Consider the following 55,861-nt stretch of genomic DNA (forward strand, 5'->3'; position numbering starts at 1 on the left):
TCACCTCGTCACACGTAGCCGGTCGAGCCGTCGGACCGGATCGGCAGCACGCGCTCCCAATGCACGTAGTCGTCGCCGCCCAGCGCCGACTCGTCGATCTCGACGCCCCAGCCGGGCCGCTCGGGCCGCAGCTCCAGGTGCCCGTCCACCGGCAGGTACTGGTCGGGGCACCAGGTGGTCTCCGACGGCTTGTACTCCAGCAGCTTGAGCCCGTGGTGGGCGGCGGCGAAGTGCACGTTCACCGCCGTCGCCAGCGGCCCCATCGGGTTGTGCGGGGCCACGCTCACGTAGTGCGTCTCCGCGATCGCGGCGATCCTGCGCATCTGCGCCAGCCCGCCGACCACGCACACGTCCGGCTGCACGATGTCCGCCCCGCCCGCCGTCAGCAGCGCCAGGTACTCCTGCGGCATGAACAACGACTCGCCGGTGGCCAGCGGCACGTTGAGCTGGGAGCGCAGATGCCCCCAGGCCGGGATGTACTCGGGCCTGATCGGCTCCTCGAACCAGAGCGGATCGTACGGGGCCAGCGCGTTCCCGAGCTGGATGGCCTGGCGCGGCTCGAAGATGCGGGCGTGGGCCTCGAAGGCGAACTGCCACTCGGGCGGGCTGATCGAGCGGATCTCGGCGAAGTAGTCGGCCGCCTCCTTGCACACGTTGCCCCAGCGGCCGGCGTACAGGTCGCGGCGGTAGGGGCTGAGCTTGAAGGCGGTGAAGCCGTAGCGCTCGTTCATCTCCTGGGTGAGGTCGAGGCAGGCGGGCGGGTCGGGCGCGGTGTAGACGCCGCAGTAGACGGGCACGCGGTCGCGTACGTTGCCGCCGAGCAACATGTAGACCGGCAACCCCGCGGCCTTGCCCGAGATGTCCCACAACGCCTGGTCAATGGCCGAGATGGCGGCCATCCCGATCGCGCCGGGAGGAAAGCGCGCCTCCTGCAGCAGCCGCCGCACCACATACTCCACCCGCCGCGGATCCACGCCCTCGATCTGCCGGAACATGTATTCCAGCACCGGGATCAGCGCGTGGTCGGGCCCGTGGTTGTACGCCTCGCCCCAGCCGGAGATCCCCTCGTCGGTCTCCACCTTCACCAACAGCCGCGGACGCACGTCCACCCGCTGCATGTACGTCTTCAAAGCTATGATCTTCATACCGTTCCTCCCTGCCAGGCGGCCAGGATCGAGGCCACCTCCTCGCGTATCGGGTCCGGCAGCGCCCGGCTGGGCGGGCGCACCTCGCGGCGGCACAATCCGAGCTGGGCGAGGGCCTCCTTGACCACCGCCACGTTGTCGGCCGAGGCGTCCGCGCCGCGCAACTCCTCGAACCGCCTGATCAGCTCCCATACCTCCATGGCGCCGGCGTAGTCGCCGGCCCGCAGCGCGTCGCGCATCCGCAACGTCAGCTCGGGCGCCGCGGTGACCAGGCCGGAGGTGAAGCCCCGGGCGCCGACCGCCCAGTACGCCGGCGTGTACGGCTCAGCCAGCCCGCACAACCACGCGAACCGGTCGAGCCCGGCGTCCCTGGCCACGGAGGCGAACCGCACCGGGTCGGGCACGGCGTACTTGATGCCGATGACGTTCTGGCACGCCACGCCCAGCCGCGCGATCTGCTCCCCGGTGACCCGGGGGTTGCGGACGTACAGGACGACGCCCACGTCCGGGACGGCCTCGGCGATCTGCCGGTGGTAGTCCACCCAGCCCTCGGCCGCCACGTACGGGTGCACGGGCTGGTGCACCATCACCATGCGCACGCCCTGGTCGCGGGCCTGCCGGGCGGACTCGGCCGCGGAGAACGCGTCGAGCCCCACCCCGGCCAGCACGGCCGCGTCGTCACCCACGGTGGCGACGGTCGACTCCAGCACCAGGCGCCGCTCGCCGGGGGTCAGGGCGTAGAACTCGCCGGTGTTGCCGTTCGGCGTGATCACCTTGACGCCCGCGTCGACGAGCCGGCGCACCAGCTTGGCGTTGACGTCGAGGTCGACGGCGCCGCCCGCGTCGAAGGGCGTCACGGTGACGGCCGCGACGTCTTTCAGCGTTTCGGTCAGGTCGCGCATCGATCAACCTCTGCTCTCTGCGGGGACGGTCTCGTTCAGCGGCCGGATCCGCACCACGAACCCGTAGATCAGCGTGCCCAGGATGGCCATCACCCCGGCGAACAACATCGGGCCGGTGTAGGAGTTGCCGCTCAGCGTCAGGAAGAAGCCGATGAGGATCGGGCTGATGATGCTGCCGATCTGCGAGCCGAAGTTCTGGAAGCCCGCGACCGAGCCCACCACGGACGGGGTCGGGGCGACCTCGGCGGGCAGGCTGAGGATGGCGGCGCCGGCGAAGGAGTGGGCGCAGTTGCTGACCGACAGCAGCACCATGACGGCCACGTTGCCCGGCACGAACGTGGTCAGCGCGATCGTGGAGGCCAGCAGCATGCCGGTGATGATGGGGATCTTGCGGGCCCGGGAGATGGGGACGCCGCGGCGTACCAGCCAGTCGGAGTAGGCGCCGCCGGCGATCGTGGCGAACACCCCGAGCAGCGACGGGATGGCGCCGAACACGCCCAGCTCCAGGATCGTGAAGCCGCGGTCCTCCACCAGATAGCTCGGGTACCAGGTCAGGAAGAAGGCCCCGGTCGCCGAGCGGCAGATGTAGCCGAACACCAGTCCCCACACCGTGGGGTAGCGCAGCAGTTGCCGCCAGCGCATCGGCGGCCCGGTCTCGGCCTCGGGCACGGCCGCGTCGCCGCCCTCGATGTAGTCGAGCTCGGCCTGGGAGATGCGGGGATGCTCGCGCGGGGAGCGGTAGATCATCAGCCAGCCGACCACCCAGGCCAGGCCGACCACGCCGATCACGACGAACGCCGCGCGCCAGCCGAAGCCGGCGATCAGCGCGGTGACGATTGGCACGGACACGGCCACGCCGATCTGCTGGCCGGTGTCGAACAGGCTGGAGGCCAGCGCGCGTTCCCTGCGCGGGAACCAGGCGGCGACCACCTTGATGTTGGCCGGCTGCACGGGCGCCTCGCCCATGCCCAGGCCGAGCCGGGCGATCATCAGCGTGCCGACGCCGTGGGTCAGGGCCGTGGCCGCGGTCCAGAGCGACCACCACACGACGGCGATCGGGTAGATGACGCGCGGGCCGAACTTGTCGAGCAGCCACCCGGAGGGGAGCTGGAAGATGGCGTAGGTCCAGAAGAAGCTGCTGAGCAGGATCCCCTTCATGGTCTGGTCGAAGCCCAGCTCGTCCTGCATGTACGTGCTGGCGACGCTGAGGCTGGACCGGTCGAGGTAGGCGATGGCCAGGCCGAGGCCCGACAACGAGATGATCGTCCACCGGAGTCGGGACCGTGCGCGTCGCGCTGGCGCGGGCACGGCCGGGGCGGGGGTTGCGGAGTTAGACTGCATTCGAGCTCCAGGCTGCAGGTAAGAGCAATCGGAGCCGTCTCGACGGTGTGGTCCGTGGCCGCGGGCCACACCGGACGGCTCCTTCGGGGGGCGGGGTCTCCCTTCGGTGACGTCCCTAAAGTCCTAATTCACGCGACTGTAACCGAAATAGCGGTCATATACGAGATGCTATGTACGATATCTTTCATCCATGAGTGAGGTCATTGCGTCCCCGATCTTCGCCGGGCAGCCCAGGTCACTGTCGTCGCGGGGCACGATGGTCCTGGAGGCGATCAAGCACGCGATCCTGACCGGCACGCTCCAGCCGGGGCAGCAACTCGTCGAGACCGAGCTGGCCCAGCAGCTCGGCGTGTCGAAGACGCCCGTACGCGAGGCGCTCAAGACCTTGGCGGGCGCCGGGCTGGTGACGATGAGCGAGTACAAGGGCGCCACCGTGCGCACGGTCGACAACGCCCTGATGGAGTGGGTCTACGACCTGCGCCTGTTGCTCGAACCTGAGGCCGTCTCCCGCACGGTCGAGCGCGGGGCCGACCTGACCCCGGCCGCCGAGGCGCTGGGCCGCGCCGACACCGCCGCCGACCGGGCCGACCGCAGCCTGGCCAACCGCGACTTCCACCGCGCCCTCTACGCCGGGTGCGGCAACCCCCTGCTCGTCAGCAGCCTCGACTCACTGCGCGACCAGACCGCGCTCATCTCCGCCGCCGCCTGGGAACGCGTGCCCACCTGGGAGCGGGAGGCCGACGAGCACCGCGACATCCTCAAGGCCGCCCAGTCCGGCTCCGCCGCCGAGGCCGCGGGGCGGCTGCGCGAGCACGTGTGCCGCTTCGTCGAGCGCGTCAGGGAGAGCGGCGGGCTCTAGCGACGGCGGCGTGGATCGGCTCCGTCCCTGAGCGGCTCAGGTGTCGACGGGCAGGCGCCGCGCCGCCACCCCGGCCCAGCCGAGCCCGAGCGCGGTGATCATCAGGACGCCCGCCGCCCCCATCCCGGCCGCCACCAGACCGGCCGCGCCGGGCAGCAGGAGCTGGCCGGTGCGGTTGCCGACCAGGCGCAGCGACATCGCACGCCCGCGCAGCCCCGGTGGCGTCGACTCGGCCAGCCACGACATGGTCATCGGCTGCCCCACCCCGAGCCCGAACCCGAGCACGACCAGCACAACGGCCAGCAGCCACAGCGGCATCGGCAGGGGAGTGACGAGCATGGCCGCCGCCGCCGCGACCGTGCTGGTGACCAGCAGCCTGCGCCGCCCGACCGCCAGGGACAGGCGGCCGAGGAAGAACCGCGAGCCCATGGAGGCCAGGCCGCGGACGGTCAGCAGCAGGCCGACCACGCCCGCGGTGAGCCCGTGCTCGGTGCCCAGGGCGGGCAGGTAGACGAGCGTGATGTCCACCGCGGACAGCACCACGCAGCTCGTGATCAGGGCGTGCGCGAGTCCGGGCCGGCGCAGCAGCGACCGCAGGCCGGCGGCCTGGTCCCGGTCCTTCGCCTCCGGGCGCGGGCTGCGGCCCAGCACCGCCGACAGCACGACGAGCAGCACGGCCACGGCGCAGGACCACAGGAAGATGCCGTCGGTGTCGGGGATCGACTGCTCGCCGCCGAACACGGAGATCAGCAACGGTCCCGCCGCCTGACCCAGGGAGCCGGCGAAGGTGTAGCGGCCGAACGCGGTGTCGTGGCCGCCGCGCCGGGTGGTGTTGGCCACCAGCGCCTGCTGGGCGATCACACAGCCGAGGTGGCCGGTGCCGAGCAGGATCCCGGCCGCGACCAGCCCGGGAAGGGTGTGCCCGAGCGTCAGGAAGGCGACGCCGGCCGCGGTGAGCGTGAGTGACCCGGCCACGGCCATGCGCCGCTCGCCGTACCGGTCGGCGGCGTGCCCCGCGGGCAGGGCCAGTAACAGCGGGGCGATCGCGAAGCTGGCGCCCAGCACGCCCAGCCACGCCGCCGGCACGTCCAGCTCGATCGCCCGGTACGACATCGTCGGCCGCAACACGAACGTCAGCACCTGCGTGGCCGTCGAATGCGCCAGCAGCACGGCCATCGCGTGCCGCCGGTGCCATGGCTCAGACATCGACGCCGCCTGGAGAACTGCCCGCTGTTATGTCCATCTTTGTCCCGTCTAGCCCGATGTGGCGGTTACAACGTACATGGGGCGGATGACCATGCTCAGCGGCGGCACCCCCGTGCTGACCGGCTTTCATCACCGTGCAATCGGGCTGAAAGTCGGGAGAAAGCAGCCGGAATAGGTTGACTCACTGCCCGATCGAGTCGACCTCAAGGAGCCGACGTAACCAGCACGACTGTGTGGCGTGAGCTGCGTATGACCTCCACGCCTCAGCTGTCCATCGCGATCTCCCCGCACCTCACGGCCCTGGCCCTGATCACCGACGCCCTCGCGGGCCGCCGCCGCGGCCTGCCGGACCTCTGGCGCGAAGCCCTCAGGTCCCGCGTCGGCCGGCTGGGACACCAGGCGGTACGCCCCCTCGCCGCTCCCGGCTACTCCGTGGTCCCCGACTGCGTCGTCCCGCACAGCCCGGCCGGCGGCGAGGTCTCCGTACAGGCCCAGATCGACGCTCTGCGCGAACTCCCGCCCGACCGCCTGCTCACCGACCTGGAGCAGGCGTTCGGCCCAGGACCGTTGCCCGCCCACTGGCGCCCCGCCGCCGAACGCCCCGCGAACTGGCTGCACGGCTACGCCGGCGCGGTCGGCGAGATCTGGAACACCGCCGAACCCCTGTGGAAGAACGCCCGCCCCCTGCTGGACAAGGAGATCAGGCGCGTCGGCGTGGCCAGCGTCCGCGGCGGCCCCGAACTGCTGCTCGGCGCGCTCAACCACCGCATCGTGTACGGGGAGCGCCGCCTGCTCATCGCCGGGGCCCAGGCCGGTGTGCACGACCTGGGCGACCGGAAGATCGTCCTGGTGCCGATGCTCGCGGGCAAGGACGCGGTCATCCTCAGCCTGGACCACGAGGAGGCCGTCTGGATCGCGTACCCGGTGCCAGGGGCGGGGACGCTGTGGCGCCGGCCGTCCGCCCCGGCGCGCGACGAGCTGTCGGCGCTGATGGGCCCGGTACGCGCCGACCTGCTCTGCGCGATCGGCCGGCCCATGACCATGAGCATGCTGGCGGCCGACATGAAGATCGCGCCCAGCAGCATCACCTACCACTGCGACCGGCTGCGGGCCGCGCACCTCATCACCAGGGAGCGCCGCGGCCGTGAGGTCTGGGTGGGCCGGACCCACCGCGCGGACGAACTGCTGGAGATGTACCGGCGCTGAGAGACGCCGAAGGGCGCGCCGGTCGGATCGGCGCGCCCTCCAGGATGTTCACGCCGGTCGGATCGGCGCGCCCTCCGTGATGCTCAGTTCCCCGGGCCGAACTGGTAGAGCAGGGGGCCGTCGAGCTTCCAGCCCGGCTCGTTCGCCAGGATCTTCTCCGAGTGCGACTCGATCGCCAGGCGCCACTTGTTGTTGTTCGACAGGCGGAACACCTTCACCTCGCCGCCCGCGCGCGCCGAACCGGGCGCGTAGCCCAGGATGCCGTCATAACGGAACCCGCCCGAGGTCACCAGGCGTTCCCGCTCCGCCGCGGAGGCGGTGACGATGTAGGAGGCACTCTTCTCCCACCGCAGCCGGTAGAGCGGTTTGCCGCCGGCGAACGGGGTGCGCGAGACGTAGTACAGCGGCGTCTGGGTCGTCGACCAGCCGTGCTTCGTGATCGCGGTCTGCTTCTCCGACTCGCTGGCGGTGTAGAAGAACCCGCCGTCCTTCGTCACCAGCTCATAGACCTTCACCGGCTGTGCGGCGACGCTGGTGGCCGACCTCTCAGCGCTGGCGGAGGCCGACGTGGCGGCGACGCCGAAGGACAGCGTGGCACCCAGCGCCACCGCCAGCCCGAGACCGACGGGGCGTGTCATGCGGCCGAAAGACAAGGCCATTTCTCGATTCCCTCCGATGAACTGTTCGAGACGTCGGCCAAGCTAACAGCGCATGATCAGCCCCCGGGCTCACTTCGAGTAACGTGAAACCTTCTAGAACGTCACCAGCGGCTCCCCGATGAAGTCGGCGATGAAGTTGACGAAGAAGAAGCCGAAGAACAGGAAGTTGAGCACGAGGATCACGTAGTGCCAGGGGCGCGGCCGGGCCGGGCGCGGGAGCTTGCTATTCAGGTACATCAGCATGAACGGGTAGATCAGCGCACCCAGGTTCGACATGTTGGCCGACCACTCCACCAGGCCGACCGGCACCGACTGGAAGATGATGATCGAGATGATGACCAGCAGCAGGAGCATGAACGGGTAGTAGAAGCGCCGCGGGTCTCCCTCGATTAGCCGGCGCAGGCGCGGGCTGGTGGCGTTGGCCGCGTCCGTCGTCACCCGTACCATCGCCTCGAAGATGCCGAGCTGCGTCGAGAACAGGATCAGCACCCCCAGCACCAGCGCGATGTAGAAGACGACCCTGCCGTACTCGTCGCCCAGCGCGGCGGCCACGAACGTCGGCACGTTCGCCCGCGTGGGCTTCTCGCCCGACATCGTGACCGCCTGGGCCATGAGGATCGTCGGCAGCAACATGCCGAGGATCGCGCCGACGAAGAAGATGCCCCACATGTCCACCATGAGCAGCCGATACCAGCGCCGCCACAACCCCCGGTTGAGCTCGTCATCGGGGAACGTGACCCCGCTGGCCATGATCGAGGTCCGCTCGCCACGCAGGCCGGAGATGTAGCCGACCCGGTGACCCATGCCGTAGCCCTTGTCGCGGTAGTGGCCCATGACGTACCAGTTGAGCCCCGAGGCCAGCGCCGTGAACCCGGCCAGCGCGCCGAGCTGCGTGGCGGTGATCCCGGCCGGCGGTGCGGCAGGGGTGACGAAGCCGCGGATGCCCTCCCACCACTGGCTGAACGGCACCACGAGCAGGTCCACGGCCAGCAGGGCGAGCAGGATGACGCTGACCATCACCCAGTTGGCCAGCTCCAGGGCGCGGCTGATGCGGCGGGCCGAGGCGGTGATGACGAACACCAGCACCAGCAGGCCGATGGCCCACCAGCGCGGCTCCGCGGCGTCGGCCGCCGGGGGCACGCCGTGGACCAGCGCGTAGACGCCCTGCCCCGCCGAGGCGGCCCAGCCGCCCGCGATGAACGCGAAGATCACGATCACGACTGACAGAGGCACCCACAGCGCCCAGCCCGGTGGCACCCGCCCCCACCCGACCACCGGCGCCTCGCCGGTCGCGATGACGTACCGGGAGCATTCGACGTTGTAGAACGTCTGCAGCACCGCCGACACCACGATCACCCAGCCGACGCCGACGAATCCGTACTGCCCCACGTTCAGGGGGCCCAGCAGCCATTCGCCGCTGCCGATCGAGATGCCCAGCGCGATGAGGCTCGGGCCGACGGCGAATTTGAACAGTTCCTTGGGGCCGATCTTGGAGACCTTGAAGACCTCCTCCGGTGTGGGCAGGTCGGCGACTTCTAGATCCGGGCGGCTGACTCCGAGTGGGTGCGTCATGTCACTGCCTCCTGCCGCCCAGGGTGATCCAGAAGGGCGGTGGCTACAAGACCCAATTGCCGCGCGCGCGATCGGCACCGCTCCGGGTATGCCTATCCTGCGGTTGTCATCTCGCTGAGGGGGCTGGGCGGTTGAGCCGATGCGCGCGGATCGCCGCGGTGGCCGGGCTCGCCGCGCTCGTGCCCCTGCCCGTTCTCGCCTGCGCCCCTGCACCCGCCCCTGCGCCCGCCCCGACGCCCGCTCCGACGCCCGTCGCGCGGCCACCCGCGCCGCTCCCCGCCGTCCCGGCCCGCTGCCCTCAGCCCGCCTCCTCATCCTTCGGCCTCGGGGTCGAGGCCGCCGCGCGGTTCTGGCGGGTGGTCTCGCTCGACCAGGGGTACGGGGCGCTGGACGCCCTCGCGGTGAGCGGCGACGGGGCGGTGTGGGCGACCCACTCCACGCAGCGCCGGACCGGCACCACGGTGGAGACCCGGTTCGACGGGCTGCGGCGGTGGGCGGGCGGGCGATGGGAGCCGTTCGCGGTGCCGGGCCTGACGGTTACGGCGCTGGGGGCGGTTTCGGGGGAGCGGGCATGGGTGTTCGGGGCGGCGGGCGGGGCGCCGGGCTTCGTCGGCACGTACGGGGACGGCACGGTCACCACACAATGGCTCTCGCCCGGCACGGGGACGCCGCCCGGCACGGGGACAGCGCCCGGTACGGGGACGTCCGTAGGGCTGGCGGGGACGGCGGCGCGTGGTCCTTGGGCCGTCTCCGGGGCGGAGGCGTGGCGGTGGGAGGAGGCCGGGTGGCGGGCGTACCGGCTGCCGGTCAAAGCGGGCGCCGTCGGAGGTGAGGGGGCGAACGTGTGGACGGTCGGCGGCGCCCACTCCGCGCAAGGCCCGGCCGCCCGGTGGAACGGCTCGGCCTGGCAAGCGGTCGGCGTACCCGAGCTGGGCTTCCCGCGTGGCGCGACCTCTCCGCGCGCCCACCTCGACGACGTGGCCGTACTCGGACCCCGAGACGTGTGGGCGGTCGGCGGGGTGTCGTGGCTGGTGCCGGACGAGTACGACGCGCAGGGAGAGCCCCTGGAACGCCTGCGACCGGTGGCACTGCACTGGGACGGCGGCACGTGGACGTGCGCCTGGGGGCCGGTCGGGAGCACGTTCACGCAGGCTGAGCCCGACGGCGGGGGCGGCCTGTGGGTGCTCGACTCGACCGGTACCCGCCTGCTGCACCACTCGGCCGGCCGCTGGACCTCCACCGAGATCCCCGGCACCGTCGCAGCCCTGTCCCACCGCCCCGGCACACGTGAGGTCTACGCGGCCGGCTCGACCCCGCACGGGGAAGACCTCACCAGGGCCACCCTCTGGAGGACCGGCTGACCCCGCAGCCAGCGTGCTGATCATGTGAGTGGCATGACCCGTGAGACCGGCTCTCACGATGCGACCTGTGGCATGACCGGGTCAGGCGTACGGGAGGTCGGCCTTACGGTGCGTCTTGTGGCATGACCGGGTCAGGCGTACGGGAGACCGCCCGTACGGTGCGCCCTGCGACATGACCGGGTCAGGCGTACTGGAGGTCGGCCCTGACGATGCGCCCGCCCCCGACCGTGAAGTCGTAATGCGCGCGCCACCCGTCAGACCCGGCCGGAGCCCAGTGGACCAGCAGCTTCTGCCCGTCCGCCCGATCCTCGGCGATCGAGACGACCCGCAACGTCCCACCGATCACCTCGTCGCCCGCCCACTCCCGGATGGCATCGTGCCCACGGATGCTCCGGCTGACGTCGATGATCTCCGCGTCCGGGGCGAAGGCTGAGACGAGGGCGTCGAGATCACGCGCATTCACGGCATCCACATAGGCCCGCGCCTCTCCGCCCACACCCTCGCCCGCCCCACTGCCCGTCCCGGAGGGCACGGAGGTGGTGGTCTCCGAGGGTGCAGGGGTGGTCTTCGAGGGCGCGGAGGCGGCCGTGGCCGAGTACGCCGGTACGGAAGTGGGCGTGGCCGAGTACGCCGGTACGGAAGTGGCGGTGGCCGAGTATGCCGGTACGGAGGTGGCTGAGGGCATCGGTGAGGGCGGCGGCTTGGCGGCAGGTGTGGTGCCACACGCGGCCACCGTCAGGACCGGGACGGCCACGACCAGAATCACCCACCTCACGGACAAGGCGGAGAAGAGGCGGCCGGCGCTCCGGGAGGACTGCGCGTTCATGACGACGATCATGCGACCCCGCCGCCGCACGGGTCCAAGATCTGTCGCCATAACCGACGGCTATGCGGCCCATCGATCCCATCTCCCCCCAGGTGCCGACATTCCCGCGATGAGACCCGACACGGCACGTGAGGTGACGAGATGTTCAGGCGTGGCGTTACGCGACCTTCCGGGACTGACTACGTACAGTGAGGAAGCGTTGTCACAAGGTGACTACTAGGGGAGATCATGAAAGGTAAGCTCATAGCGGCAAGTGGCGCATTCGCCACGGCCGTCGCGCTCGTCGCGCTGGCCACACCGGCCAGCGCGAACCCGGTCCGCTGCGGCCTGAGTGTGGCCGACATCACGCATTCGCTGCGCATCGACGCCTGGGGCGTGTACGCCGGCCACCGCAACGCCAACGCCTGCGACGGCCGTCAGGAAACCGGCCACGACGCCAACAACGACAGCTGGAACCGTGACAACGGCAGCTGGGACAACAGCGACCACAAGGACCGCAGCAGCTGGAACGGCGGCAACAGCGGCTGGGACAACAAGGACCAGGAGCACGGGGACCACGGCAGCTGGAACGGCGACAACGGCGCCTGGGGCAACGAGGACCACAGGGACCACGGAGACCACGGGGACCACGGCACCTGGAACAACGAGGACGGCTGGAACAACAGCGGCTGGGGCCACAGGGACCACGCGGACCACAGTGACCACTCGGACCACAGGGACCACGGCACCTGGAACGGCGACAGCGACTGGAACAACGGCAACTGGAACAACGGCAACTGGGACCGCAACTCCGACTGGGGCACCCGGGGCTGGGGCGACCAGGGCTATGGCACTCGCGACGCCTGGAGCCCGCGCGGCTGGAACAGCTACGGCTATGGCTGGCCCGGCACCTGGCTCGACCGGTTCTAGATTGCACCTAGGACCCTAATCGGCCGGCTCTGGAAGTCAGTCCGGTACGGTCCCGGGGACACCGTCACGGTGACCCGGGACCCCCGTCAACCACCCCGCCCCTTCCCGCTCCCCGCCCCGCTCCCCGCCCGTCCCCCCGCTGCGCTGCGCCTGCCCCGCCCCGCCGCGCCCGCTTCGGTTCGCCTCGCCCGCCGCTTTGCCCCGGCTGACCTGCTTCGCCGCTTCGCAGCGCTGTGCCGTGCCGCCGCTTCGCCGGTGCGCTTCGCTTCGTCTCGCCCCGGCCGACCCATCGCGGCGCTTCGCAGGGCCGCTTCCCGCGCTGCTTCGCTTCGTCTCGCCCGCCGCTTCGTCTCGGCTGACCTGCTTCGCCGCTTCGCCGGTGCGCTTCGCTTCGTCTTGCCCTGGCCGATCGCCCCGGCCGAGCCGTCACGGTGCTTCGCAGTGCCGTGCCGCCCTGGCCGCTCCGCTGCGCCGCTTCCTCTCGCCCTGGCTGCTTCGCCCTGGCCGCTTCGCCGCATTGCCGGTGACGAAGCGCTTGGCCACCTCGAGGACAGCCGGTCACCTATTGCACACATGACCATCAATACGGGTGGCGATCATCCAGCCCGGTTGCCCGGGCGCGTCAGAACCGGCATGTTGAACCCACGCTCGGCCAGCACTGCGGTGCCGAAGAATGACGTCCTCAGTGCTGCCGTCGAACCAGACGCTCACCGCCGACCACCGCGCCGCCCGGGCGGCCCCGGGCGTCGCCAGGATGTTCGGGGAACGCGGGGGTCAGCCCAAGGGAACGGTCACCGGTCGACGATCTCGTTCTTGCCGATGACCACGACCCCGCCCCGGGTCAGCGCGAACCGGGTGCGATCGTATTCGAGGTCGAAGCCGATCCGGGCGCCGTCGGGGATCACCACGTTCTTGTCGATGATCGCCTTGCGCACGATCGCCCCCCGCCCGATCTTGACGTTCTCCATCAGCACCGAGTCCTCCACCAGCGAGTGCGAGTGGAGCACGACCTTGGGCGACAGGATCGACCGGCACGCCGTGCCGCCGGAGACGATCACGCCGGGGGAGACGAGCGAGTCGATGGCCCGGCCCACCCGGTCGCCGTCGTTGTGCACGAACTTGGCCGGAGGCAGCGGGTCGTGCCCGGTGAAGATCGGCCACTTGTCGTTGTACAGGTTGAACACCGGATGCGCCGAGATGAGGTCCATGTGGGCGTCGTAGTACGCGTCCAGCGTCCCCACGTCGCGCCAGTAACCCCGGTCGCGCTCGCTGGAGCCGGGCACGATGTTGTTGGCGAAGTCGTAGACGTCGGCGCCGCCCGACTTGACCAGCATCGGGATGATGTTGCCGCCCAGGTCGTGCTTGCTGGTCGGGTCGAGCGCGTCCTCCCGCAGTGCGTCGATCATCGCCTGCGTCTTGAACACGTAGTTGCCCATCGAGGCGTACACCTCGTCGGGGGAGTCGGCCAGCCCCACCGCGTCCTTCGGCTTCTCCCTGAACGCCACGATCCGGCGCCCCTCGGGATCGGTCTCGATCACGCCGAACTGGTCGGCCAGCGACAGCGGCTGCCTGATCGCCGCGACCGTCACGTCGGCGCCGGAGTCTTCGTGCTGCTCGACCATCTGCCGCGGATCCATCCGGTAGATGTGGTCGGCCCCGAACACGATCACGTGCTCGGGCATCTCGTCGTAGATCAGGTTCAGGTTCTGGAAGAGAGCGTCGGCGGAGCCGGAGAACCAGCGCGGCCCGAGCCGCTGCTGCGCGGGCACGGGGGTGACGTAGTTGCCCAGCATCGCCGACAGCCGCCAGGTCCGCGAGACGTGCCTGTCGAGGCTGTGGTTCTTGTACTGCGTCAGTACGACGATCTTCAGGAATCCGCCGTTCGCGAGATTGGACAGCACGAAATCGACGAGCCGATACATCCCCCCGAACGGCACCGCCGGTTTCGCCCGATCCGCCGTGAGCGGCATGAGCCTCTTGCCCTCTCCACCTGCCAGCACAACCGCAAGCACCCTCCGGGACCTCATGTCCAGGACGCTACCCTCAAATGGCCGATCTATCGACGAAACCTCGCACGGTGAGCTTCCTTCGTGTCCTGATTTGGCGGTCAATGTACGAAGTGGAGTTGCCGAGCTTGGGCTTGTCGATGTGTTCCCCTTGCCCACGGCCCCCTTAAGGTCTTCTCATGCGCGTTGATCTGCTCAGCCGGGAATACCCGCCCGAGGTGTACGGCGGGGCCGGGGTGCACATGGAATACCTGGCCAGGGAGCTGCGGAAGCTGGCCGACGTACACGTGCGCTGTTTCGGAGCCGATCGCGTCGAGCCCGGGGTCTCGGCCTACCGGGTGCCGGGCGGGCTGGAGAGCGCCAACGCCGCCCTCCAGGTGCTCGGCGTGGACCTGGAGATGGCCGCCGCCTGCGAGGGCGCCGACGTCGTCCACTCCCACACCTGGTACGCCAACTTCGCCGGGCATGTCGCGAAACTGCTGCACGGCGTACCTCATGTGATCACCACACACAGCCTGGAGCCGCTGCGGCCGTGGAAGGCCGAGCAGCTCGGCGGCGGCTACACGATCTCGTCGTGGGCCGAGCGCACCGCTCTGGCCGCCGCCGACGCGGTGATCGCGGTGTCGGAGGGCATGCGGCGCGACGTCCTGGCGGCCTATCCGGAAATCCCCCCGGCCAGGGTGAGCGTGATCCACAACGGCATCGACACGACGCAGTACGCCCCCGACGCGGGAACCGAGGTCCTGGAGAAGCATGGGGTGGACCCGAGCAGGCCCTACGTCGTCTTCGTCGGCCGCATCACCCGCCAGAAGGGCCTGGTCCACCTCCTGCACGCGGCCCGCGCCTTCGACCCGGGAGCGCAACTCGTGCTCTGCGCCGGCGCGCCCGACACCCCGGAGATCGCGGCCGAGGTGACGGAGCTGGTGCGCGGCCTCGACCGCGACGGCGTGTTCTGGATCCAGGAGATGCTCCCGAAGCCCGAGGTGATCCAGCTCCTGACGCACGCCTCGGTGTTCGTCTGCCCGTCGGTCTACGAGCCGATGGGCATCGTGAACCTGGAGGCGATGGCCTGCGAGACGGCCGTGGTGGCGACGGCGACCGGCGGCATCCCGGAGGTGGTGGCCGACGGGGAGACGGGCCTGCTGGTGCCGATCTCCCAGGGCGCCGACGGCACGCCGCACGATCCCGAGCGCTTCGCCGCCGACCTGGCCGAGCGGGTCAACGCCCTGCTCGGTGATCCCGCCAGGGCGCGGGCGATGGGGGAGGCGGGCCGGGCCCGCGCCATCGGCCACTTCTCGTGGGAGCGCATCGCCCAGCGGACCCTGGAGCTGTACGCGAGCCTGCGGGCCTGACCTCAAAGCGCCCGTAGAAAGGCTCGGAGGAAGGCCCGTAGGAAGGCCGAAGCAAGGAAGGCCAAAGCAAGGAAGGCCCTGCCGGGGCAGGGCCTTCGGTCAGCGGACGCGTTCGAGCACGACCACCGGGATGTCCCGGTCGGTATTCTTCTGGTAGTCGTCGTACTGAGGCCAGGTCGCGGTCATGACCCGCCACATCTCGGGCTTCTCCCCAGGCTCGGCCGTACGCGCGCGGGCCTTGAACCTCTCGCCCTTCACCTGCACCTCCGCATCGGGGCTGGCCTGCAGGTTCTTGTACCACTGCGGGTGTTCGGGATCCCCGCCCTTGGACGCCACGACCAGGTAGTCGTCGCCGAACTTCTGGTAGATGAGAGGCGTCGTGTAGGGCTTGCCCGACTTGCGACCCTTGGTGGTCAGGAGCAGGACGATGGTGTTGTTCCAGTCGTGACCCTCAGCGCCGTCGGTCTCCTGATAGCGCCGGACATGTTCCTTGCCATAGAGCATGATCTTCCATCTACCCAGAGGCGGCGTGACCGCACCGTTACTCGACGAGGTCTGTACGAGAAGTTAACGTGGTGGCTATGTAAGCGCTTACACCCGGCTCGGTAAGAAAGCGCTTACACGAAGGGAATGTTCCTCATGGACGTGACCATCTACGAAGTCGCCAAGCGGGCGGGCGTGTCGATCGCGACCGTGTCCAGGACCCTGCGCGGCACCGGCCCGGTGGCCGCCAGGACGCGCGAGAAGGTCCTCAAGGCGGTGAAGGAGCTCGACTTCACGCCCAGCCGCCTGGGCGTCAGCCTCGCCGAGGGCCGCCACGCCGCCAACGGCGTCGTCTTCCCCGACCTCGCGGGCCCGTACTACACCGAGGTCCTGCTCGGCTACGAGGAGGTCGCCTCCGAGCTGGGCCGCTCGGTGGTCATCCTGTCCACGAAGGGCCGCTCGAAGGTCGGCGACCTGGTCAAGGACCTGGCCGGACGGGTGGACGGCATGTTGATCTTCGGCCACGCCGTGCCCGAGCCGCTGGTCGCCGAGCTGGTACGGCTGGGCGTGCGGCTGGTGCTCATCTCGCGCGACCCGCTGCCCGGCGCCGACACGCTGCGCAGCGAGAACACCGACTCGGCGCGGGCCCTGGCAGCCCACCTGACCGGGCACGGCTACGACCGCTTCGCCTTCCTCGGCGCGCCGCTGACCAGCAGGGACGACGTGGACGAACGCTGGCAGGGGGTCCGCGCGGTCCTCGGCGGCGCGATCGAGGCCGTGGACACCGGCCACTACACCGTGGAGTGCGGCTTCGAGGCCGCCAGGAAGCTGCTCAAGGGCAGGGGCAGGCCGCGGGCCCTCGTCTGCTCCGACGACGAGGTGGCGCTGGGGGCGTTGCTCGCCGCCGAGGAGCTGGGCCTGGACGTGCCCGGCGACGTGGCCGTGACCGGCTGGGACGACATCATGGCCGCCCGGCACGCACGACCGGCGCTGACCACCGTACGGCAGCCGATGCGCAGGCTCGGGGCCCGCGCCGCCCGCGCGCTCGACGAACTGATCACCGGGGCCCGCGACACCCCGAGCCACCTCATCCTGACCACCGAGCTGGTCATCCGCTCCAGTTGTGGTCACCACCCCCAGGAGGTACGCACGTGAACACCATCACCCGGTGCGCCGCGGGCGCGCTGGCACTCGCGACTCTGGCGGCCGGCTGCGGCCGCGGCGGGGAGCGGGCGCCCGAGCAGGCGCAGGACGTCACGACCGGCACGGCCACGGGGGAGGTCACGGTCTGGGCGATGGGCGAGGAGGGCAAGGCGCTCGGCACGTTCGTCAAGGACTTCGAGAGCGCCCACCCCGGCGTCAAGGTCGACGTGACGGCCATCGGCTGGGACGTGGCCCACGACAAGATCACCGCGGCCATCGCGGGCGGCGCCACCCCCGACGTGAGCATGATCGGCTCCACCTGGTCGGGGGAGCTGGCCAAGACCGGCGCGCTGGAGCCGACACCCGGCAACCTGGTGGACAAGGCGGCCTTCTTCCCCGGCGCCTGGCAGACGGTGGACGTGGGCGGCACCGCGTACGGCGTCCCCTGGTACGTCGAGACCCGCGTCCTGTACTACCGCACCGACCAGGCCAGGAAGGCCGGCGTGCGGCCGCCGGCGACGTGGGATGAGTTCACCACGTTCGTCGAGGCGCTCAAGGAGAAGGGCGGCGCCGCCCGCGGCTTCAACCAGAGCTACACCCTCGGAGCGTCCTGGCAGGAGGTGCTGCCGCTGATCTGGCAGGCCGGCGGCGAGATCACCAAGGACGGCAAGTACACCTTCGACACCCCCGAGGCGGTGACGGCGCTCAAGCAGTACGACGCCCTGTTCGACAGGAAGCTGGCCCCCACCGACACCCCCGCGAACGCCTTCCCGCAGACGTTCATCAAGGGCGAGGTCGGCGGCTTCTTCTCGGGCCCGTGGATGATCGGGGTGCTGAACAACGACGGCGGCCCGGAGTTCGCGGGCAAGTTCGACGTCGCCCCCTACCCCAAGGGCCCGGTCTCGGCCACGAGCTTCGTCGGCGGGGCGGACATGGCGGTGTTCAAGAAGGCGAAGAACCGCGACGCGGCGTGGACGTTCATCAAGTGGCTGAGCGAGCCGAAGGTGCAGGCCAAGTGGTACACGACGGTCAAGGCGCTGCCCGCCGTGCAGTCCGCGTGGCGCGAGCCCGAGCTGAGCGCGGACAAGCAGCTCGCGGTCTTCGGCGAGCAACTCAAGGACGCCAAGACGCCGCCGCCGTTCCCCACCTGGGAGCAGGTGGCCAGGGTCCTGGAGGCCGAGCTGGAGAAGCTGGCCCGCGGCCGGTCCACGCCCGAGCAGACGGCCAAGGCGATCCAGTCGCAGGCCGCCACGATCGGCACCGGCCTGTAACGCCATGGCGGTCCTCACGCGGCAGGCGCCGCCCGCCCCGGCGCCGGTGAAGATCAGGGGCGCGTTACGCCGCTCGGGTGTCGGCTGGTTCTTCATCGCGCCGTTCGTGGTGTTGTTCGCGGTGTTCTACCTGGGCCCGCTGCTGGTCGGCATCGGGATGAGCTTCACCGACATGCGCAGCACCGACGTGACCGACCCGCTCGCCGTGAACGTGGTCGGGGTGGAGAACTACCTGCGGCTGATGAACGACGGCGCCATGCGCAGGGCGGCGCTCAACACTGTCGTGTTCGTGCTCACCGCGCTGCCCCTGACCATCGGTCTCGGGCTGGCCGCCGCCGTGCTGCTGAACTCGGGGATCGCCCGCCTGCCCGCCGCGTTCTTCCGGCTCGGCTACTACCTGCCCAACGTCACCAGCATCATCGGCGTCGCCGTGGCCTGGAAGTTCCTGCTGGAACCCGAGGCCGGCCTGGTCAACCGGTTGCTGGAGCTGGTCGGCGTCGACGGCCCCAACTGGTTGCAGAGCGAGGCCACCGCGCTGCCCTCGATCATCGTGATGACGGCCTGGCGCAGCTTCGGCTTCGACATGGTGGTGCTGCTGGCCGCGCTGCAGAGCATCCCCAGACAGTTGTACGAGGCCGCGGAGGTGGACGGCGCGGGCCGCTGGGCCGCGTTCCACTCGATCACCCTGCCCTCGCTCCGCCCCGTGCTGCTGTTCTGCACCGTCTACAGCTCGGTCGGCTTCATGCAGTTCCTGGAGGAGCCGCTGGTCATGACCAAGGGCGGGCCGCTCGACTCCACGTTGTCGGCCTCGCTGGCCATCTTCGGCCAGTTCGGGGTCGGCAACTACGGCTACGCCGGGGCGGCCTCGACCCTGCTGTTCACGGTGATCGTGGCGCTGGCCGTCCTGCAACTCAGGCTGGGGAGGAACAGGTGAAGCGGACCCGCCGCCAGCGCGCGGTGACCTACCTCGGGCTCGGCGCGGGCCTGGCGCTGGTCGCCGGGCCGTTCCTGTGGACGGCGCTCAGCTCGGTCAAGCCGGAGCGGGAGATCAGGCGCGACCCTCCGACGTTCTGGCCGGAGACGTGGACGCTGGGCAACTTCGCCGAGCTGTTCGAGCGGGTGAGCCTGGGCACCGCGTTCGCCAACAGCGTGATCATCGCGCTCGTGCTGGTCGCCACGAACCTGCTGTTCTGCTCCATGGTCGGCTACGCCTTCGCCAAGCTCCCCTTCCGCGGCAAGAACCTCGCCTTCGGCCTGGTGCTGGTGCAGCTCGCGATCCCGGCGATCGTGATCATGGTGCCGCAGTTCGTCCTGATCGCGCGGCTCGGCCTGGTCAACACGTTCGTCGGGATCATCCTGCCGACCGTGGTGACGCCGCTGGGCGTGTTCATGATGCGGCAGTTCATCTCCGACCTGCCCGACGAGCTGATCGACGCGGCCCGGGTGGACGGGGCCCGCGAGCTGCGGATCTTCTTCAGGATCATCCTGCCGCTGTGCGGGCCGCCGCTGGCCACGCTGGGGCTGATCACGTTCCTCGGCGCGTGGAACAACTTCCTCTGGCCGGCCGTGGTCGCCCAGAGCGAGGACATGTACACCCTTCCCGTCGCGCTCAACATCCTCAACGACTTCGAAGGCACCCACTACAACCTGCTGGTCGCCGGGTCGGTCGTGGTGATCGCGCCGATCCTGTTCCTGTTCGTCTTCCTGCAGCGCTTCTTCATCCAGGGCATCGCCACCACCGGCATCAAGTAGAGGAGCACTCCCATGGTCCTTTCCGCTCTGCTCGTGCTGTCCTTAGCCGTCGTCCCGGTGAACGCCGGCGACCCCCTTCACCGCTACGCCAAGGACACCTGGCGGTCGATGGCCGCCATGGTCGAGCCCGCCACCGGCCTGCCCGCCGACAAGGTGACCGGCGACCTGAAGACCAGAGCCAAGATCACCTCGCCCACCAACGTCGCCACGTACCTGTGGAGCACGCTCGTCGCCCGCGACCTGCGCCTGATCAGCGCCCATGACGCCGCCGCCAGGGCCGGCAGGGTGCTGGACGCCCTGGCGCGCATGGAGCGCAACACCCCCACCGGCCAGTACTACAACTGGTACGACCCGGCCACCCTCCAGCTCGCCCGCGCCTTCCCCGACTCAGGCGACCCGATCCGCCTGTTCGCCTCCAGCGTGGACAACGGCTGGCTCGCCACCGCGCTCATGATGGTCCGCAACGCGATCCCCGCCCACGCCAAGGCCGCCAACAGGTTGCTGGCCTCGATGGACTTCACCGCCTACTACGACCCGGCGGCCCGCCCCGACGCCGGCACCGGCCTGCTGCGCGGCGGCTTCTGGCCCGAGCCCCCGCCCGAGTGCCACATCGCGAGCGACTACGCCGGCACCGGCACGACCGTCTACTCGACCTGCCACCACTACGGCGCGCCCGCCGAGACCCGCATCGGCCAGTACGTGGGCATCGCGCTCGGCCAGCTCCCGCCGGAAAGCTACTTCGGCCCCTACCGCACCTTCCCCGACAACGCCTGCGACTACGGCTGGCAGGAGCAGAAGCCGGTCGGGTCCTGGAAGCGGTATCTGGGGGTGAACGTCTGGGAGGGCACGTACGAGTACCGCGGCATGCGTTACGTCCCCAACTGGGGCGGCTCGATGTTCGAGGCGCTCATGCCCGACCTGGTGGTGCCCGAGGCCACGTGGGCGCGCAAGAGCTGGGGCCGCAACCATCCCGTGTTCGTGCGCGCCCAGATCGAGCACGGCCTGCGCGAGGCCGGCTACGGCTACTGGGGCTTCTCCCCGTCCAACGACCCGCACGGCGGCTACAACGTCTATGGCGTGGACCAGCTCGGCATGGACGAGCCCGGCTACTCCTCCGACCGCGAGCGCACCAGCGTCGACCCCGGCTACGAGGGCTGCCGCCCCGCCAAGCCGCTGCCGGAGTCGTACGGCGACGGCGTGGTCACCCCGCACGCCAGTTTCCTGGCGCTCCCGTACGCGCGGGCCGCCGCCCTGGACAACCTGGCCCGGCTGCGCGCGGACTTCGACGCCTACGGCCCCGGCGGCTTCTACGACGCGATCGCCGTCCGCTCCGGGGTCGTGTCGAAGTGGTACCTGGCGCTCGACCAGGGCATGGCCATGGCCGCGCTGGGCAACGTGCTCACGGGCGGCGACCTGCACCGCTACTTCGCGGGCTCCGGCGTGGAGGCCAGGCTCCGCCCGGTGATGTCACTTGAGGAGTGGGACGCACGATGAACTTGGCACCTACCGGGCTGCGCGCGTTGCCGGGCGCCGGGCACGTGACGCTGACCTGGGATCCCGTCCCTGGCGCCATCGGCTACCTGGTACTCAGGGACGGGGCGCCCGCCGTGCCGTCCGAGGTGGACGTGCCCGCCGTCCCGTCCTGCCGCTTCGTGGACACCGGCCACGGCCCGGCGGTGTACACGGTGGCCGCCGTCGGCGGGCGCGCCTGCCCGCCCGTCGAGGCGGCGCCGCTCCCGGCGGACGAAGAGGCCGAGGTCTCGGTACGGGTGGACGCGCGGCGGGTGACACGCGAACTGCCGCGCCCGTGGGCGTACATGGTGGGCTCCGAGCACCTGTCACATCTGCTCAGCACCGACGAGACCGGCGGCCGCCCCATCGGCGAGGAGCTGGCGGCGGCGCTGCGCATCATGCACGACGAGCTGGGCGTCAGGACGGTCAGGGCGCACGCCATCCTCGGCGACGACCTCGGCGTGTACCGGAACGGCGCCTACGACTTCTCCGGCGTGGACGCGGTCTACGACAAGGTCGTCTCGCTCGGCCTGCGGCCGATCGTGGAGCTCGGCTACATGCCCCGCGACCTGGCCGCCGACCCCTCCAGGACCGTCTTCCGGTACGAGGCCGTCATCTCGCCCCCGAAGGACTTCGAGGCGTGGGCCGACCTGGTGAGGGCCCTGGTCGAGCACCTGGTCGGCAGGTACGGCCTGCGCGAGCTGATAGACCACTGGGCCTTCGAGGTCTGGAACGAGCCCAACCTGGACGTCTTCTGGTCCGGCACCCGCGAGGAGTATTTCCTGCTCTACGACGTCACCGCCGCGGCCGTGAAGAACGTGCACCCGAACCTGCGCGTCGGCGGCCCCGCCTCGGCCGCCGGCGGCTGGGTGGAGGAGCTGCTCGCCCACGTCGCCGGGTCCGGCGCCGCCCTCGACTTCGTCTCCACCCACACCTACGGCAACGCGCCGCTCGACTGGCGGCCCACGCTGGCCGCGTACGGGCTCGACGTGCCGCTCTGGTGGACCGAGTGGGGGCCCACGCCGACCCACTTCCAGGGCATCGGCGACGGGCCGTTCGGGGCGGCGTTCGTCCTGCACGGCATGAAGTCGGCCGCCGGGCGGATCGCCGCGCTGTCGCACTGGGTGGCCTCCGACCACTTCGAGGAGCTGGGCAGGCCGCCCCGGCTGTTCCACGGCGGGTTCGGCCTGCTGACCGTCGGCAACCTGCGCAAACCCCGCTTCCACGCCCTCGCCCTGGCCGACCGGCTGGGCGACTTGGAGGTAGCGGCCGAGCTCGGTGGCGACGTGGCCGGCGTCGAGGCGTGGGCTTCCAGGCACGACGACGGCAGAGTCGGTGTGCTCGTCTGGAACGGCACCCTGAACAACGCCCAGTCCACCGGCGCCCCCGAACTGACCCGCCGGATCACCCTCACCGTCACCGGCCTGGACGCGGCCCCGTACACGCTCACCCACCACCGCATCGACCGCGACCACACCAACGTCGAGGCGGCCTGGCAGGCCATGGGCGGCGCCGGCTGGCCGTCCGGCGAGGAGTGGGAGCGGTTGCGCGCCGCCGACGGCCTCGACGAGCTGGTCCCGCCCGCCACCGTCACGGGCCCCGCCCTCACGCTGGCGTTCGACCTTCCCATGCCGGGTGTCTCGTTCCTGGAGCTGACACCCTGAGTGACGGTCTGTACGCCGGAGCACACCGATGAGAGTGTGTGCCCATGACCGATCCGGCGGGGGCGCTGGCCGCCCGCATCGAGCGCTTCGAACAGGACGCGGATCCCGAGCTGATCTGGGATCCCGCGGCCCTGTCCGAGGCCGAGCAGGCGATGCGGGCATGCGCGGGCGACCGGTCCGACGCGGGCACCTGGCGGCTGATCGGGATGTTGCACCTGGCCCGCTACCGGCTCGACCAGCAGACCACCCAGGACGCCGCGGTGGCCGGCGCCTTCTTCGCCGCCGTGGCCGTGGTGGACCCCGGACGGCTGCCCGAGAAGCTGCGCGGCGGCGCAGGACGGCCACGGGGCGAGTCGGCCGACACGTGGGCCGGGCTGCTGGAAGAGGTCCTGCGGCACGTGGACCCGGGCGCGTACCCGCATGTGGGGCTGCTGATCCACGCGCTCGTCCGCCGCGCGATTGCGCACCCGACGCAGGAGGTGGCCGACCGGCTCGGGCAGTTCCTGCTGGAGCAGTCCATGCGCGCGCCCGACCCCTCCTGGGCGTCCGGCGCGCTCGGGTCGCTGGGTTCCGGGCTGGTGCGCCTGCACGGGCTGAACGGCGATCGCGACGCCCTCGACGACGCGGTGCACGTGCTGCTGCGCGCGGAGCTGTACGAGCCGGGCCCGCACGCGGGGGAGCTGGCCGCGGCGCTGGCCCTGGCAGCGCCCGACGACGAGGAACTGGTCAGGGCCTACCTGGCGGCGGCGGAGGCCCCGCCTGGCGGCCAGGACAGGTCGCGGGCGCTGCTGACGCTCGTGGATCGCACCCAGGCGCGGGCGGCCGCGTCGTGCGCGGATGAGGACCTGCTGGCCTTCATCAGGGCCGGGCAGTGCGCGCTGGACTTCTGGCACGAGGAGTGGGCGCATCCCGGGGTGCTGGCGCCGTACGCGGCGGGGCTGATCGAGTGGTACGTCGTCACCGGGAACGAGAGCTCGCTCGAGGCCGGCCTGGAGATGCTGGAAGCCCTGCACGTGACGCCCGACGAGACGGCGCGCGGCCTGGGCGCCGATCCCCTCGTACGCCTCGGCCTGCTCGGCGAGCGCCGCTGGCGCCGCTACGGTGTCACCGGCTCCCTCACCGACCTGGACGCCGCCGTCGACGTCATGCGCGAAGCCACCGCACTCGCGCCCGACGGCCACCCCGACCGCGCCAGGCTCCTGGCCCACCTGGCCAACGCCCTTCTGCGGCGAGCCGTCGTGACCGGCGGACCTCCCGCGGAACCCGTCGCCACCGCCCGCGCCGCCCTGACCGCCCACGGCGGCCACGACCCCGGCACGCTGCTGCTGCTCGCCCAGGCGCTCACCCTCGACCTCACCCCGCCCGCCGCCGACGAGGCCGTCGCCGCCCTCAGGGAGGCGCTGTCGGTGGGGGAGCGGCCGGCGTTCCAGGCGGAGGCGTACGGGCTGCTCTCCGACGTCCTGCGCCGGCGGGCCGCGTGGGGAGAGCGGCGGGGGGACGATCTGGACGAGGCCGTGGCAGCGGCCCGGCAGGGGATCGAGCTGGCCATGAAGGCCGCGCGCGACCAGGGGGCGGCCCAGCGGGTGTTGTGCCGGGCGCTGCTGGCCCGCCATTCGGCGCGGGGCGACATCCGCGACCTGACCGAGGCGCTGTCCCTGGCCGGCGACGTGAACGGCGGCTCGCCGGAGTCCGGGAACGCGGTCCCGCTCCCGGAGCTCGGCGCCGTCCTGGACGCCATGCTCGGCGCCGAGCCTGACACGAGCCTGGATCCGGGACCGGGTTCGGGACTGAGTTCGGGCCTGGATCCCGGACTGGGTTCGGGCCTGGGTTCGGGTTTGAACTCGAGGCCGGACTCAGGGCTGGATTCGGGGCTGGACTCGGGGGCTGTGGACGAGCAGCTGGCGCTGGCGGCGACCGAGCTGGCGCTGCGCGTGCCGGACGAGGAGATGGCGCTCAAGTTGCTGCGGGTGGCCGAGCGGCGGGCGGGCGAGCGGGGCGAGTTCCTGCTCGGCGTGGCGCTCCGGCTGACCGAGGCGGGGCGTGCGCATCTCGCCGTCACCGTGCTGGAGCGGGCGGCGGGGGCGTTCGAGGGGGCCGGGCTGGGGGCGCGGGCGGCGTACACGCTGTCCCGGCTGGGGGCGGTGCACGAGGACCTCGGCCGGCTCTCGCGAGCGCTGGAGGTCTACGCGCGCGCCGCCACTCTGCACCACGAGCTGAACGATCCCCGCTCGGAAGCGCGGCAACTCGGCAACATGGGTCTCGTCCATCTGCGGACCGGCGCCCCCGGCAGAGCCGCCGAGCTCCACCTGCGCGCCATTGCCCTGTGCGAGAGTGCCGGCCTGGCCGCCGAGGAGGCCGCCCACCAGGCGCACGCGGCCGAGGCGTACCTGGCCGCGGGCGACCCCGCCACCGCCGTCGCCTGCGCGGGCCGGGCCCGCGACCTGCGCCTCTCGCTCGGCGAGCCTGTGCCGGCGGCCCTGGCCCTCGTGCCCGCCGCCAGGGCGGCCGTGGACCTGGACGACCTCAGCGCGGCCGCGGACCGCATGGCCGCCTGCGCCATCGAGCTGGAGGCGGCAGGGGCCTGGGAGGAGGCCTGCCGGGCGCTCGACGCGCACGCCGCCCTGCTCGCCGAACGCGGACACGGCGGCCGGGCCGCCGCCTGCGAGACCCGGCTGGTGGAGATCGTGCGGCGGCGGGGACGGCGACGCGAGCCCGCCGACGAGTGGTACCGCATCGCGCAACGCCGTCGCTTCCGAGGGGACGCGGACGGGGCCCTGGTGGCGTTCGAACTGGCCGAGCGCGAGTACGAGTCCATCGGCCACCACGACGGGGCCGGATCCGTGCGGTACAACCTGGGCGTGCTGGCGTACGGGGAGGGTGAGCCTGAGCGGGCGCTGGAGGCGTTCGGGGCTGCGGTCGAGACGTTCGCCGGGCTGCGGGCGGCGGCCAAGGAGGCGACGGCGCTGACCATGCGCGCCTCCTGCCTCACCGCCCTGGGCCGCATGGAGGAGGCCCTCGCCGACCTGGACCGCGCCCTGGAGCTGGCCGCCGCGGCAGGCGACCTCGAAGCCCTCCTGACCGCCACACTCGGACGGGCCGCCGTGGACGTGGAAGTGGGGAACCTCCAGGAGGCGGAGGAACGCCTGTACTCCGCCCTCGGCCTGGCGGGCGGCGACGCGCTCAAGGAGGCCGTCGTACGCGACCGCCTGGCCGCCCTCGCCGCCCGCACCGGCGATCTCGCGGCCCAGGCGGAGTCCATGGAAGCCTCCCGCGCGGGCTTCCACCGCGCGGGCCAGTACGGCCTGGCCGCCCTCGCCTCGATCAAACTCGGCTTCACCCTGGAGGCCCGCGGCGAGTTCCGCCGCGCCCGCGCCGCGCTGGAAGAGGGCCTCACCGCCCTGGAACGAGACCTCCCCGACCCGAAGCGGGACTTCCCTGATCAGGAAGGAAGCCACGCCGGGCAGGGAGGGAGCCGCGCCGGTCAGGAGGCGGCGCGTTCTTCTCTGGCGGAGGCGCCGTTCGAGATCGTCGCCGCGATGACGGGGGATCTGGACGCGGCGGTCCTGTCCCGCCTGGCCGCCATCCAGCTCACGCTCGGCGACATCACCCGAGGCCGCGCCACCCTGGCCCAGGCCGCCGCCGCCCTCCGCGCGGGCGGCCGGCGCAAGGAAACGGCCCAGCGCCTGGAGAGCTGGCTGCGTCTGGAGGAGACCGAGTCGGCCGGTGACTGGGAAACGGCCCGCACCCTGGCCGAACAGGCCCTCACCGCCCTGACCCCCGCCGAACAGGCCCTCACCGCTCACCACAGGCCCGCGACGAATACCGCGGACCGGTCCTACCTCCTGGCCAAGCTCTCGTCCTTCTGCCACAGCCTGGGCGACTACCCCGCCGCCTACGGGTACGCGGCCCGCGGGTACGAGCTGCGCGACGACCGGGTGATCGAGCACCTGCGCAACCTGGGCGCGGCGGCCACGGCGCTGGGCAGGCCGGAGGAGGCGACCGGGCACCTGACCAAGGCGGTCGAGCTGGCCCGCGACGCCGACACCTCGCTCCCCGTCCAGCTCGCCCTGTCCCTCGGCCTGCTCGCCGCCGCCCTCACGGACCTGGCCCGCTGGCCCGAGGCCGCGCGCGCGTACGAGGAGGGGCTCGCCCTGATCGAGGCCCCCATCTGGCGCGCGCTCCGGGCCCCGCTGCTCACTGGTCGCGCCACCCTCCACCTCAAGCTGGGAGAGCTGGACGAGGCCGCCACCCGCTACCGCCAGGCCATCTCCATCGGCGAGGAACTGGGCAGGCACCGGGGCCTCGCCGCCGCCTACGCCGACCTGGGCCTGATCCACGAACTACGCGGCGAGTTCACCCAGGCCAGACCCCTCGTCGAACGAGCCCTCGACCTCGAACGAACCCCCGGCCGCGGCCGGGTACTGGCTCTGATCGCACTCTCCCGCCTGACGGAGACGGAAGAGCCCGTGCGGGCGGCCATGCGCCTGGAAGAGGCGCTGGCGGTGGCACAGGAGATCGGCTTCCGAGCAGGGGAGGCCGTGGCGCTGAGCCGCCTCGGCGCCCTCGACCTCACCACCGCCGCCTACGACCGGGCCCGCCACCGGCTGTCCACGGCCATCGACCTGCTGACGGACCTCGGCCACGACCTGGAACTCGCCACCGCCTGCCACCACCGCTCAAGGGCAGCTGAGGAACTGGGCGACCTCCCCGCCGCCCTCGCCGACACCGAACGCGCCCACGTCCTGTCCGGCGACCAGATCCCGTTCCGCGCAGTCCGTGGCGACCAGGCCCCGTTCCGCGCAGCCGGGGGCGGCCAGGTCCTGGGTCGCGCGGTCGGGGGCGAGCAGACCCCGGGTCACGCAGCCGGGGGCGAGCAGACCCCGGGTCGCGCAGTCGCGGGCGACCAGGTCCCGGACCTCGCGGTCCTGGGCGGCGAGCAGGTTCTGGACCGCGCGATCCGGCTGGCCGTACGCCTGAACCGCGGCATGACCGCCTGGAGGCACGCCGAGCACGCCAAGCTCAGCGCGCTGACCGCTCATCTGGACCGCCGGCAGCGGCCGGCCCCTCACGGCGTCCCCGAAGACCTTCTGGAGGCGGAGCGGCACGCCCTCGACACCGTCAGGACCCTCATGTCGGCCGCCCGCAACACCCGCGACCCGGAGCACGCCGCACTCCTCATCAGCCGCGCCCACACCGCCCAGGCCGACCTGGACGCCCTGTTGCGACGCATGGAACCCCTGGCACCCGACCACGTCGCCCTGCGCCGGGCCACCCCGCCCAGCAGAGCCCAACTCGACGCCCTAGTCAGCACCCCCGACCACAGCGCCGGAGCGAAGGCGCTACTCGGCTTCCACATCGGCGGAGGCGGCATCACAAACGGGCGCGCTGCCACGGGCGAGACCGCCGTCACGGGCGAAGGCGCTGTTACGGGCAGACGCACTGTCACGAGCGAGGGCGAGGGCACCGTGACCGTGCTCGTTCACCGCACCGGCTGGCCCGAACCACGAGCCTTCGCCACCACGGTCGACCGCACCCTCCTGGCCGACTTCCTCGACACCACGACCGCCCGCAGACCGGACCTCCTGGACATCGAGACCCGCCGCCGCCGCGCCGCGGTCTGGCGCCGTCTGGCTGACGGGCTGCTCTCAGACGCCCTGGAAGCCCTCGGCGACGACATAGCCCAGCTCACCCTGCTCCCGCACGCCGACCTGCACCGCATCCCGATTCATGCCCTGGCCCCGGCCGGCCGCCCCCTGCTCGAACGTTTCCCCGTCACCTACGCCCCCTCCGCCACGATCCTGGAGAGCCTGACGCGACGCCCCCCGGCCCAGGGCCGCGGCTCGCTGGTGCTCGGCTTCCCCTGGACCGACGAGGCGGAGGACGTGGCCGCCCTGCTCGGCACCCACCCCCACACCGGCAGGCAGGCCACCTCGGACCTTCTGCCCGGCTCCTGGGACGTGGTCCATCTGGCCTGCCACGCGGTGCTGGACCAGGCGGACCCGTTCGGCTCGGGGATCGGCCTGGCCGACGGCCTGCTCACGGCACGCGACCTCATGAGCATGAGCCTGGACGCCGGACTCGTGCTCCTCACCGCCTGCGAGCGGTCCGCGGGCGACGTGGCGGCGCTGGGTCACGGGCTGCTGCACGCCGGCGCCAGATCCGCCGTCCTCACGCTCTGGCCCGTCTCCCCGGAGATCACCCGGGCCCTCATGCGCGACTTCCACACCAGGCTGAGCAGTGGCGCGGGCCACGCAAGCGCGTTCCGCGCCGCCGTGCTGGACCTGCGCGAGCTCTACGGCTCGGCCGAGCCGGAGCTCTGGGCCTCATATGTGCTCGTCGGCTTGCCGGGAGACGACTCGCCGGCCCACGGAGAGCCCGGCATGAGCGTGACCAGCACCAGATAGCCGAAGAAGCCGACCGCGAGCCCCACCGCGTAGCCTCCGAACACCTCCGGCAGGTCCAGCAACGCCGCCACCAGACCGCCGCCCACGGCGGCCAGCACGGCCGCCAGATCCGCCAGCCCCGCACCGGGCCCCCTGCGGCGCAGGGTGCCGTACGTGATCCAGCCGATCACCAGCCCGAAGCAGATCGCGCCGATCACCGCCATGCGAGAACCTCCAATGTCCGCCGGAGAGATCGTCGTTCACGATGGCACGTGATGGACCCGGCTGGCTAGGGCTAGAGGTAGGACTTGGTCGCGCTCACCAGCTCGGCCGCCGCGTCACCCGTCTCGACGTAGAGGGCGGACTCCGGAGTGCGCTCCCGCACGTCCTGGTCGCGGATGGCGAAGACGGCCGGAGCCACTCCGACGTCGCCGTAGCGCCCGGCCAGGGCGTCGCCGACGGCCTGGCGCACGTCGCCCACCACCTCCCGCGAGGTGTGCCCGGCGCCGGAGGCGGCGAGGTAGCCGAGCATGCCGGCGAAGCGCAGCTCGCCCCCGTGCACCGCGCCCGGCCGGTCCAGCCAGAACACCTTGCCCGCCAGGAACGCCTCGTAGCCGGCGCCCTCGTGGCCGAGCGCACGCGCGGTCTCGGCGAGCAACTCCCCGAACTCGGCCAGCTCCGCCTCCGGCGGCAGGTCCGTGGTGACGAACAAGGGCACGATCAGCGAGTCGAGCATGTGACTATCCCTCCGTGAGGAGCCTCATCGTAGGATGTGCCACCGACAATCTCAGGACCCGCCACGCGCGGCTAGGATCACGGGAATGGCGAGCGCTCTTCTGATCACCGGCACCGTGGGCGCGGGCAAGACGACCGTCGCCGACGCCGTGGGCGACCTGCTGGCCGGGGCGGACGTGCCGAACGCGGTCATCGACCTCGACTGGTTGCGCCGCGCCTGGCCCGCACCCCCGCACGACCCCTTCAACGGCGGCCTGACCATGCGCAACCTGCGCCCCGTGGCCGCGAACTTCCTGGAGGCGGGCGCCGAGCGGCTGGTGCTGGCCGGCGTGATCGAGAGCCATGGCGAGCGGCGGGCCCACGAGGAGGCGCTCGGCGTCCCGCTGGCCGTGTGCCGCCTGCGCGTCGCGCTCCCCGAGGTGCACAGGAGGCTCAGGGCCCGTCACACGCACGACGACGGACTTGACTGGCATCTCAGAAGGTCGGGGGAATTGGCGTCCGTCCTGGACGAGGCGCGGGTGGAGGACTTCGCCGTGGACGGCACGGAAGGCACCGCGTCGCAGGTCGCGGCCCGGGTCGTGGGAGCCTGGGAAGGTTAGCGCTCCGTCCACTCGCCCTCGATGGCCGAGTGCGCGATCGAGTCGCGCCAGCCGTGCGGCGTGTGCACGTGGTGGCGGATGCGGCCCTCCTCGACCATCCCGGCGGTCAGCATGGCGAGCTGGGCGGGCAGGTTCGCGGGGGAGCGGGCGCCCCAGATGCGGTGCAGCCCGAGCTGCTTGAACCCGAAGGACAGCAGCAGCCGTACGAGATCCGTCCCGATCCCGCGCCCCCACTGGTCGCGGTGGAGCCCGAAGCCGATCTCCGCGCTGTGCGGGTGCTCGGCCTCGACCCGCAGGCGGGCCACCCCGATGACGTTATGGCGCCCCGCGTCGATCACGGCCAGCACGTAGAGCCGGCGCGGCTCGGCGGCGGCGGCCTCCATGGCGTCATCGACGAGCCCGGCGACCTCCGGCAGGCTGCGCGGCGCGAACGGCACGTGCTGGGTGGCGGCGGGGTCGCCGTAGATGGCGTGCAGGGCGGTCACGTCGTCCTCCGTGACCTCGCGGACGACGAGTCGCTCGCCATTGCAGACCACGCGGCGCATGCGCAGAAGGTACGCGAGTCCCGTGATCTTTACAAGCCCTTGTCAAGTCGCGAGTTGACTCCCGTAAGCTCGCGCGACAAGTTCGGCGACGGCACTGTGCGCGCCGAGAGGTTCGGCGTGGCCGGCGTCGATCGAGGACGCGGCCCGCTCGACGATGTCCCGCGGGGCCTCGTGGCCGATCATGCAGGGCGCGACGGCCAGCCGTTCGGCGCCCGCGGCGCGCAGCCGCTGGGCCGCGACCGCGACGCCGGGCTCGCTGTCCAGCGAGGCGGCCACGACCGGCAGCGTGAGCCTGGAGGCCAGGAGCACCGCTGTGGCCTGTACGGAGTGCACCGCCTGGCTCCCGCCCACGGTACCGAGGATGACGGCGTCAACGGGGCTGGAGACGGCCAGCACGCGGACGCGGTCGGCCCTGGCCAGGCCGCGCTCGGCCAGCCGGATGTGCAGGGCCTCGGCCAGCAGCGGGTGCGGCCCGAGCGCCTCGGTCACGACGGCGCCCGTGCCGCCGACGGCGACGGCCTTGCCGATCTCGGCGAGAACGGCGGGATCATCCCAGGTGAGCAGGGGGACCACGATGGCCTCGCGGCCGGCGGGCAGCGAGTCTGCCAGGTCGGCCACGCTCGTCAGGCGCACCTCGATCTGCGGGTTGTCGACGCGTACCACGGCCGCGATCTCCTCGGCCACGCCGGCGGTGGCGCCAGGCGTGGCGAGCACCAGCACCGGAGCGTCGGAGGGCAAGGATGTGGGCACGGGACGGCGGTGTCGGCCGCCGCCCGGCCGGGGGGAACGTTCTCGTACAGGCAGGCTCACAGGCGCGCAGTTTATGCCTAATCGGAGTTGGTTGTTCTAGGAATCGATGGCGATTGCGTCACAACGCCGGTCGTGTGACCGAGATGACATCGTGATGCTACGAAACGTTGACTTATCGGTACAAAACGGGAAACCCTTAGCGCCACCAGAGCGACTGAACCAGGACTCGAATGAAGCCGTTCTACGTCCGTGAACTGAGCGTCTACCCCGTCGGCCGTCGCCGGATCTTCCTGCTGGCCGTGGCCGTGCTCGCCAGCCTGGTCGCCAACTTCGAGACCACGATCGCCACCATCCTGCCCCTGCTCATGACGGACCTGGGCATGTCGCTGACCGTCTACGGGCAACTCGCGGCGCTGTCGGTGCTGGTGGGCGGGCTCTCGGCGGGGTTCGGCGGCATCCTGTCCGACCGCTGGGGACGGGTCACGATCCTGGTGCCGACGCTGACGGTCACCGCCGCCTGCAACTTCCTGCTGGCCACCGTGGACAGCGTGACGGGGTTGTTCTGGGTGCGGTGCCTGATGTTGTTCATCGAGGGCGCGGGCATCACGATCACCGCCTCCCTGGTACGCGATTTCTCGCCCCGGCTGGGACGGGCGCAGGCGTTCGCGTTCTGGACGTGGGGGCCGGTCGGGGCGTCGTTCCTGGCCTCGTTCGTCGCGGGGTTCACGCTGCCGCTGTTCAGCAACGCGTGGCAGTCACAGGCGATCATCATGGGCTTCGTGTCGCTGGCGATGTGCGCGGTCGTCATCTGGAAGATCGCCGAGCCGTCGGCGGCGCTGCGGGCGCAGGTGATGGAGGACGAGTATGCCCTGACCGTGGAGGGGGAGAGCGCCCAGCCCGCCCACGGCCGGGTGCGCGAGTTGTTCCGCCATCCGCACCTGTGGGCGCACGTCCTGGGCAACACCGGCTGGCAGGTGCTCTACTGGACGTTCGCCATCTTCGGCCAGACCGTCCTGTCGACCGCCTTCGGCCTGGACGCGGCCGCCGCCAACCGGGTCGTCGCCCTGGGCATCGTGCTCAACGCCCTGGCCGTGGTCGTCGTCGGCCGCCTGTCGGACCGGTTGCGGCTGCGCAAGCCGTTCACGGCCGCGGGGACCGTGCTCACCGTGGGCGCGCTGGCGTACTTCATCGCCCTGATCGGGCCCGGCGTCCCCATCGCGCACGTCACCTTCGTGTACGCCCTGCTCTTCCTGTTCATGGGCGTCGCCTACGTGCCGTGGATGGCCAACTTCTCCGAGAACGCCGAGGACGTCGAGGCCCGGCTGCAGGGCTCGGCGCTCGGCATCTGGGGCATGGTCGTCCGGGTCATGATCGTGGTCATGCTGGTGGTGTCCCCGAGGGTGGTGGAGGCCGGCGGCTGGGAGCTCTGGCTGAGCGTGGCGCTCGCCGGCCAGATCGTGTTCCTGGTGTCCATGGTGGCGTTCAGGGGGCGGTGGTGGACGGCCAGGCCGCTGTCGCCGAGGATCCCGGCCTAACGGGAGGGCACGACCACCGACTGCGGGTTGCCCGGCGCGTACACCGTGATGCCCTGCGGCAGTGACTTCAGCTTCTCGATCTCCGCGCAGGACGGGCACTTGTCGTAGCCGTCCTGCCTGGCCTCGTTCGCCTCCGACTCCGCCCTGGCCTGGGCCACCTTCGCCTGGGCCTCGGAGACGGCCGCCGAGGCGGACAGCGACCGGTCCACGGCCTGCTGCACCTCGCCGGGCAGCGTCACCTTCACCAGCGTGAACCGCAGCCCGGTCAGGAAGTCCCCGCCCAGCGTGGCGGGCAGGTCGCGGGCGAGTGAGCCGTTGACCGCGTTCTGCACCCTGGCGATGCCGGCGTTGCCGTCCCGCGGCCTGAGCGTGGAGCTCTCCAGCAGCGAGCAGGAGGGCACCAGTTCGGCGCAGCGCATGGCGCCGATCTGGCCGCGCAGCGCGTTGTCGATCACAGGGCGGACGGCCTGGCCGAAGAAGGCGCTCCAGCCGTCGTCGCCGTCCCAGGGGTAGAGCGAGCGGTCGTCCTGGGCGCGGAAGGTACGGGTGCCGTACTTGTCGTCGAACTTCTTCAGCGCCTCGTGGTCCAGGTTGAGCGTGAAGTAGAGGGTGCCCTCGATGCCGAGGCTCACGCCGTCGCTGCTCGGCACCGTCACCACGTCCACCCCGAGCGTGGTGGCCCGTTTGGCGTCGGCGGTGATCGTGTAGAAGCGCTGCTGCGCCGGATAGGGGTGGCTGGAGGACCACAGGCCGGTCCAGGTGACCCCCGAGCCGGGGTCGATCACCTGGCGTACCTTGTTGTCGTCGAGCGGCCCGCCGTCGCGGATGACCGCCACCTCGCCGCCCCCGGTGCTCCGCATGCCCCCCATGGCGCCGACGAGCAGGGGGATGAGGATGATCGTGGCGATCACGCCTAAGACGAGTCTCATGGAGTCCCTTTCCGCGCGGGCGGCGTTGGCAGCCGCCGCCCGCGGCTTTCGCGGCATCCTGTGACGATCAGGCGAACGGCCCCACCTGGGGGCTCCTGCGTACGGCCTCGGGCGGCTCGCCCAGGTCGACGTCGCGGGTTTCCGGGGCGATGGCCAGGCCCACGGCCGTCACGGCCAGGGCGATGACCACGTAGATCGAGACCGCGATCGTGGACTGGTAGGCCTCGAAGAGCTGCAGCGCGATGATCGGGGCCACGGCGCCGCCGACGATGCCGGCGACCTGGTAGCCCATGGACGCGCCGCTGTAGCGCAGGCGCGTGCTGAACAACTCGGCGATGAAGGCGGCCTGCGGGCCGTACATCGCGGCGTGCGTGACCAGCGCCACGATGGCCGCCAGCGCGATCAGCGGGAAGGACTTGGTGTCGAGCAGCGGGAAGAACGCGAACACCCAGACCGCCGCGCCGACCACGCCCACGAGGTAGACCGGGCGCCGCCCGTACTTGTCGGAGGCCGCCCCGGCCAGCGGGATCAGCACGAGTTGCAGCGCCGAGCCGATGAGCACGGCGTTCAGCGCGTACGAGCGTGGCAGCTCCAGCACGCCGGTGATGTAGACGATGATGTAGGCGGTGAAGGTGTAGAACGCCACGTCCACCCCGATCCGCGCGGTGAAGGCGGACAGCAGGGCGCGCGGGTGCGTGCGCAGCACCTCGACCAGCGGCATCTTCGCCTTGACGCCCAGCTCCTCGACCTCGGCGAACAGCGGCGACTCGGTGATCCTCAGGCGGACCCACAGGCCCACGAACACCAGGACACCCGACAGCAGGAACGGCACCCGCCAGCCCCATGACAGGAACGCGGCGTCGGACATCGTGAAGGACAGGATGGTGAGCAGGCCGGTGGCCAGCACGTAGCCCGCGGGCACGCCGACCTGCGGCCAGCTCGCGTTGAAGCCGCGCCGGCGGCCGTCGCCGTGCTCCAGCGACATGATCACCGCGCCGCCCCACTCGCCGCCGAGTCCCAGGCCCTGCACGAAGCGCAGCAGCGCCAGCAGCACGGGGGCCAGTACGCCGACGCTGGCGTAGCCGGGCAGCACGCCGATGAGGAACGTCGAGACGCCCATCACCAGCAGCGTCACCACCAGCACGGTCTTGCGGCCTGCCCGGTCGCCGAAGTGGCCGAAGACGATGCCGCCGAGCGGCCTGGCCACGAACGCCACGGCATTGGTGGTCAGCGACGCCAGGGTCGCGTTGAAGGGGTCGAGGGACGGGAAGAAGAGCGAGGGGAAGACCAGGGTCGCCGCGGTGGTGTACAGGAAGAAGTCGTACCACTCCAGCGACGTGCCGATCAGGCTGGCGAGGATCACCCGCCGGGTTTGTTGCGTGGAGCCTGACATCCGATTGCTCCTTGTTGTCGGGGGGTAACACTTATCAACGTAAGGATCGTTGAACAACTCGACAAGAGTTTTGCTCCATGATTTCCTGTTAATTATGGATAACGTGCTTGCTGATCTCTCCCAAGACCGGCCCCGACTGGGACGCAGCAGCACGGCGGAGCGTGTGGCCGACATCCTGCGCGACCACATCAGCAAGGGCTCCTTCCGGCCCGGCCAGCGCCTGTCGGAGGAGAGCATCTCCGAGGCCCTGGAGGTCTCGCGCAACACGCTGCGCGAGGCGTTCCGGCTGCTCGGCCACGAGGGGCTGCTCGACCACCGGCTCAACAAGGGCGTGTTCGTCCGCCTCCCGTCCGGCGAGGACGTGGCCGACCTCTACCGGGTGCGCCGCGTGCTCGAAGGGGCGGCCGTCCGGCGGGCCCCCACCGAGCAGGCGCTGACCGGGATCAAGGAGGCGCTGCGCGACGCCGAGCAGGCCGCCGCCGAGGACGACTGGCAGGGCGTCGGCACCGCCAACATCCGCTTCCACCAGGCCCTCGTCTCACTCAACGAGAGCCCCAGGATCGACGAGACCATGCGCCAGCTCCTGGCCGAGCTGCGGCTCGTCTTCCACGTCATGGAGAACCCGCGGGCCTTCCACGAGCCGTTCGTCGACCGCAACCGCACGCTGCTCGGGCTCATCGAGTCGAGGCAGCCCGAGAAGGCCGCCGCCTATCTCGACGACTATCTCGACCACGCCGAGCGGCTGCTGATCGAGGCCCACGAGCCGAACCGCTAACGTTTGCGCCTATGGACCGGACCTTCACCGTGGACGAGGCCCGCGCGCTGCTCCCCGCCGTCATCGAGGAAGCCGCCGCGGTGGTCGCCGCCCGTGCCGACCTGGCCGAGATCGACTTCCAGCGGCGCTCCGGCGGCCGGTCGGAGCTGGGCGGGCTGCCCGAGCTCAAAGGGCTGCAGGCGCGCATCGAGGAGATCCTGAGCGGGTGGAGTGAGCTGGGCATCGAGGTCAAGGGCATCGCGCCGGTGCTCGTGGACTTCCCCTCGGTGCTCGACGGCGAGTCGGTGCGGTTGTGCTGGATCGAGGGGGAGCGGGAGCTCGCCTGGTATCACCGTACGGAGCTGGGCTTCGCCGGACGGCGGCCCCTGTAGTTCATCGGCACACCTTGACGCGGCCTCGTCATGGAGTGTATTCAACTTATAGGTTGATAAACCGAAGGGTTGAATACAATGCTCCTCACAGACAAGGTCGCCGTCGTCTACGGCGCGGGCGGTTCGATCGGCGGCGCGGTGGCCAGGGCCTTCGCCCGCGAGGGCGCCCGCGTCCACCTGGCCGGCCGCACCCTCGCCACGCTCGACGAGGTCGCCGCCGGCATCCGCGCCGACGGCGGCACGGCCGAGACCGCCGCGGTGGACGCGCTCGACGAGGCCGAGGTGGAGGCGTTCACCGACTCGGTCGCCCGGCGGTCCGGCGGGATCGACGTGTCCTTCAACGTCATCGGGGTCCAGGACGTGCAGAAGCCGCTCACCGAGCTCTCCGTCGCGGAGTTCCTGCAGCCCATCGAGGTTGCCACGCGCACGCAGTTCCTCACCACCAGGGCCGCCGTGAGGCACATGACCCCGCGCCGCACGGGCGTCATCCTGATGTTCGGCGGCGGCGGGCCCCAGACGGTGCCCGGGATCGGCGGGTTCAAGGTGGCGCTGGACGCCATGGAGAGCATGCGGCGGCAGTGGGCGGCCGAGGCGGGCGCGTACGGGATCAGAGTCGTCACGCTGGTGACCGGTGGGATCCCCGAGACCATACCCGACAGCATGCCGATCAAGTCCGAGCTCACCGAGGAGCTCGCCGGGGCGACCCTGCTCAAACGCGCCGCGACCCTGTCGGACGTGGGCGACGTGGCCGTGTTCGCCGCCTCCGACCTGGCCAGGACCCTGACCTCGGCGACCGTGAACCTCTCCTGTGGCGCGATCGTGGACCACTAGGGTGTTCGAGCGCGTACCCGACAGGAAGACCGGATGGCCGACGACCAGCTCAGCCTCACCTTCGCCGCTCTGGCCGACCCCACCAGGCGGGCCATCCTCGCCCGGCTGGCCGAGGGGGAGGCGACGGTCAACGACCTGGCCGAGCCGTTCGAGATGAGCCTCCAGGCGGTCTCCAAACACCTCAAGGTGCTGGAGCGGGCGGGGCTGATCAGCAGGGGCCGCGACGCGCAGTGGCGGCCCTGCCGGCTGGAGACGGCACCGCTGGAGGGCGCCTCGGAGTGGATCGACCGCTACCGCGCGCGCTGGACCGACCGCTTCGACCGCCTGGAGCGGGAGATCGGGCGGATCCGGCGCGGGCAGGAAGGACACGAGCATGGCTGACACCGAGTTCGTCATCGAGCCGGGACGGCAGGACCTCATCATGATCCGGGCCTTCGACGCGCCGCCGGACGTGGTGTTCCGGGTGATCACCGACCCGGAGCTGATCCCGCGGTGGTGGGGGCCGAGCTTCCTGTCCACCAGGGTCGATCGGATGGAGGTCACCCCAGGAGGCCGGTGGCGCCTGGTCAACGTGGACGCGCAGGGCAGGGAGTACTTCTTCAGCGGCGTCTACCACGCCGTCGTCCCGCCGTCCCGTTACGTACGGACGTGGGAGTTCGAGGGCGCGCCCGAGGAGGTGGCGCTGGAGACGGTCACGCTGACGGCGGACGGCGGCGGGACCAGATATGTCGCCCAGTCCGTGCACCCGTCGGTGGAGTCCCGCGACGCCATCGTGCGCGCCGACGGGCCGAGGGGCGGCAGGGAGTCCATGGACCGGCTCGCCGCGCTCGTGGCCGATCTGTGATCAACCGGATACGTCCGGTGCGGCTCTAACGAGGTGAGCGAAAGGACCACAGCCATGAGGCACACCTCGGCGACCGCCGCGCTCCTCGCGCCCGCGGTCATCGGCGCGCTGGGGCTCACTCCCGCACCTGCGTCGGCCGCGTCACCCGCGTCACCCACGGCCCGCGCCGCCTGGATCAAGAGCTGCTACGACAAGAAGCACCAGGAGTACGACCCCTGCGGCCACTGGCGGTTGCGCATGCGCGACGGCCGCGAGGTCACCGTCCGCGGCGCCGCCACGCGCGGGGTGGACGGCAGGGGCCGCGAGCGCCACGGCGAGGACGGCACGTTCGCCGTCAGCGCCGACGGCCGCGTGCTGGCCTACGAACGCGCCGGGGACCACCGCCTGGTGGTCCGGCGGGTCACCGGCGGCCCGGTCACCGAGCTGCCCAGGTCGGCGATGCCCAAAGGCATCGGGAGCGAGGAGATGAACCTGCGGCTGTCCCCCTCGGGCGACCGTGTGCTGATCGACTACCTCAACGACCCCGGAGAGCTGCCCACCAAGGTCATCACCGTCGCCACCGGTAAGACGATGACGTTGCCGGCCGCCTACGACGTGCGCGGCTTCAGCGCCGACGGCGACGAGGTGCTGGCCACGCGGGGGAAGAGCGACAACACCACCGCCCTCTACGTGCTGCGCGTCGGCGGCGGCTCGATCCACCGCACGCCGCCCGCGATCGTCGCGAACGCCCTCACCTACGCCCTGGCCGCCGACGGCACCACCGTGGCGTTCGTCACCGGCGGCACGAACAAGCCCAGGGCGCGCACCTACGACCTGACGACCGGCGAGGTCTCCGCGAGCGTGGACCTGCCGCTCAAGCCCGACCTGCCGCCGGAGCTGGCGTGGTGGTCCGGCGAGGGCCGGCTCACGGCCGTGGCCAGGACCGGCCAGGGAGGCGAGGCGGCGGTGGTACGGGTGCTCACCGTCGACTTCACCGCCGGGCAGGTCACGAAGGCGGACACCTACTCGATCAGCTCCAAGAACCACACCTTCAACCTGGCGGGGGAGTGAACGCCATGCGCACCAAGATTCTCGTGGCCCTGGGCACGGTGCTGGCCCTGTCGTGGCCGGGCGTCGCTCACGCGGAGTCGCACGACATGATCAGGTACGCCTCCATCAAGAGCTGCACGACCAAGGACGAGGGCGCGAAGGCGTGCGGCGGCTGGCGGCTCGTCCTGCACAACGGCAAGCGCGCCACCCTGCCCGACGCCCAGGGGGTCGCCCGTGAGGCCGACGGCTCCTCCAACGGATACGTCCCGGCCCCCATCGCGGTCAGCGGGAACGGCATGCGGGTGGCGTACCTCACCAAGAAGGGCCGCCTGGCCGTGCGGACGCTCGGGGGCGGGGTCACCGAGTTCGCCAAGGACGCGCTGCCCAAGGTGGCCCAGTACAGCGTGACGCTGCGGCTCTCTGACGACGGCGCCCGGCTGGCCGCCGGCATCGAGGGCGACGACGGTCCCGCGGGCGCGCGGATCTTCGACACGGCGACCGGCGACCTGCTCGGCACGGTCCCCGCCGGGGTGTCGGTGCTGGGCTTCAGCGGCGACGGCGACGAACTGTTCGCCTCCGCCCAGGCCGAGGAGTCCGTCACCGAGCTGGTCGTCTACTCCGACACCGGCGACGAGCTGCGGCGCACCACGCCGCCGCAGGTCATCGCGGTCAACGTGCCGCAGGCGCTGGCGGGCGACGGCCGTACCGTGGCCAGCCTGGTGGCCGGGGCCAAGGCGGAGCTGGTGACGTACGACATGAGCGGCGACCAGATCACCGGGCGCAAGAAGGTCAAGCTGCCGGCCGGGGACGTCAACATGCTGGACTGGACCGGCGACACGCAGGTGACGGCACATCTGACCAGCGGTTCCTCCGGCGGAACGAGGATGACGATCGTGGAGATCGACACGGAGACGGGCGCCGTCAGGACCAGGGACCGCTACACGGTGCTGCGCGACAGTTTCGTCTTCGCGGCCTGCGGCGGCTGAGGCACACCGGAGACCTGCGGGCATACGCTCCTCGGGTGAAGGTTCACTCGACGAAGGCGATGGCCGCCAGGGCCGTCGACCTGTGCGTGGCGCTGCTGTACGAGCGGCCGTCGATCGACTCGGTGACGCGGGTCCTGCGCGAGCACGGCGAGACCGGAGACCTCGGCCTGGACGAGGCCGACGTGACGGCGATGCGCTCGGCGGCGGCCCGCGTCCGCGACGTCCTGGGCGCGGCCACCGCCGACGAGGCGGCGGCGATGCTCAACCGCCTGCTCGCGCAGGCGGCCCGGGCTCCCCGGCTGACCAGCCACGCCGGCACGACGACCTGGCACCTGCACGTGGACAGCGCCGACGACGCCCCGTGGGGCGAGTGGTTCCTGACGTCATCGGCGATGGCCCTGGCGGTGCTCCTGGCCGACCATCAGCGGGTGCCCGGCGGCCTGTGCGCCTCGCCGAGCTGCGGCCGCCCGTACCTTGACCTCGGGGGCGGCAGCCCACGCCGCTACTGCGGCGCCCGCTGCGCCACCCGGGAACGCGTCGCCGCCCACCGCTCCCGTCCCTCACCCGCCGTCTGACCTCCAGCGGATGAGCAGCACGACCGCCACCCCCTGCGCCACCGCACCGGCCAGCACGGCCGCCTCCACCGAGTACGCCGCCAACGGCCCGGCCAGCGCGGACCCGACGGCGAACGAAGTGATCTTCAAACTGGCCCCCGTGGTGAACACCTGACTCCGCACCCGTTCCGGCGCTTCGCGATGGCGCACCGCGAAGAGCGCCGTAAGCTGCGGCCCCTCGCCCAGCCCGACGACGATGGCCCCGATCACGGCTCCCCACATCGTCCCCGAGACGCCCATCGTCACCATCCCGATCCCCGCCACCGCCGTCCCTCCGGCCAGCACCGTCTCCCAGCGCGGCAGCCGCCGCAGGAGGGTGAGCGCCGTGTTGGCCGCCAGCCCGCAGGCGGCGATGACGGCCAGGAGCAGCGCGCCGTGCCCGCTCTCACCGCTCAGCCGGATCCCCAGCACCGGAGCGGACACCACCACCATGGCCGCCCCGCAACAGGACACCATCGATCCCACAGTGGCCCGCCGCAACACCCCGTTCCCGGCGATGGCCGCGAACCCGGCGCTCACCTCCATCCGGATGGAGCGGGAAGACCTGCGGTCGAGCACGTCATCACGAGCGGGCAGCCCATGGGCGGCGGGCAGGGCGGCGATCAACAGCCCGGCGCTCACCAGCACCGCCGTGGCCCCGCCGCCGACGGCCGCGATCACCCCCACCAGGGCGGGCCCGGCCAGCCCCGCCACGTTGTAGCTCATGGAGTCGAGCGCCGTGGCCCTGCTCAGACCCCGGGTCCCGGTCACCAGCGGCAGTTGCGCCGTCCACCCGCCCGTCAGCGCGGGCCCCAGCACTCCGGTGCAGACCGCCACCCCGACCAGGACGCCGTCCGGCACCCGCCCCAGCCCGCCGAACACCAGGAGGATCCCGGCCGCGTACCCGGCCAGGCACCACCCCAGTAACCTGCCCGGCCGGCGTACCCGGTCGAGCAGCACTCCGAGCACCGGCCCCCCGACGGCGGCGGAAACGGTCAGCCCCGCCAGCAACCACGACGCGGTCACCGGCGACCCGGTGACGGCGAGCCCGATCACCAGCAGCGCGGGCCCGGACATCTCATCCCCGGTGCGGGCGGCGACGGCGCCCATCATGTAACGGCCTAACATGTACGAGACGTTACAGGTGAACGTTAGAATTCCTGGCCGCAGGGCAGAAGTATCCCAGCGCCGGGGCTCTGAGCTGGGGAAATCACCCACGCTGGGGTTTGATCGGCCTGCACGAACTGCGTGCGTGCAGGCCGATCAACCGGTTTCAGCCGAGCCGGTTCAGGTCGAGCCGGTTTCGGGTCGAGCCGGCTCAGGCGGAGCCGGTTTCAGGTCGAGCCGGTTCAGGCGGAGCCGGTTTCAGGTCGAGGCGGCTCAGGCGGAGCTGGTGATGACCGCGAAGCGGGCGCCGAAGGGATCGGCGAGGAACGCCATCCGCCCCACCCCCTCCGTCGTCATCGCCGGAGCCCGCAACGTGCCGCCGAGCCGCTGCGCCAGCGCCACCGTGGCGTCGCAGTCGGCCACCTCGAAGTAGGCCAGCCAGTGCGGCCGGTCACCCTCCTGGAGCTGGGCGATCCCGGCCATCGCCGCCGACTCGCCGCCGCCCTCGGCGGGGGAGATCACGGGGTAGGAGATGTCGCCCATCGGCAGGTCCTCGATGTGCCAGCCGAAGACCGACTGGTAAAAGGCGCGGATGCCGCCGGGGTCGGGCGTGTAGAGCTCGACCCAGCCCAGCGAGCCCGGGTCGGTGACCAGCCCGAGCCCCTTGGTCGCGCCCGGCTGCCACACCGCGAACGAGGCCCCGGCGGGATCGGCGAAGACCGCCATCCGGCCCTGCCCCTCGATGTCGAACGGCGCGGCCAGGACCTGGCCCCCGGCCTGCTCGACCGTCTTCGTGATGACGTCGGCGTCGGGCGCCTGGAAGTAGGTCAGCCACGACGGATCCCCTCTGCCGGCCCTCTCCGGGCTGATCCCGGCGACCGTCCTGCCGCCGACCTGGCAGAAGCGGTAGTGCATGTGCTCGGCCCCGAGCGAGACGGAATCCCAGCCGAACAGGCCGGTGTAGAAGGTGACGGAGTCGTCCGGGTCGGGGCTGCTGACGTCGATCCAGCAGGGGGAGCCCGGACGGTAGTGCGTGGTGAGCATGGCCTGCTCCTTGGCGTGACGAAGTGGAGGGTGGCCTCTTCGCCTCTGGCGCGGTCGGAGGGGCGACGCCACTCATATCCGGCGACTCTCAGCCTCGCACGCCCAGCCGGGCATGGCGCGACGCTTTGAGCAAATCGAATGCGTGTTTGAAGTATGGCATACACTCGACACCATGACAGCCGCGTTCCAAGCATCTTTGCTCGGCCTCGACGAGGAGCTCGGGCTCGGGCCGCTCACCGGCGCCGTCCGCAGGACGCACCTCGGCCACGGCGCCTGGATCGACCTGCGACCGGCCTGGCTGACGGGCGCCGACACCCTGTTCGAACGGCTGGCGGAGCGGGTGCCGTGGCAGGCGGAGCGGCGCCGCATGTACGACAAGGTCGTGGACGTGCCCCGGCTCCTGAAGTTCTACGACGAGCACGAGCTCCTGCCCGACCCGCTGCTCGGCGACGCCAGACGGGCGCTCGACGCCCACTACGGCGAGGAGCTGGGCGAGCCGTTCCGCACGGCCGGGCTCTGCTTCTACCGTGACGGCCGCGACAGCGTGGCCTGGCACGGCGACACGATCGGGCGGGGTAGCACGGAGGACACCATGGTCGCCATCATCTCGGTCGGCAGCCCGCGCCCGCTCCTCCTCCGCCCTCGCGGCGGTGGCTCCTCGATCCGCCGCGACCTGGGCCACGGCGACCTGATCGTCATGGGCGGAAGCTGCCAGCGCACCTGGGAGCACGCCATCCCCAAGACCAGCCGCCCGGCGGGCCCGCGCATCAGCATCCAGTTCCGCCCCCAGGGCGTCCGTTAGAGGAAGTCCGCGACGAGGGCGTTGACGCGGTCGGGGCACTGGCGGCTCGACCAGTGGCCGACGCCTTCGAGGAGTTCGAGGCGGCAGCCGGGGATGAGCGCGGCGGCGGCCTTCGTGCGGGCCGGGGGCACGCCGGCGTCCCGGTCTCCCTGGACGAGCAACGTCGGGCAGGCGATCTCAGGCAGGCGCGGCCGCAGGTCGACGCGCATGCGCAGGGGGCCGATGGAGGCGTTCTGCCAGTCGGACGAGCCCGCGCCCGTCTCTCGCACCTGCGCCGCGATCTCGTCCACGACGTCCTCGAAGTCCGCGACGGGCCCCGCGAACAACGCTCTCCTCGCGAACGCCGCGATCCGCTCCCGCCGCCGGAACATCGCGGTCGGCAACGTCCTGCTGAGCAGCGGCAGCTTGGCGGTCAGCCAGAGGAACTGGTGCACCACGGGCGGAAACGACAGGATCCCGGCCGGGGCGAGCGCCACGAGCCGGCTCACCCGCTCCGGATGCTCGATGGCGCAGGCGAGCGCGAGCGCGCCGCCCTGGGAGAGCCCGACGAGGGCGGCCCGGCCGGCGCCGAAGTGGTCGAGCACGCCGGTGACGCAGTCCAGCATGCGCTCGTGGGTGGCCGGCCCGTTCCAGGGGAGGCTCCTGCCCTGCTTCGGCCAGTCGAGCGCGAGCACATGGTGATTCCCGGCCAGGACGGGGATGAGGTGCCGCCAGCTCAGCAACGCGTTGTCGATCCCGGCCCCGCTCAGGAGCAGCACGGGCGGGGCATCGGGATCGCCGGCGCTGTGGACGTGCAGGCGACCTTCCGGAAATGTCAGGTACGTACTACGCAGCTCCACCGTCATCCGCCGGCCTGCCTCGCTCGATGGGCCTCCCACCGCTGCCAGAGCGCCGGAAGTTCCCCCTCCAGGAACCGGTACAGCTCATGCACCCCGTCCAGCCGCTCCCGCCGCTCGGGAGAGCTGCCGGCGAGCGTGCGCAGCCCCGCCTCGGTGATCTCCCGGAACGCGGCCGTCTTCGCGTACCGGGCGGCCAGCATCCGGCTCCACCCGTCAGGAGCCATGCGGAAGTACTCCTGCCGTTCCCCCCGCCGCCGCACCCCCTCCACGAGCCCGCTGGGCGTCAGGAGCCGGGTGGCGCTGCCGATCGAGCTCCGGCTGGCCCCGAGCACGTCCGCGAGCTGGGCGGCGCTCTGCTCGGGGGGATCGCTGATGAGCAGCCACCCGATCACCCGCCCGGCGATCAGCGGCATGCCCTCCCGGGCGAAGAAGACGGCGACGTCATCGACGAACTCCAGCTCCGCATCCGTGGTCATATTTCCTACATTACGCTCATTGCAGTCATTACTGCAATGAGCGTAACTCAGGCGGCCCGGCGGTCGGCCGCCCACGACAGCAGCGCCTCGGCGGTGCTGAACCTGCGGCTGGAGAGCGACTCGTCGAGCAGCACGCCGACCAGCACCCGCCCGTCGGACTCGCCGGCGAACGCCAGGCAGTATCCCGCCGCGCGCGTGAAGCCGGTCTTCAGCCCGATGGCGCCCGGCGTCCCGAGCAGCCGGTTGGTGTTGCGCCACTCGTAGGAGCGATGCTGGTCATCGGCGTCGAGCGAGTGCCACCGCGTCCCCGCGACCCGCTTGATCAGCGGTACGCGCAGCGCGTTCGCGGCGAGGACGGCCTGGTCCCTGGCGGTGGAGTACCCGTCGCCGCCGGGCATGGGCAGGCCGTCGGCGTTGACGTAGTGGGTGTCGTTCATGCCCAGTTCGCGGGCGGTGGCGTTCATCTTGGCCACGAAGCCGTCGACACCGGGGCCGTACGTGCGGGCCAGCGCGTGGGCGGCGTCGGCGCCGGAGGGCAGCATCAGGCCGTACATGAGCTCGCGGACCGGGATGCGGTCGCCGGGCCGCAGGTCGGCGGTGGTGCCGCCGCCGTCCTCCGCGTACGCGACGTCCCTGGACCGGATCTGGACCAGGTCCGTGGGCTTGGCGGTCTTCAGCACGACGTACGCGGTCATGGTCTTGGTGAGGCTGGCGACCGGCACCCGTTCGGCGCCTTCGTGGTTCAGCAGCACGTCACCGGACTGGGCGTCCATCACATAGGCGGGGCCGTACACGGAGGGGGCGGTCGCGCCGGCGTGCGCGGGTGCGGTGAGCCCTGTGACCAGGGCACATGCGCCTGCCATGGCAGTCAGAAAAGCTTTCCGGATACGCATGGGCACAGCGTGCCCCGACCCTTGGGATGCTTTTAACAAAATATCGGAAATATCATGACAAAAGCCCCAAAAGCCCCGATAGGGCCGGGGGGAAACCGGCGGGTAAATCTTTTGGCGGATCCGGGCCGCTCCGCCGACCACCCGCAGGTCGATGCGGCGTTCGGAGTCGTCGTCGGGCCGCCACAGGTGCACGTCCACCACTCCCGGATCGAGCAACTCGGCGCCCTCGAACAGCGCCTCGATCTCCGCGACCGGCCGCAGCTGGGGATAACGACGCGGCCCAAGATCCGCGAGGGCCCCGGAGGGGCGTCAGCGGGCGGTCCAGAAGTTGTCGGCCACGCGCTCGCCCGCCAGCAGCTCGGAGAACAGATCCTCCCAGAGCGGCATCACCTGCTCGGGCCCGTACGCCCGCGAGGTCTTGACCGCCGCCTGGCCCATGCGCACCCGCAGGTCGCGGTCGGCGATGACCCGGTTCAGGGCGGCGGCCAGCGCGTCCACGTCCCTGGGCGGCACCAGCACGCCGTCCACCCCGTCGGTCAGCACGTCCTTCGGGCCGGTCGGGCAGTCGAAGGCGACCACGGGCAGCGCGTGCGTCATCGCCTCGATCATCACCATGGGCAGGCCCTCGAACCGGGAGCTCAGCGCGAACACGGAGGCCGCCGTCAGCTCCCGCTCCAGCCGGTCGGTACGCCCGGGCAGCGACACCTGATCGCCCAGCCCGTACTGCTCGACGAGCCCGGTGAGCTGCCCCTTGCGCGACCCGGTGCCGAAGATGCGCAGCCGCCACTCGGGATGTTCGGGCGCCACCTGCGCGAACGCCTGGATCAGCAGGTCGAAGCCCTTCTGCGGCACCAGCCGCCCGGCCGCCACCACGACCGGGTTCACCTGCTCGGACGGCTCCTGATCGACCTTGTGCACGGCGTTCGGGATCTGCACGATCGGCGTGCGGGGCAGCAGCCGCTGGTACTCCAGCCGGTTCGTGCGCGTCAGCACCGTGATGGCGTCGAAGCGGTCGTAGTAACGCAGGATCTGCCTGCGGATCGTGTCGGGGTAGGCCGACAGGTTCATGTGCTCCTGGGCGACCGTGATCACCGACTTCGCGCTGCGGCGGGCGGCGATCAGGTTGAGCGCGGGCCTGGTGGTCACCAGGATGCCGTCACGCAGGCCGGAGACGTACTCCATGGCGGCCCACTCCACCCGCTCGGTGAAGTAGTCGGACGCGAACTCGCCGCGCGGCACGATCTTGCCGCGTACCCGGCGCCAGGCCTTGCGCGCCACCGAGTCCGCCTGCCGGCCGCCGCGCTGGTCCACCAGCGTGGTGACGGTGACCCGAGGGTCGATCTTGAACTGGGGCCTCTCGCGCCGCCGTACGAGGCTGACCAGCTCGACTTCGTGGCCGGCGGCGGTCAGCGCGTTCGCCTGGTTGACCACGGTGCGGATGGTGCCGCCCATACCGTACGCGTGCAGCATGAGATAGCGGACCTTCACCTGCCGTACCCCCGGCCGATACGTCTGACCAGGGATTTGTTCGTTCTCCGCTGCCGGTTCATGCCGAGGCAGACTACCTGCCCATCCTGGCAGTTCCCTGGGAACGAAAGCCCACATCATGATCAAGAGGGCTAGCCTGGTGTCCGGGAATGCGAGCGAGGGGTGCGGGCATGGACGGCGTACGGCCGGCGGACGACGTGGTTCTGGGCATGGTCGCCGAGCGCCTGAGCGCGGCCATGGGCCGGCCCTGGGAGGTCCGTGACGGCATCGCCAAGGGCCCCGGCACGGTCGCGGTCCGGCTGGGCGCCGGCCACACCGGCGGCCCCGCCCACCTCGACCTCGACTTCGTGCTCAGCGCCGACATGGCGATCGGCGACTGCGTGGCCGGGTACGGCGCGACCGTCGAGGCGGCCGTGGACAGAGCGATCCAGGTGTGGCTCGGCACCACCGGCGGCGCCGTGCTCGAACTCCTCGTCCAGGACGGCTCCCACGCCGCCCACTTCGCCCCCGGCGACCCCGACGGCCTGCCCGGCTGGCACGCCATCCACGGCGGCATCACCGGCTGGGGCACGGGCGACGACCACGACGCCGTACAACGGTGGGCCGTCCAGCACGTGCTCCTGCCGCACCTGGCCCCGGTGCTGAAGGGCACGTTCGAGCGGGAGCACCTGGTGGGGGTGAAGGCGTTCTTCGGCGGCGGCGAGGGCGGGGAGACGGCCGAGATCCGCGTGGACGGCGCCTACCACGAGGCGGGCTCGCGCGCCCTGGCCGAGCTCGACTGGCCGCGCCCGGCGGACGGCGTCTCCTACGCCCGCACCTTCGTGCTCCTCCTCCATCAGGAAGGCGACTGACCCATGCCCGTCATCGTGCAGCGGATCGTGGTCGACTGGGGCAAGGACGCCCGGGGCGCGCGGGAGGCGTCCCTCAGACGCGACATCCCCCGCGCCCTGGACCTGCCACCGCTGCCGGACGCGCCCCTGGCCGTCCACGAGATCAACATCGCCTGCGTGCCGTGGCGGGCGGAGCTGTTCATGGACGGGGAGTTCGACGGGGAGAAGGACGAGCGGGTCTCCCTGTACGGCGGTCCGTGAACGTACGGCTGCGGAGCCGGCTCGGCGGGCTGTGGAACCGGGTCGGCGAGCGGTGGAGCCGGCTCGGCCGACAATCGCCGACCGTGGAGCCGGCGCGGCGGCAACCGCCGGCAGTGATCCATCAGGCCCGCGTGGCGTTTATGATCGCGCGCTCGCCCCCTTCGCCTGTTAGCGTTATCGGCAAGGGGGTGAGCCGCGGTGAAAGCAAAGCCCGGCCGGCCTGCGGTGCTCATGGATGTCGCCGTGCTCGCCGGAGTCTCCACCATGACCGTCTCGCGCGTGCTGAACTCGCCCGACCTCGTACGCGCCGAGACCAGGGCCCGCGTCCTGGCCGCCGTGCGCGAGCTCGACTACCGGCCCAACCAGGCCGCCCGCCAGCTCGTCACCGGCCGCTCCGGCGTGCTGGGCGTGGTCAGCATCGACACCACGCTCTACGGCCCCGCCACCACGCTCTACTGCATCGAGCAGGCCGCCAGGCACGCCGGCTACAACGTCAGCATCGCCAGCCTCAGCTCGCTCAGCCGCAGGTCCATGGAGGAGGGCGTGCAACGGCTGCGCACCCAGGCCGTGGACGGCGTGATCATCGTCGCCCCGCACGAGTCGGCCGCCGACGGGCTGCGCCACCTGCCGCCCGAGATGCCGGTGGTCGCGGTGGACGCCGGCGACGACATCCCCGTGCCCGTGGTCAAGGTGGACCAGGCGACCGGGGCCGCCCGCGTCACCCGCCACCTGCTCAGCCTCGGCCACCGCAGCGTGTGGCACGTGGCGGGGCCGGCCGACTGGCTCGACGCCAACGACCGCATCGCGGGCTGGCGCGGCGTCCTCCAGGCCGCCGGGCGGGAGGCGCCCGACGTGCTGCGCGGTGACTGGAGCTCCCGCTCCGGCTACCAGCTCGGCCGCCGGCTGGCGGGCGATCCCGAGGTCAGCGCCGTGTTCGTGGCCAACGACCAGATGGCGCTCGGCGTCCTGCGGGCGCTGCGCGAGGCGGGGCGGCGGGTGCCGGAGGACGTGAGCGTGGCGGGCTTCGACGACATCCCCGAGTCGGCGTACTTCTGGCCGCCGCTCACCACCGTCCGCCAGGACTTCCGCGAGGTCGGCCGATACGCCTTCCACATGTTGCTGGACCGCATGGCCGGCACCGAGCCCGAGCGGCGGCGCCTGGTCGAGCCCGAACTCGTCGTACGCGAAAGCACCGGCGCCGCCCCGACCCCCACCACCTGACACACCCGCCACCCGATGCACCCGCCACCCGATGCACCCGCCTGACGTGCCCGCCCGCCTGACGTGCCCGCCCGCCTGACGTGCCCGCCACCGCGCCCGCCTGACGCGCGCCACCCGACGCGCCCGCCTGACCCGCTGTGGGGTGCGCCCTTCACGCCTGCCGTCGCGGTCACGCGCGGCCCCCCGTCTCCCTCCCAAAGGACCGCACCGAAGTACGGCGGGGAAGGACGGGACTAGGCGAGCCTGATGACGTTCCAGGAGACCGGGGGCAGCAGGACGCGCAGCGGGTCGTGCTCGACGTCGGCGTTCGGCCTGGGCACGATCCGGTCCGGCTCGTCGGCGGTGTTGCGGGCGTACACGTCGGGGTCCGTCAGCGTGGTGGCCTCGACGACCCGCGTGCCCCCGCCGAGCGCGCGGGCGTCGATCTCCAGCTCCAGCGGCCCATCGGCCGAGCGGTTCACGGCGAACACCGTCGTGCCCTCCCCGGAGTGCGTGGCCACCGCGTCCAGCAGCGGCACCTCGCCGTACACCTTCGTCTCGTAGGTGGGCGACACCGGCTCCACCCGCAACACCTCACCGGCGGCATACCGGGACGCCTGCGCGAACGGATGGAACGTGGTCTGCCGCCACGCCCGCCCGCCCGGCTCCGTCATGATGGGCGCGATCACGTTCACGAGCTGGGCCAGCGACGCGGCGGTCACCCGGTCGCTGTTGCGCAGCAACGTGATCAGCAGCCCGCCGAACGCCACCGCGTCGGCCAGGTGGTAGTGGTCCTCCAGCAGCGGCGGCGCGACCGGCCAGCCGGTGGGGGGTTCGGCGTTCTGGAAGCGTGACAGGTACCAGACGTTCCACTCGTCGAAGGAGACGTCGATCTTCTTGCGGGACTTCAGCCGGGCCCCGACGTGGTCGGCGGTGGCCACGACCGAGGAGATGAAGTACTCCATGTCGGTCGAACTGGCCAGGAAACTGCCGAGATCGCCGTCCTTCTCCTCGTAGTAGGCGTGGCAGGAGACGTAGTCCACCACGTCGTACGTCTCCTCCAGCACTTCGGCCTCCCACGCGCCGAACGTGGGCATGCCGGAGCTCGAACTGCCGCACGCCACCAGGTCCAGCTTCGGATCCACCATGCGCATGGCGCGGGCGGTCTCGGCGGCCAGGCGGCCGTACTCGCGGGCCGTCTTGTGGCCGGTCTGCCAGGGGCCGTCCATCTCGTTGCCCAGGCACCACATCCTGATGCCGTGCGGCTCCTTGGAGCCGTTGGCGACCCGCAGGTCCGACAGGGCCGTGCCGGACGGGTGGTTGCAGTATTCGAGCAGGTCGAGGGCCTCGGCGATGCCACGCGTGCCGAGGTTGACGGCCATCATGGGCTCCACGCCGGCCTTGCGGCACCAGCGGGCGAACTCATCGACGCCGACCTCGTTCGTCTCCGTGCTGTGCCAGGCCAGGTCGAGCCGGCGCGGCCGCCGGGAGCGCGGCCCGATGCCGTCCTCCCACCGGTAGCCGGAAACGAAGTTGCCGCCCGGGTAGCGGACGGTGGACACGCCCAGCTCCCTGGTCAGGCCGAGCACGTCGCGGCGGAAGCCGTCGTCGTCGGCCGTGGGGTGGTCCGGCTCGTAGATGCCGGTGTAGACGCAGCGCCCGAGGTGTTCGACGAAGGTGCCGAACGTGCGCCGGCGCACCGGGGCGACCCGGAAGGCGGGATCGAGGGTGAGCTTGGCCTGATGCACGGAGGCGGCTCCTGTATTTCGCGGCCGTTACGTGGTTCCCGATTGTTAGCGTTATCACTGGGTCAGGTCAAGGGCCCGCGGTCGCCGCAACCGGTTGCTGCAGGGGCCTTGACACGCTGCTTGTTACCGCTAACACTCGGGTAACCCCGCTGAAACAACGGGGTACCGCGGCGACCTCCGCGACCCGGACGGTCCGCCCTGCCGCCTCCGCGGAAGAGGCGTGTCGACGGTTGCCCTGACTCCTCCAAACGTAAGCGAGAACAAGCGAGAACACGGCCAAGCGTCAGCTCGGTGAAAGAAGAGGCCCCCCAGTGCACGGTCCCCCCGACATCAACCGCCGGCATCTTCTCGGCGGCAGCCTCGCACTGCTCGGCGCCGCCGCCACGGGATGCGCCATCCCCGTGGGGCTCGGCTCGTCCCAGACCCGCGTCCGATACTGGCACTTCATGGGCGCCAGCGACGGCATCATCATGAACCGGATGGTCAACGCCTTCGCCAAGGCCAACCCCGGCATCTTCGTCGAGGAGAACGTGCTCCAGTGGGGCGAGCCCTACTACACGAAGATCGCCATGGCCGGCTCCGGGGGCCGATCGCCCGACCTGGCCAGCTTCCACCTGGCCCGGCTCGCCGGAATCGGCGCGGGGAAGATCCTCGACCCCATCGACCTCAAGCTGCTGGAGGAGGTCGGCCTGCGGGGCGCCGATTTCAGCCCGCCGATCTGGGAGCGTGCCCACCTCGACGGCGTCCTGTACGCGATCCCGTTCGACGCCCACCCGATGGTGCAGTACTACAACACCGACATCTGCGGCAAGGCCGGGCTGCTCGGCTCCGACGGCAAGCTGACCCCCACCAAAGGTGTCGACGAACTTCTCGCCCAGCTCACCAAGGCGAAGGAGGTGATGGGCGGCAAACCCCCGCTGGCCTTCGACGCGCTCGGCCTGGGCACCGTGGGGCCGTGGCGCGTGTGGTGGTCGTTGTATCCGCAGTCCGGCGGCACCCTGCTCTCCGACGACGGCACCAAGGTCACCATCGACGACACCAAGGCGCTGGAAGCGCTCCGGTTCATGCAGCGGCTCGGCAAGGAAGGGTTGTGCGACTGGCGTACCGACTACGGGGCCTCCGTCGCCAAGTTCACCAACGGCGAGGCGGCGTTCCTGTGGAACGGCGACTGGGAGACCACCGGGCTCAAGGAGCGCAAGACGCCCTTCAGCATGACCCGCTTCCCCAGCGTCTTCGGCACCGGCGCGGCACAGGCCGACTGCCACTCGTTCGTCCTGCCGCACCAGCGCAACCGGGATCCCGAGATCGAGCGGGCGACGTACCAATTCATCGCCTACCTCGTCAAGAACAGCGCCGACTGGGCGGTGGCCGGGCACGTGCCCGCGTACCTGCCGGCGCTGGAGGAGCCCGAATACCTCGCGCTGAACCCGCAGTCGGAGTACCGCTCGGTCATCACCGAGGTCGCCCTCGACCCGCAGGTCTGGTACACGGGGTCGGCCTCGCGGCTGTGGATCGAGTTCGGCGAGGCGTTCTCGCCGGTCATCAGCGGCGAGCGCACGCCGGAGGAGGGCCTGGCCGCGGCCAAGGCCTCGCTGAACCGGCTGATGTCCGCCCCGAACCCCTTCCCCGCCGAGGAGCGCTGATGACCGAGTTCGCCGAGGTCATGGGACTGACGAAGGAGGGCTCATGACCACCACCGTCGCGGCCCCCGCGACCACCGCCCCCGTCGCCAAGGCCAAGGTCCGGCGCGGCTGGACGCAGCACGGGTTGTTGTTCGTGGGCCCGTTCCTGCTGATCTACGTGGCCTTCCTGGTCTGGCCGACCCTGCTCGGCTTCCAGATGAGCCTGTCGAGCGTCAACATCGCGGGCGCCAACAACGACTTCGTCGGATTCGGCAACTACGCCGAGGCGTTCGGCGACCCGCGCATGTGGCGCTCGTTGTGGAACACGGTGGTCTTCACCGTGCTGAGCACGATCCCGCTGGTCCTGCTCGGCCTGCTGTTCGCGCTCCTGGTGCACAACCTGCGCTTCATGCAGTGGTTGTGGCGGCTGTCGTTCTTCGGCCCGTTCCTGCTGCCGTCGGCCGTGGTCTCGATCCTCTGGCTGCAGATGATCTACCCGCCCGACTACGGCCTGATCAACGGCACCCTCGGCACCGACGTGCTCTGGCTGGGCGACCCGTCCGTGGCCATGTGGTCGGTGGTGCTGACCACGGTCTGGTGGACGGTCGGCTTCAACTTCCTGCTCTATCTCGCCGCACTCCAGTCCATCCCCCAGCACCTGTACGAGGCCGCCGCCATCGACGGCGCCTCCGCCTGGGACAAGCTCCGCTCCATCACCCTGCCGCTGCTGCGCCGCACGACGGGGCTCATCGTGGTGCTGCAACTGGTGGCCTCGCTGAAGGTGTTCGACCAGATCTACCTGATGACCAGCGGCGGCCCGCAGGACGCCACCAGGCCGATCATCGAGTACGCCTACGACATCGGCTTCACCGGCTACCGCATCGGCTACGCGTCGGCGGTCTCGTACATCCTGTTCGTCCTGATCGTCATCGTCTCCCTGGTGCAGCTCCGGCTGTTCCGCAAGCGCGAGGAGGTCACGCCGTGACCAAGCGGTTCAGCTTCAGCCAGCTCGTCCTGCTGGTGGCCGCGCTGGTGCTGGCGGCCATCTGGCTGGCCCCCATCGCCTGGGCCGTGGCCACCTCGCTCAAGCCGGAGTCGGAGACCACCAAGCTCCCGCTGGAGTGGTTCGGCACCCGGCTCACCCTCGACTCCTACGAGCTGGTCCTGGGCACCGGCGGCATCGTCAAGTGGGCCATCAACTCCACCGTCACCGCCGTCCTCGTCACGTTCCTGACCGTGTTGTTCTCCGCGATGGCCGCGTACGGGTTCGCCCGCACGCAGTTCAAGGGCCAGCGGGCGCTGCTGGCCCTCATCCTGGCCGGCATCATGGTGCCCCCGCAGGTGCTGATCGCGCCGCTGTTCTCCGAGATGGTCTCCTTCGGCCTGGTGGACACCTGGTGGGCGATCATCCTGCCGCAGGTGGCGGCGCCGCTGATCGTGTTCATCCTGTTCAAGTTCTTCCAGGACGTGCCGCCGGAGCTCGAACAGGCCGCCTTCGTGGACGGGGCGGGCCGCTGGCGCGTCTTCTTCACCATCGTCCTGCCCCTGTCGCGGCCCGTGCTGGCGGCCGTGTCGATCTTCACCTTCATCAACACCTGGAACAACTTCCTCTGGCCGTTCCTGGTCTCCACCGACCCGAACACGATGACGCTGCCGGTGGGGCTGGCGAACGTGGTGCAGGGCACGTTCGGCCTGCGGTACGCGCAGATCATGGCCTCGGTCGTGCTGGCCGGACTGCCGCTCCTGGTGGTGTTCGTGCTGTTCCAGCGGCAGATCGTCCGGGGCGTCGCGCACACGGGCCTGGCGGGTCAGTGATCGGGGATCCGGTCGCGTACGAGCACCTCCACGGCACGTCCGTCCGGATCCCGCAGCACCTGCCGCCCCGCTGGACTTCCCGGCAGGGCGTCCACCTCGAACCCGAGCCGCAGGGGACCGGTCGGCCCGCCGGACGCGGCCGGATAGATCTCGAGCACCAGACCGTCGTCCAGCACCGCGGCGTAGTGCAGGGGGCCGTCGCGGTGCTGCTCGGCGCGGAACTCCAGACCGAGGGAGCCGTAGAACGCCCGGCACTCCTCGATCCGGCC

Annotated in this window: 52 protein-coding genes and 1 pseudogene (1 of these 53 running past the window's edge); 29 read left to right on the forward strand and 24 right to left on the reverse strand. The window is 71.2% G+C overall.

Features of this window, described 5'->3' with window-relative positions:
• Positions 1-8 precede the first annotated feature (8 nt).
• From ACFPZ3_RS53325 to ACFPZ3_RS53335, 3 genes are read right to left on the reverse strand one after another with little or no spacing between them, the layout of a single operon-like run.
• Positions 9-1,145: a mandelate racemase/muconate lactonizing enzyme family protein gene (locus tag ACFPZ3_RS53325; protein ID WP_379522127.1), complete on the reverse strand. Its 1,137-nt coding sequence runs from the start codon at positions 1,143-1,145 to the stop codon at positions 9-11.
• Positions 1,142-2,047: a dihydrodipicolinate synthase family protein gene (locus ACFPZ3_RS53330; protein ID WP_379522128.1), complete on the reverse strand. Its 906-nt coding sequence runs from the start codon at positions 2,045-2,047 to the stop codon at positions 1,142-1,144. Before ACFPZ3_RS53330 ends, ACFPZ3_RS53325 begins: the two co-directional genes overlap by 4 nt.
• A gap of 3 nt (positions 2,048-2,050) precedes the next feature.
• Entirely contained in the window at positions 2,051-3,301 is a 1,251-nt protein-coding gene (locus ACFPZ3_RS53335) for an MFS transporter (RefSeq protein ID WP_379522129.1), read from the reverse strand.
• Positions 3,302-3,578: 277 nt separating this feature from the next.
• Between ACFPZ3_RS53335 and ACFPZ3_RS53340 the strand changes: the two genes are divergently transcribed.
• The gene (locus ACFPZ3_RS53340; RefSeq protein ID WP_379522130.1) at positions 3,579-4,247 is read left to right on the forward strand and encodes a GntR family transcriptional regulator; all 669 of its coding nucleotides are present in this window, start codon (positions 3,579-3,581) and stop codon (positions 4,245-4,247) included.
• Positions 4,248-4,283: 36 nt separating this feature from the next.
• Here the strand turns inward: ACFPZ3_RS53340 and ACFPZ3_RS53345 are convergent, their stop codons facing one another.
• Positions 4,284-5,453: an MFS transporter gene (locus ACFPZ3_RS53345; RefSeq protein ID WP_379522131.1), complete on the reverse strand. Its 1,170-nt coding sequence runs from the start codon at positions 5,451-5,453 to the stop codon at positions 4,284-4,286.
• Between the two features lie 249 nt (positions 5,454-5,702).
• On the opposite strand from ACFPZ3_RS53345, the gene ACFPZ3_RS53350 reads away from it, so the two are divergent.
• Complete coding sequence (locus tag ACFPZ3_RS53350) at positions 5,703-6,659, forward strand: ArsR/SmtB family transcription factor (RefSeq protein WP_379522132.1); 957 nt, start codon at positions 5,703-5,705, stop codon at positions 6,657-6,659.
• Between the two features lie 83 nt (positions 6,660-6,742).
• Here the strand turns inward: ACFPZ3_RS53350 and ACFPZ3_RS53355 are convergent, their stop codons facing one another.
• Positions 6,743-7,297, reverse strand: a complete 555-nt coding sequence (locus tag ACFPZ3_RS53355; protein ID WP_379522133.1) for a hypothetical protein — start codon at positions 7,295-7,297, stop codon at positions 6,743-6,745.
• A gap of 114 nt (positions 7,298-7,411) precedes the next feature.
• Entirely contained in the window at positions 7,412-8,890 is a 1,479-nt protein-coding gene (locus tag ACFPZ3_RS53360) for an Nramp family divalent metal transporter (RefSeq protein WP_379522134.1), read from the reverse strand.
• A gap of 131 nt (positions 8,891-9,021) precedes the next feature.
• On the opposite strand from ACFPZ3_RS53360, the gene ACFPZ3_RS53365 reads away from it, so the two are divergent.
• Positions 9,022-10,251 (forward strand): hypothetical protein, encoded by a 1,230-nt coding sequence (locus ACFPZ3_RS53365; protein ID WP_379522135.1) that lies wholly within the window; start codon positions 9,022-9,024, stop codon positions 10,249-10,251.
• A gap of 181 nt (positions 10,252-10,432) precedes the next feature.
• Here the strand turns inward: ACFPZ3_RS53365 and ACFPZ3_RS53370 are convergent, their stop codons facing one another.
• The gene (locus ACFPZ3_RS53370; protein ID WP_379522136.1) at positions 10,433-11,077 is read right to left on the reverse strand and encodes a nuclear transport factor 2 family protein; all 645 of its coding nucleotides are present in this window, start codon (positions 11,075-11,077) and stop codon (positions 10,433-10,435) included.
• A 228-nt stretch (positions 11,078-11,305) separates the two neighbouring features.
• Here ACFPZ3_RS53370 and ACFPZ3_RS53375 point away from each other — a divergent pair, with 228 nt between their 5' ends.
• On the forward strand, positions 11,306-11,986 hold the full coding sequence (locus ACFPZ3_RS53375) for a hypothetical protein (RefSeq protein ID WP_379522137.1): 681 nt from the start codon (positions 11,306-11,308) through the stop codon (positions 11,984-11,986).
• Between the two features lie 791 nt (positions 11,987-12,777).
• Here ACFPZ3_RS53375 and glgC read toward each other — a convergent pair.
• The gene (gene glgC, locus ACFPZ3_RS53380; RefSeq protein ID WP_379522138.1) at positions 12,778-14,013 is read right to left on the reverse strand and encodes a glucose-1-phosphate adenylyltransferase; all 1,236 of its coding nucleotides are present in this window, start codon (positions 14,011-14,013) and stop codon (positions 12,778-12,780) included.
• A gap of 158 nt (positions 14,014-14,171) precedes the next feature.
• On the opposite strand from glgC, the gene glgA reads away from it, so the two are divergent.
• On the forward strand, positions 14,172-15,344 hold the full coding sequence (gene glgA / locus ACFPZ3_RS53385) for a glycogen synthase (RefSeq protein WP_379522139.1): 1,173 nt from the start codon (positions 14,172-14,174) through the stop codon (positions 15,342-15,344).
• Between the two features lie 99 nt (positions 15,345-15,443).
• On the opposite strand, the gene ACFPZ3_RS53390 is transcribed toward glgA, so the two are convergent.
• The gene (locus ACFPZ3_RS53390) at positions 15,444-15,848 is read right to left on the reverse strand and encodes a nitroreductase family deazaflavin-dependent oxidoreductase (RefSeq protein WP_379522140.1); all 405 of its coding nucleotides are present in this window, start codon (positions 15,846-15,848) and stop codon (positions 15,444-15,446) included.
• A 135-nt stretch (positions 15,849-15,983) separates the two neighbouring features.
• Here ACFPZ3_RS53390 and ACFPZ3_RS53395 point away from each other — a divergent pair, with 135 nt between their 5' ends.
• The 7 genes from ACFPZ3_RS53395 to ACFPZ3_RS53425 are packed head-to-tail and all read left to right on the forward strand — an operon-like array spanning position 15,984 to position 29,573.
• Positions 15,984-16,982, forward strand: coding sequence for a LacI family DNA-binding transcriptional regulator (locus tag ACFPZ3_RS53395; RefSeq protein ID WP_379522141.1), 999 nt, complete (start codon positions 15,984-15,986; stop codon positions 16,980-16,982).
• A complete protein-coding gene (locus ACFPZ3_RS53400) occupies positions 16,979-18,241 on the forward strand; it encodes a sugar ABC transporter substrate-binding protein (protein WP_379522142.1) in 1,263 nt (420 codons plus the stop codon). The genes ACFPZ3_RS53395 and ACFPZ3_RS53400 overlap by 4 nt, the downstream gene beginning before the upstream one ends.
• A gap of 4 nt (positions 18,242-18,245) precedes the next feature.
• Positions 18,246-19,175 carry a carbohydrate ABC transporter permease gene (locus ACFPZ3_RS53405; RefSeq protein WP_379522143.1) on the forward strand — a complete coding sequence of 310 codons (930 nt, stop codon included), beginning with the start codon at positions 18,246-18,248 and terminating at the stop codon, positions 19,173-19,175.
• On the forward strand, positions 19,172-19,993 hold the full coding sequence (locus ACFPZ3_RS53410; RefSeq protein WP_379522144.1) for a carbohydrate ABC transporter permease: 822 nt from the start codon (positions 19,172-19,174) through the stop codon (positions 19,991-19,993). The genes ACFPZ3_RS53405 and ACFPZ3_RS53410 overlap by 4 nt, the downstream gene beginning before the upstream one ends.
• A gap of 12 nt (positions 19,994-20,005) precedes the next feature.
• Positions 20,006-21,487, forward strand: coding sequence for a glucoamylase family protein (locus tag ACFPZ3_RS53415; protein ID WP_379522145.1), 1,482 nt, complete (start codon positions 20,006-20,008; stop codon positions 21,485-21,487).
• Positions 21,484-23,169, forward strand: a complete 1,686-nt coding sequence (locus tag ACFPZ3_RS53420; RefSeq protein WP_379522146.1) for a GH39 family glycosyl hydrolase — start codon at positions 21,484-21,486, stop codon at positions 23,167-23,169. Before ACFPZ3_RS53415 ends, ACFPZ3_RS53420 begins: the two co-directional genes overlap by 4 nt.
• Positions 23,170-23,213: 44 nt before the next feature.
• Positions 23,214-29,573, forward strand: coding sequence for a CHAT domain-containing tetratricopeptide repeat protein (locus ACFPZ3_RS53425; RefSeq protein ID WP_379522147.1), 6,360 nt, complete (start codon positions 23,214-23,216; stop codon positions 29,571-29,573).
• Here ACFPZ3_RS53425 and ACFPZ3_RS53430 read toward each other — a convergent pair.
• Positions 29,462-29,776 (reverse strand): hypothetical protein, encoded by a 315-nt coding sequence (locus ACFPZ3_RS53430; protein WP_379522148.1) that lies wholly within the window; start codon positions 29,774-29,776, stop codon positions 29,462-29,464. The genes ACFPZ3_RS53425 and ACFPZ3_RS53430 overlap by 112 nt on opposite strands.
• Before the next feature lie 71 nt (positions 29,777-29,847).
• Complete coding sequence (locus ACFPZ3_RS53435; RefSeq protein ID WP_379522149.1) at positions 29,848-30,288, reverse strand: hypothetical protein; 441 nt, start codon at positions 30,286-30,288, stop codon at positions 29,848-29,850.
• A gap of 85 nt (positions 30,289-30,373) precedes the next feature.
• Here ACFPZ3_RS53435 and ACFPZ3_RS53440 point away from each other — a divergent pair, with 85 nt between their 5' ends.
• A complete protein-coding gene (locus ACFPZ3_RS53440; protein ID WP_379522150.1) occupies positions 30,374-30,886 on the forward strand; it encodes an AAA family ATPase in 513 nt (170 codons plus the stop codon).
• Here ACFPZ3_RS53440 and ACFPZ3_RS53445 read toward each other — a convergent pair.
• Positions 30,883-31,431 carry a GNAT family N-acetyltransferase gene (locus ACFPZ3_RS53445; protein ID WP_379522151.1) on the reverse strand — a complete coding sequence of 183 codons (549 nt, stop codon included), beginning with the start codon at positions 31,429-31,431 and terminating at the stop codon, positions 30,883-30,885. The two genes, ACFPZ3_RS53440 and ACFPZ3_RS53445, sit on opposite strands and share 4 nt — an antisense overlap.
• Positions 31,432-31,473: 42 nt before the next feature.
• Entirely contained in the window at positions 31,474-32,181 is a 708-nt protein-coding gene (locus ACFPZ3_RS53450) for a sirohydrochlorin chelatase (protein ID WP_379522152.1), read from the reverse strand.
• A 230-nt stretch (positions 32,182-32,411) separates the two neighbouring features.
• Between ACFPZ3_RS53450 and ACFPZ3_RS53455 the strand changes: the two genes are divergently transcribed.
• On the forward strand, positions 32,412-33,716 hold the full coding sequence (locus ACFPZ3_RS53455; RefSeq protein ID WP_379522153.1) for an MFS transporter: 1,305 nt from the start codon (positions 32,412-32,414) through the stop codon (positions 33,714-33,716).
• Here ACFPZ3_RS53455 and ACFPZ3_RS53460 read toward each other — a convergent pair.
• Both ACFPZ3_RS53460 and ACFPZ3_RS53465 read right to left on the reverse strand, forming a co-directional pair.
• Positions 33,713-34,645, reverse strand: coding sequence for an SPFH domain-containing protein (locus ACFPZ3_RS53460; protein WP_379522154.1), 933 nt, complete (start codon positions 34,643-34,645; stop codon positions 33,713-33,715). The genes ACFPZ3_RS53455 and ACFPZ3_RS53460 overlap by 4 nt on opposite strands.
• Positions 34,646-34,712: 67 nt before the next feature.
• A complete protein-coding gene (locus tag ACFPZ3_RS53465; protein WP_379522155.1) occupies positions 34,713-36,038 on the reverse strand; it encodes an MFS transporter in 1,326 nt (441 codons plus the stop codon).
• Positions 36,039-36,141: 103 nt separating this feature from the next.
• Here ACFPZ3_RS53465 and ACFPZ3_RS53470 point away from each other — a divergent pair, with 103 nt between their 5' ends.
• From ACFPZ3_RS53470 to ACFPZ3_RS53505, 8 genes are all read left to right on the forward strand, one after another.
• Positions 36,142-36,813, forward strand: coding sequence for a GntR family transcriptional regulator (locus ACFPZ3_RS53470; RefSeq protein ID WP_379522156.1), 672 nt, complete (start codon positions 36,142-36,144; stop codon positions 36,811-36,813).
• Between the two features lie 11 nt (positions 36,814-36,824).
• Positions 36,825-37,184 (forward strand): DUF2203 domain-containing protein, encoded by a 360-nt coding sequence (locus ACFPZ3_RS53475; RefSeq protein WP_379522157.1) that lies wholly within the window; start codon positions 36,825-36,827, stop codon positions 37,182-37,184.
• Positions 37,185-37,262: 78 nt separating this feature from the next.
• Positions 37,263-38,015, forward strand: coding sequence for an SDR family NAD(P)-dependent oxidoreductase (locus tag ACFPZ3_RS53480; RefSeq protein WP_379522158.1), 753 nt, complete (start codon positions 37,263-37,265; stop codon positions 38,013-38,015).
• A 33-nt stretch (positions 38,016-38,048) separates the two neighbouring features.
• Positions 38,049-38,396, forward strand: coding sequence for an ArsR/SmtB family transcription factor (locus ACFPZ3_RS53485; RefSeq protein ID WP_379522159.1), 348 nt, complete (start codon positions 38,049-38,051; stop codon positions 38,394-38,396).
• A complete protein-coding gene (locus tag ACFPZ3_RS53490; protein ID WP_379522160.1) occupies positions 38,389-38,859 on the forward strand; it encodes an SRPBCC domain-containing protein in 471 nt (156 codons plus the stop codon). Before ACFPZ3_RS53485 ends, ACFPZ3_RS53490 begins: the two co-directional genes overlap by 8 nt.
• 54 nt (positions 38,860-38,913) lie before the next feature.
• On the forward strand, positions 38,914-39,909 hold the full coding sequence (locus tag ACFPZ3_RS53495) for a hypothetical protein (protein WP_379522161.1): 996 nt from the start codon (positions 38,914-38,916) through the stop codon (positions 39,907-39,909).
• 5 nt (positions 39,910-39,914) lie between these two features.
• Positions 39,915-40,874 carry a WD40 repeat domain-containing protein gene (locus ACFPZ3_RS53500; RefSeq protein ID WP_379522162.1) on the forward strand — a complete coding sequence of 320 codons (960 nt, stop codon included), beginning with the start codon at positions 39,915-39,917 and terminating at the stop codon, positions 40,872-40,874.
• A 35-nt stretch (positions 40,875-40,909) separates the two neighbouring features.
• Positions 40,910-41,449 (forward strand): CGNR zinc finger domain-containing protein, encoded by a 540-nt coding sequence (locus ACFPZ3_RS53505; protein WP_379522163.1) that lies wholly within the window; start codon positions 40,910-40,912, stop codon positions 41,447-41,449.
• Here ACFPZ3_RS53505 and ACFPZ3_RS53510 read toward each other — a convergent pair.
• Together ACFPZ3_RS53510 and ACFPZ3_RS53515 are read right to left on the reverse strand one after the other, a co-directional pair.
• The gene (locus tag ACFPZ3_RS53510; protein ID WP_379522164.1) at positions 41,435-42,595 is read right to left on the reverse strand and encodes an MFS transporter; all 1,161 of its coding nucleotides are present in this window, start codon (positions 42,593-42,595) and stop codon (positions 41,435-41,437) included. The two genes, ACFPZ3_RS53505 and ACFPZ3_RS53510, sit on opposite strands and share 15 nt — an antisense overlap.
• A gap of 252 nt (positions 42,596-42,847) precedes the next feature.
• Positions 42,848-43,618 carry a VOC family protein gene (locus ACFPZ3_RS53515; protein ID WP_379522165.1) on the reverse strand — a complete coding sequence of 257 codons (771 nt, stop codon included), beginning with the start codon at positions 43,616-43,618 and terminating at the stop codon, positions 42,848-42,850.
• A 172-nt stretch (positions 43,619-43,790) separates the two neighbouring features.
• On the opposite strand from ACFPZ3_RS53515, the gene ACFPZ3_RS53520 reads away from it, so the two are divergent.
• Positions 43,791-44,420, forward strand: coding sequence for an alpha-ketoglutarate-dependent dioxygenase AlkB (locus tag ACFPZ3_RS53520; RefSeq protein ID WP_379522166.1), 630 nt, complete (start codon positions 43,791-43,793; stop codon positions 44,418-44,420).
• Here the strand turns inward: ACFPZ3_RS53520 and ACFPZ3_RS53525 are convergent.
• The 5 genes and pseudogenes from ACFPZ3_RS53525 to ACFPZ3_RS53545 form a co-directional block, all read right to left on the reverse strand.
• A complete protein-coding gene (locus ACFPZ3_RS53525) occupies positions 44,417-45,265 on the reverse strand; it encodes an alpha/beta fold hydrolase (RefSeq protein WP_379522167.1) in 849 nt (282 codons plus the stop codon). The two genes, ACFPZ3_RS53520 and ACFPZ3_RS53525, sit on opposite strands and share 4 nt — an antisense overlap.
• Positions 45,262-45,735, reverse strand: coding sequence for a GbsR/MarR family transcriptional regulator (locus ACFPZ3_RS53530; protein ID WP_379522168.1), 474 nt, complete (start codon positions 45,733-45,735; stop codon positions 45,262-45,264). Before ACFPZ3_RS53530 ends, ACFPZ3_RS53525 begins: the two co-directional genes overlap by 4 nt.
• Before the next feature lie 47 nt (positions 45,736-45,782).
• A complete protein-coding gene (locus ACFPZ3_RS53535; protein WP_379522169.1) occupies positions 45,783-46,598 on the reverse strand; it encodes a D-alanyl-D-alanine carboxypeptidase family protein in 816 nt (271 codons plus the stop codon).
• Positions 46,599-46,757: 159 nt separating this feature from the next.
• A pseudogene (locus ACFPZ3_RS53540) lies at positions 46,758-46,889 on the reverse strand (SAM-dependent methyltransferase); the annotation flags it as partial.
• Positions 46,890-46,937: 48 nt separating this feature from the next.
• Positions 46,938-48,116, reverse strand: a complete 1,179-nt coding sequence (locus tag ACFPZ3_RS53545) for a glycosyltransferase family 4 protein (RefSeq protein ID WP_379522170.1) — start codon at positions 48,114-48,116, stop codon at positions 46,938-46,940.
• A 170-nt stretch (positions 48,117-48,286) separates the two neighbouring features.
• Between ACFPZ3_RS53545 and ACFPZ3_RS53550 the strand changes: the two genes are divergently transcribed.
• The 3 genes from ACFPZ3_RS53550 to ACFPZ3_RS53560 all read left to right on the forward strand — a co-directional run bounded on the left by ACFPZ3_RS53550 (position 48,287) and on the right by ACFPZ3_RS53560 (position 50,428).
• Positions 48,287-48,967 carry a DUF6348 family protein gene (locus tag ACFPZ3_RS53550; RefSeq protein WP_379522171.1) on the forward strand — a complete coding sequence of 227 codons (681 nt, stop codon included), beginning with the start codon at positions 48,287-48,289 and terminating at the stop codon, positions 48,965-48,967.
• A 3-nt stretch (positions 48,968-48,970) separates the two neighbouring features.
• Positions 48,971-49,207, forward strand: a complete 237-nt coding sequence (locus ACFPZ3_RS53555; RefSeq protein WP_379522172.1) for a hypothetical protein — start codon at positions 48,971-48,973, stop codon at positions 49,205-49,207.
• A gap of 198 nt (positions 49,208-49,405) precedes the next feature.
• Positions 49,406-50,428, forward strand: a complete 1,023-nt coding sequence (locus ACFPZ3_RS53560; protein ID WP_465263594.1) for a LacI family DNA-binding transcriptional regulator — start codon at positions 49,406-49,408, stop codon at positions 50,426-50,428.
• A gap of 233 nt (positions 50,429-50,661) precedes the next feature.
• Here the strand turns inward: ACFPZ3_RS53560 and arfA are convergent, their stop codons facing one another.
• A complete protein-coding gene (gene arfA / locus ACFPZ3_RS53565; protein ID WP_379522173.1) occupies positions 50,662-52,155 on the reverse strand; it encodes an arabinosylfuranosidase ArfA in 1,494 nt (497 codons plus the stop codon).
• 311 nt (positions 52,156-52,466) lie between these two features.
• Here arfA and ACFPZ3_RS53570 point away from each other — a divergent pair, with 311 nt between their 5' ends.
• The 3 genes from ACFPZ3_RS53570 to ACFPZ3_RS53580 are packed head-to-tail and all read left to right on the forward strand — an operon-like array spanning position 52,467 to position 55,592.
• Positions 52,467-53,798: an extracellular solute-binding protein gene (locus ACFPZ3_RS53570; protein ID WP_379522174.1), complete on the forward strand. Its 1,332-nt coding sequence runs from the start codon at positions 52,467-52,469 to the stop codon at positions 53,796-53,798.
• A 43-nt stretch (positions 53,799-53,841) separates the two neighbouring features.
• Entirely contained in the window at positions 53,842-54,762 is a 921-nt protein-coding gene (locus ACFPZ3_RS53575; protein WP_379522175.1) for a carbohydrate ABC transporter permease, read from the forward strand.
• On the forward strand, positions 54,759-55,592 hold the full coding sequence (locus ACFPZ3_RS53580) for a carbohydrate ABC transporter permease (RefSeq protein ID WP_379522176.1): 834 nt from the start codon (positions 54,759-54,761) through the stop codon (positions 55,590-55,592). Before ACFPZ3_RS53575 ends, ACFPZ3_RS53580 begins: the two co-directional genes overlap by 4 nt.
• Here the strand turns inward: ACFPZ3_RS53580 and ACFPZ3_RS53585 are convergent.
• Positions 55,586-55,861 carry the 3' portion of a VOC family protein gene (locus tag ACFPZ3_RS53585; RefSeq protein ID WP_379522177.1) on the reverse strand. The gene runs 36 nt beyond the window's last position, so only the last 276 of its 312 coding nucleotides appear in the window; its start codon lies off the right edge, out of view; its stop codon occupies positions 55,586-55,588. The two genes, ACFPZ3_RS53580 and ACFPZ3_RS53585, sit on opposite strands and share 7 nt — an antisense overlap.

This window comes from Nonomuraea insulae (genome assembly GCF_042656245.1).

Bases quoted from the DNA above. Each gene is read 5' to 3' on its own strand.
- ACFPZ3_RS53485 (WP_379522159.1), top strand. From the start codon at position 38,049: ATGGCCGACGACCAGCTCAGCCTCACCTTCGCCGCTCTGGCCGACCCC.
- ACFPZ3_RS53340 (WP_379522130.1), top strand. From the start codon at position 3,579: ATGAGTGAGGTCATTGCGTCCCCGATCTTCGCCGGGCAGCCCAGGTCA.
- ACFPZ3_RS53515 (WP_379522165.1), bottom strand. From the start codon at position 43,618: ATGCTCACCACGCACTACCGTCCGGGCTCCCCCTGCTGGATCGACGTC.
- ACFPZ3_RS53390 (WP_379522140.1), bottom strand. From the start codon at position 15,848: ATGCTCTATGGCAAGGAACATGTCCGGCGCTATCAGGAGACCGACGGC.
- ACFPZ3_RS53440 (WP_379522150.1), top strand. From the start codon at position 30,374: ATGGCGAGCGCTCTTCTGATCACCGGCACCGTGGGCGCGGGCAAGACG.
- ACFPZ3_RS53535 (WP_379522169.1), bottom strand. From the start codon at position 46,598: ATGGCAGGCGCATGTGCCCTGGTCACAGGGCTCACCGCACCCGCGCAC.
- ACFPZ3_RS53350 (WP_379522132.1), top strand. From the start codon at position 5,703: ATGACCTCCACGCCTCAGCTGTCCATCGCGATCTCCCCGCACCTCACG.
- ACFPZ3_RS53550 (WP_379522171.1), top strand. From the start codon at position 48,287: ATGGACGGCGTACGGCCGGCGGACGACGTGGTTCTGGGCATGGTCGCC.
- ACFPZ3_RS53405 (WP_379522143.1), top strand. From the start codon at position 18,246: ATGGCGGTCCTCACGCGGCAGGCGCCGCCCGCCCCGGCGCCGGTGAAG.
- ACFPZ3_RS53455 (WP_379522153.1), top strand. From the start codon at position 32,412: ATGAAGCCGTTCTACGTCCGTGAACTGAGCGTCTACCCCGTCGGCCGT.
- ACFPZ3_RS53355 (WP_379522133.1), bottom strand. From the start codon at position 7,297: ATGACACGCCCCGTCGGTCTCGGGCTGGCGGTGGCGCTGGGTGCCACG.
- ACFPZ3_RS53425 (WP_379522147.1), top strand. From the start codon at position 23,214: ATGACCGATCCGGCGGGGGCGCTGGCCGCCCGCATCGAGCGCTTCGAA.
- glgC (WP_379522138.1), bottom strand. From the start codon at position 14,013: ATGAGGTCCCGGAGGGTGCTTGCGGTTGTGCTGGCAGGTGGAGAGGGC.
- ACFPZ3_RS53465 (WP_379522155.1), bottom strand. From the start codon at position 36,038: ATGTCAGGCTCCACGCAACAAACCCGGCGGGTGATCCTCGCCAGCCTG.
- ACFPZ3_RS53575 (WP_379522175.1), top strand. From the start codon at position 53,842: ATGACCACCACCGTCGCGGCCCCCGCGACCACCGCCCCCGTCGCCAAG.
- ACFPZ3_RS53330 (WP_379522128.1), bottom strand. From the start codon at position 2,047: ATGCGCGACCTGACCGAAACGCTGAAAGACGTCGCGGCCGTCACCGTG.
- ACFPZ3_RS53435 (WP_379522149.1), bottom strand. From the start codon at position 30,288: ATGCTCGACTCGCTGATCGTGCCCTTGTTCGTCACCACGGACCTGCCG.
- ACFPZ3_RS53360 (WP_379522134.1), bottom strand. From the start codon at position 8,890: ATGACGCACCCACTCGGAGTCAGCCGCCCGGATCTAGAAGTCGCCGAC.
- ACFPZ3_RS53480 (WP_379522158.1), top strand. From the start codon at position 37,263: ATGCTCCTCACAGACAAGGTCGCCGTCGTCTACGGCGCGGGCGGTTCG.
- ACFPZ3_RS53370 (WP_379522136.1), bottom strand. From the start codon at position 11,077: ATGAACGCGCAGTCCTCCCGGAGCGCCGGCCGCCTCTTCTCCGCCTTG.
- ACFPZ3_RS53415 (WP_379522145.1), top strand. From the start codon at position 20,006: ATGGTCCTTTCCGCTCTGCTCGTGCTGTCCTTAGCCGTCGTCCCGGTG.
- ACFPZ3_RS53520 (WP_379522166.1), top strand. From the start codon at position 43,791: ATGACAGCCGCGTTCCAAGCATCTTTGCTCGGCCTCGACGAGGAGCTC.
- ACFPZ3_RS53525 (WP_379522167.1), bottom strand. From the start codon at position 45,265: ATGACGGTGGAGCTGCGTAGTACGTACCTGACATTTCCGGAAGGTCGC.
- ACFPZ3_RS53325 (WP_379522127.1), bottom strand. From the start codon at position 1,145: ATGAAGATCATAGCTTTGAAGACGTACATGCAGCGGGTGGACGTGCGT.
- ACFPZ3_RS53420 (WP_379522146.1), top strand. From the start codon at position 21,484: ATGAACTTGGCACCTACCGGGCTGCGCGCGTTGCCGGGCGCCGGGCAC.
- ACFPZ3_RS53475 (WP_379522157.1), top strand. From the start codon at position 36,825: ATGGACCGGACCTTCACCGTGGACGAGGCCCGCGCGCTGCTCCCCGCC.
- ACFPZ3_RS53530 (WP_379522168.1), bottom strand. From the start codon at position 45,735: ATGACCACGGATGCGGAGCTGGAGTTCGTCGATGACGTCGCCGTCTTC.
- ACFPZ3_RS53395 (WP_379522141.1), top strand. From the start codon at position 15,984: ATGGACGTGACCATCTACGAAGTCGCCAAGCGGGCGGGCGTGTCGATC.
- ACFPZ3_RS53430 (WP_379522148.1), bottom strand. From the start codon at position 29,776: ATGGCGGTGATCGGCGCGATCTGCTTCGGGCTGGTGATCGGCTGGATC.
- ACFPZ3_RS53510 (WP_379522164.1), bottom strand. From the start codon at position 42,595: ATGTTAGGCCGTTACATGATGGGCGCCGTCGCCGCCCGCACCGGGGAT.
- ACFPZ3_RS53500 (WP_379522162.1), top strand. From the start codon at position 39,915: ATGCGCACCAAGATTCTCGTGGCCCTGGGCACGGTGCTGGCCCTGTCG.
- ACFPZ3_RS53445 (WP_379522151.1), bottom strand. From the start codon at position 31,431: ATGCGCCGCGTGGTCTGCAATGGCGAGCGACTCGTCGTCCGCGAGGTC.
- glgA (WP_379522139.1), top strand. From the start codon at position 14,172: ATGCGCGTTGATCTGCTCAGCCGGGAATACCCGCCCGAGGTGTACGGC.
- ACFPZ3_RS53490 (WP_379522160.1), top strand. From the start codon at position 38,389: ATGGCTGACACCGAGTTCGTCATCGAGCCGGGACGGCAGGACCTCATC.
- ACFPZ3_RS53555 (WP_379522172.1), top strand. From the start codon at position 48,971: ATGCCCGTCATCGTGCAGCGGATCGTGGTCGACTGGGGCAAGGACGCC.
- ACFPZ3_RS53345 (WP_379522131.1), bottom strand. From the start codon at position 5,453: ATGTCTGAGCCATGGCACCGGCGGCACGCGATGGCCGTGCTGCTGGCG.
- ACFPZ3_RS53375 (WP_379522137.1), top strand. From the start codon at position 11,306: ATGAAAGGTAAGCTCATAGCGGCAAGTGGCGCATTCGCCACGGCCGTC.
- ACFPZ3_RS53495 (WP_379522161.1), top strand. From the start codon at position 38,914: ATGAGGCACACCTCGGCGACCGCCGCGCTCCTCGCGCCCGCGGTCATC.
- ACFPZ3_RS53460 (WP_379522154.1), bottom strand. From the start codon at position 34,645: ATGAGACTCGTCTTAGGCGTGATCGCCACGATCATCCTCATCCCCCTG.